The sequence below is a fragment of the Tepidibacillus infernus genome (assembly GCF_048898065.1).
Classification (GTDB): domain Bacteria; phylum Bacillota; class Bacilli; order Tepidibacillales; family Tepidibacillaceae; genus Tepidibacillus_B; species Tepidibacillus_B infernus.
The window spans coordinates 535,652-593,322 of the sequence record NZ_JBLWFI010000001.1; the positions used below are offsets into that span (position 1 = coordinate 535,652).

The window sequence follows — 57,671 nt, forward strand, 5'->3', positions numbered from 1 at the left end:
TATATCTGAAAAAGCTTTAAACCAATTTGCAATAATTTCAGCAGAAATTTGTGAAAGCTGGTTTTGAATAACCATTTTCTCCTTTTGATCGGTTTTACTACAAATATGTGAATTAGTCACAGCTTTCACCACTCTCACATAGTTCTATTGTTTCGATTTGAATAGTACTATGTTCGATTCCGAAATCCTTTTTCAGGTTATGTTTAAGCTTGAGTAATATATTTTCGAAGCTAAACTCGGTTATATTATTATTTAATACAATATGGCAGCTTAATGAAGGAAATCCTGAGGTGATAGACCATACATGTAAGTCGTGAATCGATTCGACTTCTGGTACTTCTAAAATAGTGGATCGAATTTTATCTAGCTGAATATTTGTAGGTACTCCCTCCATTAGAATATGAATAGAGGATTTTGTTACTCGCCATCCACTGACTAAAACTAAAATAGCAACGAGGATGCTTGCAATTGGGTCTGCTATCTGCCAACCAAAACCCCATAGCAACAATGCAGCAACTATAGCACCGACAGAACCCATTAAATCTCCTAATACATGAAGAAAAGCACTTCTTAGGTTTAAATTGTCTTTTTCACCCTTCATTAAAATCCATGCAGTCACTACATTGACAAGAAGACCAAGAACTGCGATCCATAACATGCCCATACTTTGTACTTTAGCTGGTTGAAAAAGGCGTTGAATACCTTCATAGAAGATATATATTGAAATCACACCAAGTGCGATCCCGTTAATTAACGCTACAATGATTTCTGCCCGTTTATAGCCATAACTGTTCATGGCATTTGTTGGTTTCTCTGAGAACCAAAAGGCCAAAAGGCTTAAAAATAATGCAACTGAATCACTCAACATATGCCCGGCATCTGAAAGAAGGGCAAGGGAGTTTGTAAGAAAACCGCCAATAATTTCAACAATCATAAATCCTGTGATGATGAAAAAGGCAATCATTAATAATTTCTTATTAGAAGTATGAGTATGCATGTGTCCATGATGGTTATGATGAACATGGTGATCATAATTATTGTGATGTTGATTTGAATGAGTCATATATCTTTCCTCCTATTCAAAAATTCATTTGAATATTATAATTTTATTCTCTTGAGGTAGAAAATGCAACAAATGATATTAATTTTAATTTTTTAAAAATTGGATAAACTACAGCAGGATTTTTTAAAACGTTGAAGAATTAAAGAATTTAATATCTTTTTAACTCATATAAATTATAAATAGAACGCTTGTATTCTTTGATGGGTGGTCGGAACAGAGTGGAATACCATGAATATTTTCAGGAAATAGCCTTAAGGTTAAATAGGAATTTTGATGTTACTAAGGATGTACAAATATTGGGACAATCTATTCAAATTTTCGCAAAATCAGAGATACATAACGAAAGCTACTTTGGTTCAAAGAACCTAAAACTTTGGCGGGCAGAGAATTTTGAATACTGTCTTATCCAGCAAGTTGATGTGATTACAGAAGATCAAATCAAACAATTTCAGCTGTTTTTAACTCAAGCGGTTGATTATTTTGTAAAGCCGCATTCTGAGCATATGTCTAGTATGATTACAGGAGTAATCGTTACTAAACATTTCCCTAAAGAATTACAAGAAATGATTAAACAGTTCAAATATCGCAAGTCTTTTAATCTTTCTTTAAAAGGATGGGCAGATGTAAGATGTTTGGCTGTTGATCTTCACTCAAACAGAGTGATAAGTAATAAAAAGGGAAAGGAGGTACAGCAATTTTATCTTCCATTCATGGATAGGCCTAAGAAAAAGATGGCTTGGTTAATAAAAAAATAAAGGGGAGGGATTAAAGTGAGTGCTTTAGTTTTACTTGGTATTGCAATTATTGCTTTTGTTATTGCTTATAAAGTGTATGGCGGATTTTTAGTAAAACATTTAGATTTAGATGACTCAAGGAAAACGCCAGCCCATACCATGAAAGATGGGGTTGACTATGTACCTGCCAAAGCACCTGTATTATTGGGTCATCACTTTGCTTCTATCGCAGGTGCGGCACCGATTATTGGTCCTGTAACGGCAGCAGTCTTTGGTTGGATTCCTGCATTTCTTTGGATTGTTTTGGGTTCTATTTTTATAGGTGCCGTTCATGACTTTTCTTCTATCGTTGCTTCGATTCGCCATAAAGGGAAATCGATTGGGATCATTATTGATCATACGATGGGAAAATCAGGAAAGACTTTATTTAATATATTTGCTTGGTTAACTTTAGTCTTAATAATCGCTGTTTTTGCTAACATTGTTGCAAATACTTTTGTTGCGGTACCTGAAGCTGGAACTGCTTCTATGCTATTTATTGTCATAGCGATTGTTTATGGTTTTACAGTTTATCGAAATAATTTCCCAGTGATTATTGGAACGATTGTTGGCGTGGCTTTATTACTTTTATCGATCTGGTTTGGAATAAAATTCCCCTTGGTATTATCTTTTAATCAATGGATTACCATCTTAATGATCTATGTTATTGTTGCTTCGATTGCACCTGTTTGGATTTTACTCCAACCTAGGGACTATTTAAATTCATTTTTGTTATATGGAATGATGGCAGGAGCAATTATTGGATTATTTTTTTACAATCCAACGATTCAATTAACTGGCTTTGGAGGATTTAAAACTAATTTGGGTTATATGTTCCCTGTCTTATTCGTAACCATTGCCTGTGGAGCAATTTCTGGTTTTCATTCTTTGGTCGCTTCAGGTACGACGGCAAAACAAATTGATAAAGAAACAGATGCTAGAATTATTGGTTATGGTGGAATGTTAATTGAGGGTACATTGGCAACGGTAGCTTTAATTACGGCTGCAATGTTAACAAAAGGTGATTATGCTGCAGCCATTGGTAATGGGGGCCCTGTTGCATTATTCTCAACTGGTGTTGGAAGCTTTTTAGAGAAAATAAGCATTCCCCATAGTGTAGGAACCACCTTTACCTCTCTTGTTGTTTCTGCTTTTGCATTAACCACATTGGATACAGCTACAAGACTTGGCAGATATATCTTCCAAGAGTTTTTTGAAAGGGATTCCGCCAATGGAAGTGTAGCCAAAAACTTAGGGACGAATCCTTATGTAGCCACTATCGTAACGGTAGTTGCTTCGGGACTACTTGCTTTAAGTAACTGGCAAGCGATCTGGCCAATCTTCGGTTCTGCTAATCAGCTGTTGGCAGCAGTTGCACTACTCACCGTATCTGTTTGGTTAGCCAAGATCGGTAAAAATAATAAATTTACTTTATATCCAATGATTTTTATGTTTGCTGTAACCTTAACCGCCTTGGCACAATTGTCCTATAAGAATTTAACCTTAGCAGATGCAAAATTATCTAATTATGTATTAGGTGGATTTGGAGTAGCTTTGTTTATTTTGGCTATCGTTTTGATTATTTTTGCCATAAAAACATTAAAGAAAGCACATGAGGAACATAAAGGATTCAGTGTTTAGGATATATGATTTAGGAGGGACTCATGGTAAAACCAAGTGTGATCATTGTTAGGGAGCAGGACGAACTTGTTGCCGCATGTTGTGTGCCGTTTGATGGAGAGTTTCTTCAACAGATAGGTAAGATGGATCTTTATCTTAAGGAAAGAGCCGTTATACACAATACTGGAGAATTGTATCAGCAATTAAGTAAAGAATTTGGGGAAAATCTATCCTTAGATATAGTTGATCCGAGAAATAAAGGATATCTTTTTCCTCGCATCATCAAAGATGTTGTTAGATATAAACTTTCTCTCTGGCAAGCGATCAAAACAATTTTTACACTTAGGGTGCCAGCCGTGATCTTAAATGGTCAATTGCTTGCTTCCGGGAAAGGGAAGATTTCTACTGAGACATTTGAGCTGATAAAAAGATCGATAAGTGGAAAACATTTGGAGAAGAGGCATTTGTAATAATGTCTCTTTTTCGTTGTGCGCCCGGCATTTTTTTGACTATTACATGAGATTCAACAAGAAACGATAACAAAGCCATTTTCTTGTTTTCATTGTGGAATGGAAATATAATTAAATCGTTATTAAATCTCTGGGAGTTGTGCTAATGATATTAATGATTGATAATTATGATTCTTTTACCTTTAATTTAGTTCAGTACTTAAAAATGCTAGGAGAGTCGGTAGAAGTTCATCGTAATGATGCATTAACCATTGACCAAATTAGAACGATGAATCCAGAAATGATAGTGATTTCACCGGGGCCATGTACGCCAAACGAAGCAGGGATTTCTGTTTCGGTAGTGGAGCAATTATCCGATGAATTTCCTATTTTGGGAATTTGTTTAGGTCATCAAATTATTGCTCAAGCATTTGGTGCAAAGATTGTTCATGCCTTAGCCCCAGTACATGGAAAAGTTCATCCGATTACTCATGATGGTAAAGGTGTATTTAAAGGGCTCAAAAATCCTCTGAATGTCACACGATATCACTCATTAATTGTGGATAAAAAATCACTACCTGAAGACTTCATCATTACTTCAACTACTGCTGAAGGAGAAATTATGGGTATACGACATAAATATAAGTTAATCGAAGGGATACAATTTCATCCTGAAGCCATTCTGACGGAACATGGCATAGATATGCTTAGAAATTTCTTGTATCATACTAGAGAGGCGAAAAAGAATGATTATCAAACCATGTAGTATATCTATTAAAAGTGTGGATTTATTTGAAGCAATAGCTAATGAAAAATATCCTATGTTTCTTGATAGTAATCAAAATTTTGCGGAATTAGGACGTTATTCTATCATTGTGGCGAATCCTTTTGGCTATTTAAAAACGATAGGTAATCAAACTGATCTTAATCTTCCAACTGGACATGATAGAATAATAGGTAATCCTTTTAAAATATTAAAGGACATGCTTATTAAATATAAAGTTAAAAATAATACAGAATTTCCATTTGTTGGAGGATTAGTTGGCTATCTTGCTTATGACCTTGCTCATTTTATTGAAAAGCTTCCAACGAACACACTTGATGATATTCAAATACCAGATATGTTTTTTGGACTCTATGATGGTGGAGTTATCTTTGATCATTACAATGAGAAGGTATTTATTGTTGATAGTGGTGTTAGAGAAAATGAAAATGAACGGATTTTATGGTGGGAGAGGAAAATAAAACAAACAAAAAAGTCAATGAACTTGCATCTTTATCATGAAACTCCACCTTATCCCGATAGAAACAAAGATCATAGCGCATTTAAAGGGAACATGAGTAAACAAGAATATTTTGAAAGTATAGCAAAAATTAAAGAGTATATTAAGAATGGAGATATATATCAAGCTAACTATACACAACGCTTTTCCGCAACAATTAAAGAAACTCCTTCTAAACTCTATCTTCACCTAAGGGAAAAAAATCCTGCACCATTTGCTGCTTATCTTGATATTGGGGACAGTTATATTCTTTCCAGTTCACCTGAGAGATTTATCAAGCTAATAGATCGTGTAATTGAAACAAGACCTATAAAAGGAACGATTTCAAGAGGATCAACACCAGCAGAAGATGCAAAAAACAAAAGTATATTAGAAAATAGTGAAAAAGAAAAGGCAGAACTTTTGATGATTGTAGATTTAGAACGAAATGATCTTGGTAAAGTTGCGAAAACAGGGACAGTTGAAGTCGTAGATTTATTTAAAGTTGAAGAATATACAACCGTTTACCACTTAGTTTCAACGATCAGAGCTGTTTTAGATGATGGGTACGATGTTGTTGATCTAATTCAAGCTACCTTTCCGGGAGGATCGATTACTGGGGCACCAAAAATTCGAGCGATGGAGATTATTGATGAGTTAGAGCCTACAAAAAGAAATGTTTACACTGGATCGATTGGATATATCGATTTTAGAGGGAATACCGATCTAAATATAGCGATTCGAACCATTGTGATTAAAGATGGGACTGCACATTTTCAAGTAGGTGGGGGAATTGTGTGGGATTCTGATCCTGAAAAGGAATATGATGAGAGTCTAGCAAAGGGAAAGGCACTCTTTGAGGTTCTTAGATCGTAGAATATAGAAAGGGGAAAAGATGTGTGATTCTATATAATGGTAAAATAATGAATAATTGTATTCCCCTTATTTCAAGCAATGTTTTTTTGGGGACAGGCATTTTTGAAACATTAACCGTTTATCATAAAAAGGCAATCGATTTAAAATCTCATATCGATCGCTTATTTCTATCTTTAAAGTTTTTTAATCTTTATGTTGAAATTTCAAAACAAGAATTAATTTCACAAGTGGAATATTTTATCAAGCATATTGATGAAAAGAAAGTTGCTTTACGCATTGTCGTTATACAATCTATTAAAAATGAACCAGCTGATATAATCATTTCTGCGAATCATTTTCCATATCAAAAAGAAGATTATGAAAGGGGTTTTAAGATTAGTCGGTCAAATGTTATAAGACATAGTGCTAATCCATTACTTTACCACAAGACAACAAATTATCTTCTGAATAAATTAGAATTGGAAAAAGCTCAACGTAAAGGTTATGATGAAGTTATTTTTCTTAACGAAATAGGGGCTATTACTGAAGGAACAAGAAGTAATCTTTTTTTAGTTTGTAATGGCAACATCTATACGCCAAAAACTTCTTGTGGTTTATTAGAAGGCGTGACACGGAATAAAATAATAAATATTGCTAAAAAACTAGGATTTAATGTAATCATTGATACGATTCCTAATCATTTTCTTGAATCATGTGATGAAGCTTTCTTAACTAGTTCATTATTAGGCATTATGCCCATATCCCAAATTGAAAACAAAAAATTAAATAATAGTACGTATGTAATTACGCCAATATTATTGAACGAAATTAATAAAGAAATGTAAGTATTGAAGGGAAAAAATTATGAAAAGCTGAATTATACAATAGAGAGGCGAAACAGGCGCCTCTCTAGTTTTTTGCAATCCATTGTATTTTTTCTACAATTAAATCAAATTCCTTTGGTTCAATGGTTCTCACATCTAAGAAAAATTGTTCATCTGAGATTCTGCCAATGATGTGTGGGGATGTGATTCGTAAAGCCTCTTCGAATCTATGAACGGGAATATGCTTTGGTTTGATACTAATCAATTTGGTTAGTAGCTGAACATCAGGCATTGATCCTCCACCGATTTCAGAAAATCCATCGATGATCTTCATTTCAAATTGCTCAGCTATCACTGGTTTTAACATACTATAGAGTTTTTCACTTTTTTCTTCAATTATCTTCTCCTTCATGAGAATCATTTTTAGAGTAGGTATCTTATCTTGAGCTTCTTCAAGCAAATAGTGTCTTAAGGTTGCTTCCAAAGCAGCTAACGTCATTTTATCGACTCGAAGAGAACGGGTAAGTTGATTTTTCTTTAAACGATCAATCCACTTTTTCTTACCGACGATGATACCGGCTTGAGGGCCTCCAAGTAATTTATCGCCACTAAAAGAAACAAGATCAGCTCCTGCTTTAACAGTCTCTTGTACCGTTGGCTCATTGCCAATCCCATGTTTTTTGAAATCATAGAGAACTCCGCTACCTAAATCTTCATACACAGGGATCTGATGTTCTTTGCCAATTTCAACAAGTGTCTTCAAGCAGACTTCTTTGGTAAATCCAATAATTTTAAAGTTACTCGTATGTACTTTCATTAATAAACCGGTTTGATCGGTAATCGCTCGCTCATAGTCATACCGATGGGTTTTGTTTGTTGTTCCCACTTCCATTAGATGGGCACCACTTTGAGCCATGATTTCAGATACGCGAAAAGAACCGCCTATCTCAACAAGTTGTCCTCTGGATACAATGACTTCTTTTCCTTGTGCCATCTCTTTTAAGATTAAAATCACAGCAGAAGCATTATTGTTCACCACGAGTGCGGCCTCAGCACCTGTAAGTTGAACCAGTAAATCTTCCACATGATCGTAACGAGAACCCCGTTTTCCAGTTGATAGGGTATATTCTAAATTGGTGTAATCTGTAGCTGCTAGTTGTGCAGCTAAAATTGACTCATTGGATAATTTTGCTCGTCCTAAATTGGTATGTAAGATTACTCCTGTACCATTTACGACAGATCTTAAATGGGGAGTCGTTAACCGTTTATATTGATGGCTTATTTTTTCTAAAATAGTAGATAGCGAAAGCACAGTAGGAGTATCCGATTGTAAGATCTTTTCTCTTTCAATTTCAATCGTTTTTGAAATAATATCCGAGACCAAATTTAACGGAGAACTTTCTATCAGCTTCTTCACTTCTGGAAGTTGAAGGATTGTTGAAACGGCGGGTAATGCTCTTAAAGCTTCTTTTTGTTTTTCGGTTAACATAAAAAACGAACTCCTTCATCATGATAATTGCTAGAATTATCTTATCATAACATACTTTTTATTTTAAAACGAATCAAAGAAAACCCACGTTCAATTAGGCTTCAATGGCATCCACCATAAAATCCGCTGTCATATTTGATTTGGTGAATTCTAGATGAAGCTGATTATTGCTTACATCTAAAATCCCAAATGGTGTAATAAATTCATTCCCAAAATCATGGTCAACTGCTTGTGTATTTGTCCTGCTTTTTCCGCCCCTAGAAAAGGGACCGATTTTCACCCTGTCATTCGTATCATGATATGCTCCCCTTAAGGTAGACAGGTTAAAAAACAAAAATCTGTTTAAACTTAAGGGGAGCATATCACATATCACTTTTTGGACAGTCCCTGTTTTTTTAATTACGTGTGGTTTATTTGACGCTTACCTTCAATTTTCCCATTCTAAATAATTAGTGTTTTCTTATTCATCTATTAATATCCGACAATTTTTGTTGGATTTTTCGAATTGCCTCTATCTGCTGTTCTTGAAAAGCTAAGTTACGTTCATCTATTCGTAAAAATTCCTTGTGCTGCTTTACTACTAGTCGATAAATTCCAACCATTAAAATAAGAAGTATTAAAGGAAGAATCAATCCGGCGAATGATAGTATTTGAAATGTTACATTCCCAATCAATATTTTTACCTCCCTTGCTATATGCTGACTTATTAATCTAAATTCATAATCTTTATATCATATAACCACTCATTATCTATCACAGAATGATGAGTAGTAACATTGTTAACGCTTTCTCACCGACAATGACGTGAGCGTTAATAATTATAAAATCACTTCTATATCAAAGTATAAATTTACTACCAATTTCCTGAATCCCAGTCGGTATCATTTCCAACAAACAGTTTAAGATAGAAAGTACTAGTATAATAACCACCTGCTGACCCAGTAAATCTAAGATAACCATAAGCATCACTTGAAGATGTTTCTTTTGATTGGGCAACAGTTAAAGTTATATTGGAAATATCAGAAACACCAGAAATATACCATTCATATACTCTATCTAAACTATCATATCCGTATTGTACATTCGTATAATCTGCTAGAAATGAAGCATATATTCCTCCACTTAATCTAGATACCTTTCTTCCTATGTAATTTACATAACCAGAACCAGTTCTACTTGTACCACCAGAGACAGATGTAATATCAACTGAACCATCAGGATAAATAATTTTCTTTTCATAACCAGGAATACCATTCTTATCTATAAACTTTTTCTCCTTAATTTTACCCTTATCTTTCATTTTGGGATTATTGGCACCGAGGATTTCCCCATTCTCGATCTTCTCAATAAGCTTTAATTGCGTTTCCTGATCTATTCCTGCTTTACCAAAATTAGCCTTAATTTGATTTACTTGTTTTTCCGTTAATGGTTTTCCTTTTGCAAAAGTAACTCCACCAAAAGATGCGATCATTAATGCTAAGATAATAAGAGTACTAAATAACTTTTTCACCATTTCTCATTCCCTTTAAATATATAATAGAAACATGGTTATGGAGTACAAATATTCATTAATTTCTTCAAAAAAGGTGTTGTTCATTATGTTAATTATTAACCTTTATTAACCCATTCCCATACTCAAAGCTATTCCCTAAAGGAACTGCATTCTCATCCAATGTCTTTTTCCCAGTAAAACCTTGTTGGTGTGCTTCTGTTGTCTGAATATGAGGAATTCCCCAAGGAATTGTTTGATTATTGATCGACACTTTTGCATCTTCTTCAATATAAGCAATCTTTGGATTCATAGACAAAGAATCAAATGCTTGTTCTGAAAGTTCCACCGAAACAACTGGGATATGTTTAAACTGTTTTTTTACTTTTCCTCCATGCGTATTAATGACTTCCTTATTTACCATTACATAAAAGCCTATTAAGTAGGATTTAACCAATGATGAGCTTGTATTTACACCATTATCCATTGCAAATGTAGCGGAAGTAAGTGTAATTACTAAAAAAAGTGCTAAAATCATACTTAGCGTTCTCTTTACATTTTCACCCCCTTTTTTTCCTTTTCAAACATATAGACGTAGAATTTAAAAAAAGGGTTCCCTAATTTCCCTAATTTTTTTAATTTTATGTGTAAAATAATTCTCGAGGATTTTAATAGGAAATACTAGCCAAAAAAGAGAAGGCGTTCTATCATAAATGTATGCTTCCACGCAAATACATTTTAGAAAGAGGCCTTCTCATGGATAATATTATATCAACATTATATCAGTTAATAAAGAATACAAATAATTTAATTGAGTTAGAGGAAAACATTCAAATTTATATGCATGAAGTATTTGTTTCTTTGATAGGGGAGATTTTTACTCAGCTAAACCAAGTTATTAAGGAAAAACAACAAGAAAAAGGTTGGTTCGTAAAAAGGGAAGATTGGAAAACGATTCAATTTACGTTTAGCGCTGTACGTTTCCAACATACATTAATGGGTGACAAAAAGGGGGACTCTCACTATCCTTTTGATGAGTGGATAGGAATACGGAAATACCAGCGATATAGTCCTTTAGTTGAAGTGAAAGTAGCAGAACTAGCAAGTGAGAGTACCTATCGTGAATCCGCACGTATATTACAGGAATGGATAGCAGTTAACATTAGTCATCAAACCATAGGAAGTATCGTAAGACGTGTAGGAAAAGCACAAGCTAAGGCGGATAAAGAAATGGTTATCGAGTTAATACACAGATTGTTTCAAATAGCGATGGAGGACAAGGCTATACTGCGGAGAAGTTTCAAGAAGCCTTTTCACAGTCTCGTTATGCTGTTTTAAACCAGTTAGACCCCTATCATATTGCACAGGCATTAAATAGGACAATAGGTGGTGGGAAGAGCGAGTACAAGGATTCAATAGGAAAGGCTTTAAAAGAACACAATCTAGATGATTTTACGTTATGGTTGGATACATATGAAAGTACACTCGATGAACAGAAACAAGTAGAAAAAGTAAAAAACCCACCAAAGGATGCAAGAAGTTTAGGGGCAATGGAATCCAACCAACGTCATGTATCCTACCGGATGAAAAAGCGAGGAATGCATTGGAGTTTAGAAGGTGCAGAAGCGATGATAAAAGTGAAACAAGGAATCTTAAATAAAACATTAAGAAGTACTTATCTCGCACATCAACGAAGAAGTGAAAGAAAACAACGTGACGTGAAGAAAACCGTAAGATTAGCACAAATTCTACGAGAGAGCACTCATCCATCGATTGGAGTAAAGCAAGGCTCAATCAGCCTGTATACTGCTCACTAAACGGCAATAGGAAATCTTATGAAAAGTATTCGAAATACCTGGGTTAATTAGTTAGGTTCCTTAGACCTAACTAATTAACCCAGACCACCAAGCGATAGCGTGGTAGCTATGGAAAGTGTACAATAATAGAATGCTGTAACTGCTAGTGTTAAAGGTTGATCGAGAAAAACTTGACACAAACGCAAACCTTACGTCCTTTGACAGGGAAGTTATTTTATTTAATAACTTTTCCCACTTCGACAAGCTTATCACTTCTCTCTATATATTATACAATGGTATCATATATGGTGTCGAGCTTCTTGATATTATGGTATGAATTGTTTATATGAATCAGTGTTAAATAGTATCCAGCTCTTTTTCTTTATGTTTCCTGACAGCATAGCTATTTAAAGCATACAAAGCTATCGCTATAAAATTAAGTATACCTAAATACAAAATAATATTCGCATTTCCGAATAGTTTAATCATGAATGGGGCGATTAATAAGCCGGCTATCTGAGCAACAGCGGCGATTGCCATAAAGATGGTGAATATATTTCCAAGCTTATCTTTATATATTTCCTGAAATTTTGTAACGACTAAGATTTCAAATATGCCCGAAATATACGTCATAATAAAGGTTGCGATTAATACACCGATCTCTTTAAATAAGAAAACCAATAAAAGCCAAGCGATGCCTGCAAAAGCATATGATCCTACGGTCAATTTAGAAAATTCGATTTTATCTTTAATCTTTGTTGAGCTTAAGCTTCCTAAGCTGAACCCTATTAAAAGCACTGCAAAATAAATTCCGTATAAATAAGATTTTCCGCCGTCCGCAAAATACCCTACGACTGTAATTAAGCTTATTTTAGTGTGGAATTGTAAAACCACCGCAATAATTAGAATTCCGACGACAAATTTATTACTAAAAACTTCGCTGATACCTTCTCTTATTTGGGTACGGTAATTTTTTATCGACTCTCTCAATCGAACTTGATCTGTATTCTTTCCTTTATCGTTTGAAACTTCGACTCCGGCAAAAAATAATATCGTTATGAAATATGTAATGAGATCAAATATAAAAATACTAAAATAACTTATGACCGTAACTAAGATACCGCTTATCACATCTGCTGTTCCATTGATAATATTTCGGCTTGCCGTTAATAAACTATTTGCCTTTGCCAGTTCTTTTTCTTCTACCACCTTAGGTACAATGACCTGCGTTAATATATAAGAACCGTAATTACTAAGACTGAAGATGAATTCTCCAATAACAATGAAAACAAAATTGTAATGATTGATGCCAATAAATATCACAAAAAAAACTAAACACACCGAGCACATCTGGATGATTTGAAGAAAGATGAGACTCTTTTTTGAGACCATTTTATTAAATAAAGGCCCAAGAAGAAAGCCAAGAATGATTGGAATAACTGATGTTAAGGCGCTGATAGATAATAGAAGATTATTTTTAGTTTGGGCATAGATAATGATCGGGATAGCAATCATAAACAAACTATCGCCGAAATTTGTTACACCAATCCCTAAAAGTAAATTTGTAAAAGATTTATTTTTCATTCTTCAATCCCTTTCAACCTTTCTTATTATGTCTGATAAAAATAAAATCATTTCGTTACCTATCTCTTTATAAAATTCTTTATTTACTTCAATTTGAAAAACTGATTTCAAAATATTTTCAATTGTTATTTGACTTGGATCATTTTGCTTCAAATAATTAGTTAGATTTAATTCAAATGCAGGAGCTTTATATAATAATTTTGCAAACTTAAAACCTATAAGTTTTGCATGTGGATATAAATAAATGTCGCGTTTTCCAAATAAAACATCTTTTACTATTTTAATGTCTCTTTTTTCATCCCATTCTTTGATTAATTCATCAAAATACATTTCTTTTTTCTTTTTCAAAGCGTTTATTGATAAATCAATTAATTCTGACTGATTTTCTTGATATTTTTTGATGCAATCATTATCAATATCTTTTGCTTCTAACATTTTTATGGAAAATTCATTCATGGAATACCTAGTATCCTTACAATCTATGTATTTCTCAGACAATATTTTCTCATACTCATTAAGATCTTTATCCTCTTCGTCAATTAAATCTAATTCGAATTTAGTATTTAGCCGTATAATTTCATCATATATATTAGAATCACTATTAATATAGAACTTTTTGTACAATAGAAGTGCATTAGAAAAAAGTATTTGATTATAAAAATAATTTCTTTCATCATCATTTTTTAGCATGTTCAAAGTCTTTTCAGACTCATCAAAATCAGTTTGAAGTTCTTTAATTTTAAACGAATTATCATTTTCCATTGAAGGAGTTAAATAGTTATAACTTAACTCTTTCAAATCAAAATCTAATAATGAAAATAGCTTTTGTAACCACAATCTAGAAAGTAATATTGCAGATAAATCACCAAGCAATCCTAGTCCTGAATTTTCATTAATCCATTTGTGGATATTATTTTCAGCTTCACGGTTTTCATCTAAAAAATCTTGATTCACTTCAAGAGCTCTTACCATACCAAATATATAACCTGAAATAAAAACAGGAATTTTTCTTCTGTTAAAATAATCAAAAATAGTTTGTAAAACACTCGTATCATGACTATCAAAACATATAAAAACAGCATCAATAGAATTTACATCATCAATATTATCAAACTGTTTTTCACTTTCAAAATATTCATTGTATAAATTTAATTTTATATTTTTCTTTACCTCATTAATCTTTCTTTCTATAATTCCCACCATTTATCAAAGTCATCTACTTCAATAATCATATCCTTATTTAAGCTACCATACATATGAAAAGTAATCTCGTTATTTTTTTATTTCCTCTAAAATTAAGATGGTTTTTTAAGCGCATTTTTTCACTCCTCTCATCATAACAAATATATTTTTGATTATTTACGTCTACTTACAGTTAGTTGAATTTGATTTCTTCCTATAAGTAAATTTGATCTCTTGATTATTTCACCCAAATCTATATTATATAAGAATCATTGCTTTAATTTATATTGTTTAGGTGATTTAGGGAGGATATATTTGGCTATATCTTCATTTCCTCCCTAAATCTTAGGAGCGTGTATTAACAAAAAGCTACGCAAATGTGATCAGACTTTGATACAACTCTTTTCAATTTCATTATAATCACCCCCTATTACATTATTGAAAGATGTTTTGTATAAAATGCTAATTCTAAATTAAATTTTAATAGATAGTATATTTACCATCAATTCGGAAACATGGTATAATATTCCTTAATTAAAATAACTTTTTTAAGTTAAGTTTCCCAACTTCAAGGGGGTGGTATTTTTGAAGACAGGTGATAAAATAAGATACCATAGAATACAGAAAGGAATTACTCAAGAACAATTAGCTGACGGAATTATTTCTAAATCTTATTTAAGCAAGATCGAAAATAACACGGCTAAACCACATCGAGATGTCGTCAATCTTCTGTTTAAAAGACTAGAGATTCCCTCATTGGAAGAAGATACACAGAGGATTAAAGAAATAAATAGAAAACTGGATGAGTGGTATGAAGTAGTAAAAAGTAGAGATAAAGATAATGCTATCAAAATGGAAAAGTCTATTAGTAATGACATAAGTAGAATTGAAGATACAACTGTATTCATCCGATTTCGATTATTTTCATTAAGACACCATCTATTATTATATAATTTCGATGAAAGCAAGAAGATCATTCAAGAATTCAAAGCATTAGAGAAACATCTTCCCGATAAACAAAAGTACTATTTCTATTACTTTTATGGACTTTATCAATATTTACATAACAATTTTTCAGAATCATTAGATTATTACTCAAAAGCAGAAAAAATCGGCTATCAAATTCATATTGATGAACCCGAATTGACTTACTTAATATCCCTCGTTCACACTAGGCTAAATCATGTTACCTTAGCCATACATTATGCAAATACTGCTTTAGATCTATCCAATCAAAATATGGATTACCTACGCAGTGTCGAAACCCAATCTATTTTAGCCATTAATTACATGCGTATTAAAGAGTATGATAAAGCAAAACATCATTTGGAAAAATCTTTAAAAATCACTGAAAAACACAATGACCCATATCTGATAAGCAATATATACCACAATCTGGGGTATATGTACTCTAAGGTAGATCAACACGATTTAGCTATTGATTATTATCACAAGAGTTTAAATCTAAAAAAAGGATGTCATGAACGGATAACCAATACAATTTATTACTTGGCTGAAAGTTATTATGCCGTCAAGAATATTGAAGATGCAACAAGATGGATTAAAAAGGGACTTAAAATTACTGAAAAATATAACATTATCACTAATCAAATAAAATTATATCTTCTACAATTAGAATATAACATTGATCAAGAGCAATCGCGTAAATATATCGAAGAAATAGCGATCCGTTACCTTCAAGAAAAACAAAATTGGAAAGAATTAAGTGAAGCTGCAGAAAAATTATCTAATTATTATGCCAATCAACAATCCTATAAAAAGAGTCAAGATTATTGCTGTTTGGCTAATGATGCCAGAAAAAATATTCAAATGTGAGGTGATAATAATGAAGAAGCTGGTATTTTCTTTAATATTCAGCATCCTAGCTATAACTTCTCTGGTACAAGTCACTATTTTTGCTGAAGAGCCCCCTAAAGCTACAAGTGTTCAAATAGACAAATAATTACATACTAGAAGGGGGTGTCGCAAAACTACCTTAGGTAGTTAGCGGCGCTCTCTTTTTATGTTGAAAATAAAAAATCAGCCCATCTTTGGAGAAACTCCCTCCGTGGCATGGCTGATTTTAGACATGGATAAATAAGCCTTCAACTCAAGGCTTTTTTCGATAATATATTATGCTATTTTTAGATCATGAAGCGACTTTCCAACACGGTCTTTCTGAATTTTTGCATGAAGTTTATTCACGTTATAACCAAAGCATAAGAGAATAAACTCATTTTTGACGCTGTTTTTGCCACGTGTTAAGAATCGATTAAAATCGTAGTCGTTTTTTAGGACGCCGAAAGCTCCTTCTACCTGAATGGAACGATTGACTCTTAACAACGTCCCTTCCTCGGATGTAATATTCTCATATAATACCTGACGTTTTTCAATAAACGTTTTAGATACTTGCATCTTTCTGTTCCCTTTTGCCTTTGTACATTTTGTACATTTCGTTTTGAATTGGCATCCACTACAATCTTCGCATTCATAAACGGTTAATTCGGATCGGTAACCTGTTGCTGATGTTCTATGGGTGATTCCAATGGGCTTAAGCTGTTTTCTATTGTGACAGGTATATTCATCTGTCTGTTCATTGTAAAACATATTTTCTCGTTTACTAATGTTATTTTTAAAACTTTTCTTTTTCCATTGTTCATAGGTTTGAGGCTTTATTTAATAAGTCTGCTCTTTTCCTTCCAGATAAAGATAATTTTCTTCGCTTTTATATCCAGAGTCTGCAATGATGTTCTGATACCACATTTTTAGATGGGATTCCATTTCGTCTAAAAAAGGAATAAGGGTTGTGGTATCATTTCGATCTTGAAATATCCCAACTCCTGTTACATACTCACTCTCTACCCAATCTGAACGTTGTAAGCAGGTTTTAATTGAGCATTGCGCATATGGTCGTCTTTCATATGCATGAATGTCGCATCTGTATCTGTCTTGGAGTAGCTGTTTCTTCCTTCAAATAATTGGTTGTGGGTATTGTATCTCTCCTGACGTTCATAGTAAGTCTGCAATTCTTCTGTCAACTTCTGCAGTTTGGTCTTCCGTTTTCCAATTCCATGAACGAACTCGATTTGTTCTTGCTTTCGTTTTTCTTCTAAGTGGGTAAGTATGACTCTTAGATCATCTAATAAGGTTTCCTTGGTTACTTTAAAGTTGGTCTCATAGGCCAGATTCATTTCCTCGATAAAGGATTGAATATTCACATACATCTTGGCTTCATTTAAATAAAGAAACCATAGAATTTCTCGCTGGCGGAGGGAATATTTTAGAGGTGTATATAGAAGGAAAATGGGAACCTTTTAACAAATTGTATCCAAAAGACGAATAGGGAAATTTCAGAAAAAAGGAGCAATCTGTAAGGCTATAGATTACTCCTTTTTTGATACTAACTACAATACAATCACCCACTACCTTTTACGTGAAGCTTTGTTACCATATGAACGTGGGTGCTTCCTGATGATGATATTTATACCACATGAATTTTTCCAGGGTGTTTATCCGTAACTTCTCCGATTATCTGTGCATCTTTCACACCAAGGCCGTGCATTTTTTGAAGCAAGTCTTCTGCAGCCTTTCCTTCTAAAGCAACAAGTAATCCGCCAGAAGTAACGGCATCGGCAAGTAAGAGTTGATCATATTGGTCTATGTGATCCTCAAATATAACATGTTGGGAAACCCATTTCAGGTTATCCCTGCTACCTGCTGGAACGTGTTTATTGATTGCCAGCTCTTTGGTACCATCAAGAATTTCAACTTTTGCTGAATCGATCACAAGCCCCACGTTTGTGTTCTGTACCATTTCAAGAGAATGACCTAATAATCCAAATCCTGTCACATCTGTTACAGCAGAAACAGGATAGCCTTTCATTGCTTCAGCAGCATATTTGTTTAAAAAGGCCATCACTTCAGTCACTCGCTCGATCCGTTTTTGATCAAGGACGCCATCTTTTATTGCCTTTGTTTGGATACCAACACCAATTGGTTTGGTTAGGATTAATTTGTCCCCAGGTTTTGCTTCATGATTTGTCCATATCTCATTTGGGTGAGCTGTACCTGTTACCGATAAACCAATGAGCGGTTCAACATTATCTGTAGAATGGCCGCCGATTAAAATAGCACCAGCTTCTTTGATCTTATCTGCACTTCCTTTAAGAATTTCTGCTAACATTTCAGGTCCTAGCTTGTGAATAGGATAACCAACAATGTTCATTACTGTCAATGGTATCCCACCCATTGCATAGACATCACTTAATGCGTTGGCAGCGGCAATTTGCCCGTACATATATGGATCATCAACAATCGGTGTGAAAAAATCCACCGTTTGGATTAAAGCTAAATCATCGGAAAGTTTGTAAACACCAGCATCATCAGGGGTTTCTAAGCCAATTAATACATTTTCATTAAATTCTTGCTTTGGTAAATAACGCAAAACTTGCGCTAGGTCCTCAGGACCAATTTTGCAACCTCATCCAGATTTATTAGTGGTTTGTGTTAAACGAATTTTTTCGTTCATATTCAGCAAATCCATTATTGAAACCCCTCCTTTTGCAAAAACTATATATTATTATAATAAATTTTTGGAAGAAAATCCTGTTTTATTTGAAAATAAGTTTTCTTTTGGAGTTTTATCTACTACTAATCTTTGGTATATTTTAATAGGCAACAACATTAGTAAGGAAAAGAAGGGTGTTTTCAATGCATTATGACTATATTCTAGTTCGTTATGGAGAAATTGCTTTAAAAGGGAAGAATCGTTATCGATTTGAAGATAGATTGGTACAAAATATCCGAAATGTACTTAAAGATTTACCCCAGGCAAAAGTAACAAAAACGTTTGGTCGTATCTATGTAGAACTAAATGGTTCACCTTATAAAATCGTAATTGAACGTCTAAAAAAAGTGTTTGGACTTATTTCATTTAGCCCTGTTAAAAAAACTGGGTTGGAATTAGAACAGATTAAAACCACAGCTTTAGAAGTGATAGAACAACTAAAACCGATCCCAAAAACGTTTAAAGTGGAAACGAAAAGACCATACAAATTATTTCCACTCAATTCTCCTGAAGTTACGAATGAAGTAGGGGGACATCTCTTAAGAAATATTCAAGGATTAAAGGTGGATGTTCACCATCCTGATACAACCGTTATGGTTGAAATTAGAGAAGAAGGTGTTTTTATCTACTCAGAAGTCATTAAGGGAATTGGTGGGATGCCAGCTGGAACTAGTGGCAAAGGGATTGCTTTACTTTCAGGTGGAATCGATAGTCCTGTTTCTTCTTGGTATGCGATGAAAAGAGGATTATTGGTTGAAGGCATTCATTTTCATACATATCCTTTAACTACTGAAGAGTCGATTCAAAAGGTAATTGATTTAGCGCAAGCCCTTTCATATTTTTCAGGGCAATTTAAAGTTCATATGGTTCCTTTTTTGGAAATTCAAAAGGAAATCAAAACATATGCTCCAGAAAGTCATAATATCACCATGATGCGTAGGTTTTTCTTCCGTATAGCGGAAAGACTTGCAGAAAGAAGAGGGGCTTTATCTCTTATTACAGGTGAAAGCTTAGGACAAGTGGCAAGTCAAACATTAGAAAGTATGTATGCGATCAATCAAGTTGTACATACCCCTATTATTAGGCCGCTAATTACGATGGACAAATTGGATATTATTGAAGTTGCTCAAAAAATAGGAACATATAAAGCTTCGATACGGCCTTTTGAGGATTGTTGCTCTTTATTTGTTCCAAGAAATCCTGCTACCAAGCCATCCATAAAAATAGCAGAGAAGGCAGAAAGTTATATGGATATCGACCAACTGGTAGAGGATGCTCTTGCTAATACTCGTGTTATAACGGTCACACCCCATTCAAAGATCAAAGCAAAAGATCTTCTTTTTACGGATATTAAAGTTTTTACTAAGTAAACGAATCGGATTTAATCTTAGAAAAGCATAACTTGTCAGTTATTCCGAAAGGATTTTGAAGATATAACGAATAAAATAATCAAGTGGTAATGAATAAAGTGAATCGAAGAAAGATCAAAAAAACAGTATCGATTTTGATACTGTTTTTTTGTATGGCTTATACAGAATTTGGGAACTATAAATATGCTGAAAATCTTTCTAGAAAGGGGAAAATAATGTGAATGCTGGATTATTACAAGCATGGAGAGCGTTTGATTTTATATACCAGCATATGACAAGATTAGAGTATGTGGATAAGGAAAACGGAAATATTTTCCGAGTTGTCTTTTGTAAATATCATGGCCCAGATTTAGTAACAAGCGATGGAACACATATTTCTAAAGGCGACCCTATTGTCAAATTACATATCCATAATTGGGGGTTAGCAAATCGTTTACAGGGTATCAACAATGAGGCAAGGCTTGGTTTAATCACATTTAGAATCGTAAAAGATTCTTTACCCACCCTTGCAACTTATATTGAAGATCATCCAAAGGGGAATGCTGTTAAAGCAGTGATAGGCACAACTTTTTTACATCGAGGTGTAAATCGACTTGGTTTTGATGTACACCCAGTTCCAGATTTATTAAGATTCCGTATTAAAAATCAATATTTAAAATTGATTTTATTTCTAATCCACCCAAACGGGATCAAACGATTAAAAAGGAAACCAGAAGAGCTTGTACTTAAAAGGGTATACATATCCAAAAACCATTTACTTAATCAATATGGAACAGCTTCACAGCAAATGGAGGAGCTAATGTGAAAGTTTTAATTGTTACAGAAGTCATCGCTGGCAGAGGACACTATAAGGCGGCAGAGTCCATTCTAAAGTCAATAAAAGATCAATATCCAACCCATGAGGTAAAAATCGTAAATATATTATCCATTGTAAGTAAACGCATTGAAAGAATAGTACAAGCCATCTATTTAAGCATGATTACAAAAAGGCCCCAATTATGGGGTTGGATATATAAAAAAGAAACACGTTTGTCATTCCTATTCAAAGAATTACTAGCTGATCTAATAAGATGGAAATTAGAGAAGTTTATTTCAGATGAAGTCCCACAAGTGGTTATTGCAACTCATGCTAGTGGCCTTGGTGCATTATCCAAAATAAAAGAAAAGCATCATTTTCTATTAGGAGCGGTTTTTACAGATTATCATCTTAATAGCTTTTGGATTCATTCAAATATTGATTATTATTGTGTCGGTCATGAAAGTTTAAAAGAAAAACTAATCACTAACTATCAGATTGATCCGGAAAAAATATATGTTACTGGTATCCCGATAGACCCGATTTTTGCTAAATCCCATCAGCGTCAACAAGTAAATAAAAGGAACAGTGAAAAAGGAGAGAAAGATTCTTTTCGGATACTCGTTATGGGGGGAGGATTAGGGTTTGGGGGAATAAAGGAGATTATTGGCGCTCTAAACCAAATAAAAGAAATACCGATATCTGTTACAATTATTACTGGAACAAACCAGCATTTATTTGATGATATCACTAAAATGAAAAGCACCTTAAATTATCCAATCCAGTTGCTGCAATATACTGAAGAAGTTTATCTGATCATGAAGAACAACGATGTACTAATTACCAAACCTGGAGGGATGACGGTATCTGAAGCGTTAACTGTACCCATTCCTATACTCATCTATAAACCGATTCCTGGACAAGAAGAACACAACGCTAATTTCCTTGTTAAAAATCATTCAGCCATTCGAATCAACCATATTGAATATATTCCCTATTGGATTAAATACCTTTACCATCATCCCAATCTGTTAACAAAACTTAAAAATCATCAAGCTCGTATTGCCAAACCATCTTCTGCTTTGTTCATCTCCTCCTTATTTTTAAAAAATGAAGTACGTGATGAAAACATGCAAAAAATGATACAAAAATAGGCTGTTTACTTTTACAGTAAACAGCCTATTTCTTAAAGCTTCAAAGGAAAAACGCCACGTTTATGGTTTTTAAGAAGATAAAGTATGAAGAGTAATTTCTGGTTTGGATCGTAAACGAATATTTATCCCTGTTTGTCCTAAACCCTCGCTAATATAGAATGCTCGTTCTTGATGAAAATGAAGTCCTTTAATTATATTTTGGCGGGCAAGTTTACCCATCTTTACTAAGTGGTAGGGTTTTGGCCAATGAATTTGGCCACCATGAAAATGTCCTGATAATAAATAATCAAAAGAGTAATCAGCCATGTGTAACACAACGTTTGGATCATGAGTTAATACTAGATTGATTCCACTTTTTATCCCGTCAAACGATCTTTTTAAATCACTTCGTTTTGTACTAAAGTCATCAATACCAATGATATTGATGGTTTGATTGCCAATTTGGATGGTCCTATTTTCATTTCTTAAAACAACTGCTCCCGTTTTTTCAATCGCTTCTTGAAAAATATTTATTTTTTCTCGTAACAAATAATCGTGATTTCCAAAGACCACATAAATCCCGTATTTTGGTTTTAGATGATGTAATACCTTTAGATAGTCTAAAAATTTATCGATATTTTTGATTCTTTCTAGATAATCACCTGTCAGCGCAATGATATCAATTTTTTGCCCCTTTAATTGCTGAGATAATTGCTCTGGTGTAATAGAGATATTCTCCATATGAAGATCGGAAAGATGCAAGATATGAAGCGGTTTTAAATCTTTATGATTTATATTTAAATGAACTTCTCTAAATTCGGGATGATAGGTATTTTTGTGTGCATGGTAATAGAGTAAAATCAAAGTTGCAATCAGAATAAACCATATCATTTTTGTCACCTTTTCTATCAATTGAGATACAATATCAATATTAAAGGCAATATGGATGAATGTATATGCTTAAATATTGGAAAACAAATGAGAAAAACAAAAAACATGTAGCTAGAAAGCGTACATGTCATGATTTCAAATTGTAAATTTTTTTAAATTGGCTGGGCTGGCAGGATTTGAACCTACGAATGACGGAGTCAAAGTCCGTTGCCTTACCGCTTGGCTACAGCCCATCAACTTGACAATCATTATGTTTTGCAAAACGTCGAAAAAATATTCAAGATTTTAAAGATTAAACTTTTACTGTAGATAACTTGTTGTTTTTCTAATAGAATAGTCGATATCTTATTTTTTTGGATTCTGGGAAACATAGGAATATGGAGGTGCACGTTGTGGAAGATACCAGTTTTTCGTTTACTTCATTATTGATCGTAACGGTTCTTTCGTTTATTGTTCCAATCGTTATAACCAAGTTAAAAAGAATTCATATCCCTATTGTAGTAGGCGAAATTTTAGCAGGGATTTTAATTGGCAAAAGCGGTTTTAACTTAGTGGCCATGGATGATTGGTTAAATTTTATCATGTTCTTCGGTCTAGCTTATTTGATGTTTACTTCAGGGTTAGAAATAGACTTTAATATTTTATTTGATAAAACAAACCGAGAAAGTGAAAATACCAGGAAATCATGGCAGCACTATTTAAAAAATCCTGTACTATTTTCAACAATTATTTTATTCATAACGTTAATATTCGCTTATTTCGTTTCGTTCGTTATGATGAAGATTCAATTTGTAAAAGACCCTTTACTGATGTCTTTAATTATCGGGACAACCTCATTAGGTGTTGTTGTTCCTATCCTTAAGGAAAAGAAAATATCGGGAACACCATTTGGTCAATATATCATTACAAATGCCGTGATGGCTGATTTTGTAACCATGTTACTCATCTCAGTGGCCGTATCCCTTTTCAAAGGTGGATTTCGCCCAGAAATTCTTTTGGTCTTTGGATTATTATTGCTCGTTTTTGTTTTCTATTGGATTAGTAAAAAATTTGAAGGAAATAAATTGTTTGAAGACTTAGCACATGGTACTGCACAAATCGGGATATGTGGTTCCTTTGCATTGATGCTCATTTTTCTCGTACTTGCTGAATCGATCGGTGTTGAAATGATTCTAGGCGCTTTTTTAGCAGGTGTGGTCGTATCACTAATTAGTCAAAACAGAAGGGAAGAAATTTATCATAAATTAGATGCCATAGGTTTTGGTTTTCTCATTCCCATGTTTTTTATATTGGTTGGTGTAACTTTTGATCTGAATATACTCATTCATAATCCAAAAGCTCTATTATTTGTACCCATTTTATTTATTTTAACCTATCTTGTAAAAGGAACACCTGCATTGCTTTTAAGACTATTTTTTCCTTGGAAGAAAACAATTGCTGGAAGTATCCTCTTAACTACACAAATGAGTGTAACGATAGCAGCAGCCGCTATTGGGCTTCAAGTTGGGGCAATTTCTCCTGAAGTAAATGCAACAATCGTGTTGGTGGCTATTTTAACGAGCATTACCTCCCCGATCTTATTTGGTAAGCTTTTTCCACCATCTTTAGAAGAAAAAGAAGATGAGCATGTATTGATTATTGGAGCAACACAAAATGCCATACTTCTAGCGAAAAATTTACTAAAATCAGGGATGCGAACCTTAATTATTGATTCTGATCGCAAAAAAATTGATGAAGTAACTAGACTTGGCGTTGAGGGAGTTTTTGGAGATGCGATGGATCTTTCCCTATTAGATGAATTAGAAATAGAAAAATCAAAATCAATGATTATTGCAACTGGGAATGATCAAATTAATTTTCAAATTGCCGAGAAGATGGCCAATCAATATCGACTAAACCACTTAGTTGTTTTACTCAGTGATCCAATATTGATTGATAAAGCAAAATCCAATCGTAATATTAGAGTTATCAACCCTAAACTATCTACAGTAAGTCTGTTAATGAATATGATTAAACACCCTTTAGCTGCAGATATTTTAGAGGATCGAAGAGATCTACACATGGAAGAAGTGGAAATCACTAACCCTCGACTAATAGGAATTAGTTTGCGCTACCTTAAATTGGCTAGGGATGTACTGATCTCTTCTATTTATCGTAATGGAGAAACTCTTTTACCGCATGGGGATTCAGAATTTCAGTTTGGGGATATCCTCCTTGTTTTAGGAACCACAGATGCCGTTCAGGAATTTAAACGTCACGCCTCAACGCTATAAGGGCTATAAATAAGCCCTTTCTTCTTTTTATTCTTTAGAGCCTCGTAAGTAATAAAAAAATTAATTTTTTTGTTGAAATAGGAGGGTTCATGTCATGATATGTAGAATAGAAAAAATATTCAAATCATTTACATATTAGAAAAGAAGGTGACGACAAATAGATATCCCACAATATATTGATCAGTTATTAGAGCATTGCCTTTTGCAAGATGCGAGTGATTTACATTTTGAACCCTTTGAGCATCATGCGGTGATTCGCTACAGGGTAGATGGTTTTCTAAAGACCTATGAAAAAATACCTATTTCACAGCACACATTGATTCTTTCGAGAATGAAAGTTTTAGCTGATTTAAAAATTGGAGAGAGGCGGTTACCTCAAGATGGGGCAATCAGTATAAGTGACCGAACACCAGCAATCGATCTAAGAATTTCTACTCTTCCAACTGTTTACGGGGAAAAGATGGCCATAAGAATTTTAAAAAAAGAACCAAAATATAAAGATATTGATGAATTAGGCATGCATCCCCTAGTCAAAGTACAATTTCAAAAATCATTAAAACAAACAACAGGATTAATTTTACTTACAGGGCCAACTAGTTCTGGTAAGACAACCACATTATATACTGCACTTCAATTCCTTAACCAAACCCACCGCAACATTACTACCTTAGAAGACCCAGTTGAATACAAGATAGATGGAATTAACCAGGTTCAAGTTAATAGTCAAATTGGCTTAAATTTCGGAAAAGGTTTACGTGCAATTCTTAGACAAGATCCAAATGTAATCATGATTGGCGAAATTAGAGATCATGAAACTGCAAATATTGCGATTCAATCAGCATTAACAGGTCATTTGATTTTGTCTTCTTTACATACATACGATACGGCAAGTGCCATTACAAGGCTATTAGACATGGGAATAGAACCTTATTTAATTGCCTCATCGATTCGACTTATTCTTGCACAACGACTGGTTAGGAAAAGGTGTTCTTGCAATGGTCAAAACTCAGAATGTTTGATTTGTGGTGGCGATGGTTATCAAGGGAGGTTTGCAGTTTTTGAAATGCTTCCAATTGACGATTCGATTCATGACCTTATTTTGCAACGTGCTTCTGTACATCAAATAAGGGATAAAATGAAGGAAATGAATTTAAAAAGATTACAAGATGAAGTACTAGAGCAAGTACAACTTGGAAAAACAACAATGGAAGAATTTCATCGCGTAATGGTGACGGATTATGAATAGATGGCTTATAAAGTGGAGAGATCATGATTTTGCTGAATTTAGCCGAATGGTTAAAATTCAACTCCAAAATGGGATACCTATACTGTACGGTCTAAAGTTTATAAAAGAAACGTTACCAAAAAAATTAAGGCCAGACATAAAGCAAATCATCTACTTGATAGAACAAGGGGAATCGATTAGTAGGTCTTTGGAACAAATCAAGTTTCCAAAAAGTTATTTATCGATTATTCGTTTAGGGGAGGAACAAGGGGAATTAATAAAGGCATTTGAACAAATGGAATGGTATTATCGTCAAAAAAATCAGTTAAAACAAACGATCAAGTCCGTAATTGCATATCCACTATTTATATTAGTAATGATTCAATTGCTCTTTATATTTTTAGCAACTGTCTTAATTCCTCAATTTCTTCAGTTATACCGAATGATACAAGCAGATATACCTTCCTCAACCAGAAAACTCATCTCTAGCTATTATTTTTTTCAAAACAATCTATGGTGGATTTTACTATTGTTTGCTGTTTTGCTGGGATTGTTTTTCTATCTAAGACAAAAGAATCGATTTCGGAAGAATTTGATTTTGTTGTTATTGAAACTACCCTTTTCAAGAAGAGTTCTTTTACAAAAATATACTTATTTGTTTAGCTTTCATCTAGGAACCTTTTTAAATAGTGGTGTTTCTTTTTTAAAAGGGATTGAGCTATTGCTTGAATATGATGACCCTTTAATTAAAGAAACTAGTTTCAGAATGAAAGAGTTGATGTTACAAGGAAATTCAGTAAGTGAATCAATGAAGCAAGAGCTTATTTTTTTGCCTTCTTTTGCTGAAAATCTTAAGTTTTATGAAGAGACAGGATCTTTAGACACAGGTTTACAATATATTTCTACCCAATTACAAAATCAAATTGAACATGAACTTAACCAAAAGTTAAAATGGCTTGAACCATTTCTTCTCATGGTTTCGGGGGCGTATGTCTTTCTAATCATTTATACCTTATTTTCACCGCTTTTTTATTTAATGGATTCTTTATAAAAATTAGAAATGGGGGGATAATGCGATGAGATTTAAAAATGAGAAAGGTTTTACTTTAATTGAGCTTTTAATATCAATCTTTATTATTGGCGTTATTTTGGCTATTTCAATGCCTAATTTAAAAGCCTCTGGGGAAAAAGCACAAGCGAAAGCATGTCAAGCTAATCAAAAATTGATCTATGTGCAAATGGAAAATTATTACTTAGAACATCATCAATATCCTAATCAAGATGGTTTCTTAAATGAATTATATAAAGAGCAATTATTAGATCAAATCCCAATCTGTTCAGCTGATGGGACATATTCCTATGAATTAGTAATTGATGCCATAAGTGGACAAGAGAGATTAAAAATCAGGTGTTCAATTCCGGAACACAATATTGGCGAGGAATAAGATGGAGAAGAAATTTATTTCTGAAAAAGGATTTGTTTATTTTGAATTATTGATGACTTTGTTTATCGTGAGTTTGCTTTTCTCACTAACGATTCCATCTTTTCAATCCTTGTCCTCTCATTTTGAAATAGAAAATTGGATTGAACAATTTACCGCGGATTACTATTGGGCTCAACAAGAAGCGGTTGATTCAGATCAATGGGTGGAAATATTATTTAAACCTGCATTTTATTCATATGAGATACGTAATGGCAATGGATCTTTAAAAAAGGTGTATTATGATTCAAGTATTAAGGTAACGGAAAATTTGTTAAACCACCGTATTATGTTTAATGGTTTTGGTCAACTCGCTCAACAAAGTGGTACGATTACTGTTAAAAACGCTAAAATAACGAAGAAGATCGTTATTCAGCTATTAACGGGGCAGATCCATGTGGAATCATAAAGGGGCTATTCTGATTGAAACGTTAGTATCCATTTTTATATTTAGTGTCATTTTAATGAGCTACATTCCCATCTATTCGCAAGTGGTTAAAGAGAAAGAACAACGGAAAATGTATGATCAAGCTATCATACTGGCTAGAAAAGAATTGGAAGAAACCCAATTAACACTAGTTTCAAGTACAAAACAAATCGACTCTTATTTGGTTGAAGTAAAAGTCAGTTCTTATTTGGAAAATATTCTAGAATTAAAGGTGACAGTGAAATGGGAAGAGTTAGGATTGGGCAAACAAAGGCAGGTAGTTTTAAGAAAACTGATTTATTCGCCTACCTAAGAAATATAAAAGGATTTACCTATCTCGAATTATTGATCTCCATTTCCTTTTTATCCTTTATGTTACTGTTTTTGGCTAGCCTTCTTTTAATGACTATAAATGAAAAGAATGAGCAACGAAATACAATGATCTTACAACATTCTTATCAAATAGGATATCAATATTTAAGATCTGAGGTCTTAAAAAGTGAAGATATCTATGGTGGAGGCTTGTTTCCTTTTTATCTACAACACGGAGAAGATACTCAAGTTTTTCGGACAGCAGGGGATAAAGTAATTCGATCGATTAGAAAAGGAATTGGTCCATTTGAAGGGTCAGTTGTTGTTTTTGAATATGTTGACCAGATCCGTTTTGAAGTATTACCTAACCATAAAGGAATTCGTCTGTTTGGTCAATTAAAGGAAGGAAATAGCATCTTTTCATTTGATGAGGTTATCCTAAGAAGGGTAGGGCAGTGAAAATGGCTGTTGGAAATGAAAAAGGTTCTGTTCTTTTAGCTATTTTAGTTGCATTTACTTTATTACTATTTTCGTTATTTCCCATCATAAATAATCTGATCATATGGAAAGAGAATCTACAAAAGATGGAACAAGAAGCTAACACAGATTACTTATTAGAGTCTGGTATCGCTTTGGCACTTCATGATCTACAACAAGAACCTGATTTCCTAGGAAATAGGACCTATGTTTACAATGGAAATACTTATGTTATACAATTTACCCCAGAAGTAAGCTCTGATCCATTAACAGTAAACTTGAATATTCAAATACCAGCATTAACACAAAAGGAATTAAAAGTTGATGTCAATACAGATACCTACACGATACAATATTGGGAAGAAAGTTTTTAGGATAGGGCGCAGTAGCTAATATAGGTAATTACTAATATAAATGGAAGAAGGTTCTTTTTGATGGATTTATTAAAAGAGCATCTTGTTTTGATTGGATTTATGGGGGTTGGGAAAACGACGCTCGGACAAGCCTTAGCAAACCATATGGGAATATCATATATTGATACTGATGATCTCATTGTGCAAAAAGAAAAATCGGATATACCTACCATTTTTGCAAAAAAAGGTGAGCATTACTTTAGAAAAATTGAATCCCAAGTATTCCTTAAAACCCTCGGCCAAAAACCATTTTCAGTGATCTCAACAGGTGGCGGAATAGTTTTATCAGAAAAAAACCGTTCTGCAATGAAGGAACAGATGGTGATCTGGTTACAGGCCTCTGTTGATGAAATTTATAAACGGATATCTAATAATGGAGATCGCCCTCTATTAAAAAATGGAACTGACGTAAAAAGGAATATCTTAGACATGATGAATGAAAGACATGCTTTATATGAGCAAGTGGCCAATTTCTCAATTGATACAGATCAAAAATCAATCAATCAAATGATTGAGGAAATACTGCAAATGTTAAATCTTAAATAAGTTGTAATTTGTTCCCCTTAGGATATTTTTTAAATATTTTGTTGATACTGATAATGAAAGGGGGAACGATGGATGAAATCTAATGATTTTGTGAAGTACTTAACCATTCAATTGGTTGAACGGATTGACAATCCCAAACAAAAGTCAAAAGAAACAGCAAAAGAACAAACTGAATCTTTTTCTTCTCACTGGTTTGGACTTATTCCTTTTTCCTTAAAAATGGTGATGAAAAGGCTCAAAAAAAATGCATAAGCAGGTATAGGTAACCCCTTTCTCGCTCATATTAACTTTAGAGAGGGGGTGTACCTATGCCACGGGTTGCAATGGAACAATCGTTAAATTACTTAAAGGATTATTTAACAAGCCAAGGTGTTGAGGTTACGGATTTAAATCAGCAAACAGGGCAAGTGGATGCAGTGATTATTTCAGGTCAGGATAAAGATGTAATGGGAATGGAAGATATCACATCTAAAGTACCAGTAATCAATGCAAGGGGACTAACCCCAGAGGAAGTTTATCAAGCGATCAATCGACAATAATCTTCAATAAAGTGATAAGAGCAATGGATCTATCCATCGCTCTTTTTTAATATTAGGGCTTTATTAAGGATGTAGATAAAATGTGCCAAATGCTTGAACATCTTTAAATGGAACATAACGAATCAGATCAAGTGTCTCATCATAAAGTGTGATATAGTTTTGATCAACCCATGATTGATAACCAATGACTGGAAAAGCAAATTGTACTTGTCGATCATATTTTGACCCTACATAAAGCACCTCTTGCTTTTGTTTAAGTGAAAGAATGAGTTGATTTTCTGTTAATGATATGTTGTTTTCATTATTCAATAACCAAGATAAGTCTTTATATGGGTTAAAGATTAGATCATCATTAAATAAAGAATCTGTTAATTTTTCCATTAAATCCAGTCCATTGCTTTGCCTATATTTAGGTTGGTAGGCACTTAGATCAGGGAGCCATTCTCCCGTGGAACCCTCTATATATATTTTTTCATTCTTTGTATCAAAAAACCAATAGTTTTCAAAAGGTGAATAATAGGTAAATTTTTTAGGGATCATTTCTTTTATACCTTCATCCGCGATCACTTGTTTTTGATATGGGAGTATTGAACCTAACCCATATTCAACCACCTTCATTTTGTTATCTTCTTTGGTTACAACGATATAACCTTGTTGCTGCTCATAGGTAGAGAAAGTAACGATCTGAACATCTTCATTCATTGGCTTTATCACGATTTGTTTTAGATTTTGCGAATCCAACCTTTCATGATAGGGGGAAGTCTTGGTAAGTTGCTGAAGCCATGTTTCTATTTGTTTTTCTGTATTGATTTCCTTTGTTTCAGAGTATCCAACTTGTTGTAGTAGCAGAATAAAGAAAAAGATAAGAAATAAGAAAGATAATTTCCTTTTTAAACCAATCATCCGATACATATTTTATCACCTCTTCTATATGGTTCCATTTTATTCTGAATTTTTTGCGATGTCTGTTAGAATCTGTCGCTACTGATTGCGATTTTTTTAGAAAGTTTTATCGAAGGAACAAGAAAAAAAGAGAAAGTTCGCATAAGGAATCTTTCTCTTTATGGTTATGAAACATTTAATGAATATATTCGACATTTTCTGGGACATGCTCACTCAAATAAAAAACCCCATAATTAATTGGCTTTACTTCAATTCTTGGTGAATACTGCCATTTTACTTCATTCAATCTTCTTTCCTTTTCGACAAGTTTTTGTGATTTTTCTTCCTGTTGTTCAGGATTAAATTCTTTTTCTGGATCTTCATGAATAAGATAATAGGATTCTAATTGTTCAATCTCTTCTTCTAATCGCTGCTGTGCAGCCTCTGCCCACTTAAAATTTTCCTTTTTGATTTCATGTAAAATCCATTCCTCTAATTGTAAGGCTGCTTCTCTAAAGGTAATGAAAGTGGGTACAGTAGAAACGTTAGCAGGTAACATGGGGCTGAGATTGATTTTTTGTAAAGTCTGAATAAAATTTTCCTTCATCTTTCCATTAGATAAATTTATCCCCACTGAAACCAATTTATCTTTTTTCTTATCGCTAATAAATTCGATTTTATAATTAACCCCAAGCCAGGGACTCAAAGTATTGAATGTTTTTATGGAATCAAGCTGTTGTTGATAGAGACGAACCATTTTTCCTCGTTTTTTTGTGGAATGAAAAATTTGTTGGAGTCGATTAGAGCCAAATCGAATCTCTTCCCCACGGATCCCTTGTGAAGAATGCTCAGGGTCAAAAATAAAAGTCATCGTCATTGTTTCAGGCTCAACACCCATTCTTTCTACAAAAGTCCAATAATATGGACGGTTGGTTAGATCTTTGTCTACAGGAACAGAAAGTTTGACTGTAGTGTGTGAAGGTTCTCTTTCAATAATATGGCATTGAAAAAGCTGCAGGTATTGCTCTACATACTCTCTAACCCATTTTTGATCCATGATCTATCCGTTCACCCCATTAACAATATGATTGCCGATCTGTGACAATTTTTCTTTAAAGTCTTCGTTATCCTTTGCATCGATCATCATTTTCATGATGTTATTTTCAAGGTCATTTAATTTTAATTTTTCTAAGATCACATCAAGTGAACCGATGACATTTTCAAACATATTAATTTTTTCATGAAGAAGATAAAGAATATGTTCTTCGATCGTTTGATTTGTAGAAAGATTATAAATATACACGTTTCTTGTTTGGCCAAGACGATGTACACGCCCAATTCTTTGTTCCACTTTCATCGGATTCCAAGGCATGTCGTAATTAATAATTTGATTACAAAATTGAAGATTGATTCCTTCTCCTCCAGCCTCTGTTGCTACCATCACTTGAGCTTTTCGTTGAAATAGATCCATCATCCAATCTTTTTTCCCTCGATTAAACCCTCCACGGTAGGGAACAGAAGTAATTCCTTGTTCTTTAAGTTTAGTAATAAGAAATTCTTGTGTTGCTCTGTACTCTGTAAAGATAATTACTTTATCATTGATTTCTTTGATTAAAGAAATAATTTTATCTGCTTTTGATTGAGTTTCTACCTTTTTGGCGATTTGCACCAACCGCAGGATTTCATTTTTCATTTCTTCATTACCACCTGATTTTTTAAACATATTAACAAGAGTAATAAAGGCTGCGTCACGACTACTACATATTTCTCTTTGTAGTGTAATTAGAGATAGCATATTCTGAATATCACCTTTTAACTGGCGGTAATATCCTCTTACAAAGCTGGAGATTTCATCATATAGTTCTCGTTCAGGTGCAGTTAGTTCAATCGGTATCGTTTTTACGATTCTTTGAGGAAATTCAATTTCTATCTTTTCATCAGAGCGTTTATTGCGAATCATTACCTTTTCAATTTCTTGTCGTAAGATCTCTTTATTTTTAGGGTTTCTTTTGTCCTTCATATGTTCTTTTTGAAAATGATAGTATCTTCCTAGCTGACCCGGTTTTAAAAGGGTGACTAGATTATATAATTCGGTCATATCATTTTGAATAGGGGTTGCTGTTAGTAATAGAATAAATTTCTTTTTAATTTTATTGATAAACTCCCAGTTCTTTGTATTTTTGTTTTTTAGTTTATGTGCTTCGTCAACTACTAACATATCATAATGTTGATTTAGAACATAGTCGACATGGGGTGGACGCTTTGCCGTATCCATGGAGGCCACAATAATATCGTACTTGTCCCACATCCATTCTTTCTTTTGTGCCACAGCTGGAATTCCTAATTTATGATTTAATTCTCTTGTCCATTGCAAAACAAGGGAAGCTGGGACCAGAATAAGAATTTTCTTTGCCAGGCCTCTGATTAAATACTCCTTCATAATTAGTCCTGCTTCTATTGTTTTTCCTAAACCTACTTCATCTGCAAGGATGGCTCTGCCATGCATTTCATTTAATACTTTTTTTGCGGTTTCAATTTGGTGGGGAAAAGGAGTTAAGTATGGAAGATGAGCCAAACATTGAAGTTCATTAAAATCTTTGATTTGCATCACTTCTTCCGCTTGATAGGCAAGTTGAAAAGCCTCCCATAGATCCCATGGTCCGTCTTGTTTAAATGATTGTTGCAGATCATAAACCCATTGTTGTTCAAAATGAATCGGAATTGTAATATTTCCTTGATCAATGGAGTATATTTTTTCTTGCATCATACTCATGGGCTAAACTCCTTTTGAAATATTCGTGTAATCCTTAGTATGAAACGAATTCTTCTCTTTTATGAAGAAAAAGTTGGATTATGAAATAAAATGCTATTCTGTAAGAGTTTTAATTGATATAATATTTCTAAGATTAAAATGAAATATGGGCGAATGAAGATAGAAGGAGAGACTACGAAATGTAGCGCCGAAGGAGCAAGCCAAAGAGGTGAATCTCTCAGGCAAAAGTACTTCTATTGGACGCATCTCTGGAGAGTGCTCTATGAGCCGCCAAAGGAGCAACTTTTTTTAGGTAACTCTCAGGCACAAAGGACAGAGTAGATTGAACTATCTATCGCTCTGTCTTTTTTTTATGGAAAGGAAAAATTTTGTTATAATCCATTTAGGAGGTGATGTTATGGTAGAGGGTTTAAAAAGAACACCGCTCTATCCACTATACGAAAAATATGGTGCTAAATTAGTTGATTTTGGAGGATGGGAACTACCTGTCCAATTCTCTAGGATTAGTGATGAACATCAGGCAGTAAGAGAAAGAGCAGGATTATTTGATGTATCCCATATGGGTGAAGTTGAAGTTAAGGGGAAAGATGCACTAAATTATATCCAAAAAATAATTACAAATGATGCGTCAAAATTAGTAGATGGTAAGGCTTTATATAGTCCGATGTGTTATCCAGATGGTGGAACGGTTGATGATCTATTAGTATACAGATATGTTGAAGATCATTATCTAATTGTTATCAATGCTGCTAACATCGAGAAAGATTTCGAATGGTTTCAATCCCATTTAGAGGGAGATGTACATATTAAAAATATTTCCGATCAAGTATCTCAATTAGCCCTTCAAGGACCATTGGCCGAGAAAGTCTTACAGAAAATGGCGGATACTGATTTATCTTCGATTGAACCTTTCTATTTCGTTCCCGAGGCTAATATTGAGGGGATCAGAGCCATGGTTTCCCGAACAGGATATACAGGTGAAGATGGTTTTGAAATCTATTTATCCAATGCAGATGCCCCCAAATTATGGGAGAAAATATTAGAAGTCGGTAAAGATGAGGGAGTATTACCTTGTGGGTTAGGTGCTAGAGATACGCTGCGTTTTGAAGCAAAGCTACCTCTCTATGGGCAAGAACTTTCAAAAGACATATCTCCTATTGAAGCAGGGTTAGGTTTTTTTGTAAAATTGGATAAGGGTGACTTTATTGGAAAAGCTATCTTAGCAGAACAGAAAGAGCATGGGGCACAAAGAAAATTAGTCGGAATCGAAATGATCGACCGTGGAATTCCCCGTTCTCACTACTTAGTTTATGTTGGCGATGAAGTGATCGGTGAAGTCACGACCGGAACTCAATCTCCTACCTTACAAAAAAATATCGGACTTGCTTTGATTAAGAAAGAGCATGCAGATATTGGTAATGAGGTATTTGTGGAGATTAGAAACAAAAAGTTAAAGGCTAAAATTGTTAAAACTCCTTTTTATAAAAGGAGCAAGTAAAAAAATCATTTAATTGATGTGGGAGGTATTTTTGATGAGTGAATTAAAACAAAACCTTAAGTACAGCAAGGAACATGAATGGGTTGAAGTGCTAGGCGAAAACAAAGTAAGAGTGGGCATCACTGATTATGCTCAACACTCTTTAGGTGATATTGTTTTCGTTGAAGTTCCAGAAGAAGGTAGCGATGTATCAGCAAACGAAACCATGGGTTCTGTTGAATCAGTAAAAGCTGTTTCTGATGTATACACACCAGTTTCTGGTAAAGTTGTTGAAGTAAATGAGGACTTAGAAGATGCACCTGAAGTGATTAACGAAGATCCATATGGAAAAGGATGGATGGTTGTGATTGAACTTAGTAATCCATCCGAATTAGATCAATTGTTGTCTGCGGAGGAATATGAGGCCTTTATTAAAGAGGAGGAATAATTTAAATGAAATTCCGATATATCCCAAACACTGTCGAAGATCAAAGAGAGATGTTGGCAGCCATTGGGGTTGAATCGGTAGAGGATTTATTTGCCGATATCCCACAAACTGTCCGTTTTGAAGGGGAACTAAATATCCCAAAAGCTTTATCTGAACAAGATGTAACTCATTTGATGTCTAAATTAGCGCATAAAAACATTACGATGAATGATTACCCGAGTTTCTTAGGTGCGGGAGTCTATCATCATTTTATTCCAAGTGTAGTGAATCACGTTATTTCTCGTTCAGAATTTTATACAGCATATACTCCTTACCAGCCAGAAATTAGCCAAGGGGAATTACAAGGGATTTTTGAGTTTCAAACATTGATAGCGGAGTTAACAGGGATGGAAGCAGCGAACTCTTCAATGTATGACGGGGCTACATCTTTAGCAGAGGCTGCAGCAATGGCTGCAGGCTCTACCCGTCGTCAAAAAATTATTGTATCTCGCGCTGTCCATCCAGAAGCAAGAACCATTTTAAAAACGAGTGCCAAAGGTCATAATTTAGATGTGGTCGAAGTAAACATAAAAGATGGGGTTACAGATTTAGCTGAGTTAAAGAGTAGAATCGATCAAGATACTGCAGCGGTGATTGTTCAATACCCGAACTTTTTCGGCCTTATCGAGGATCTTAAAACCATTGAAAAAGTTGCTCATGAAAACCAAGCCCTTTTCATTGTAAGTGCCAATCCAATGGCATTACCTATCTTAAAATCTCCAGGAGAATATAAAGCAGATGTAGTTGTTGGTGATAACCAGCCAATGGGAATTCCAGCCTCCTTTGGCGGACCGCATGTTGGATTCTTTGCAACAAATTCAAAGTTAATTCGAAAGATGCCTGGAAGAATCGTTGGCCAGACGGTTGATGATGAAGGGAATAGAGGTTTTGTTCTTACCCTGCAGGCACGTGAACAACATATTAGACGAGAAAAAGCAACCTCGAATATTTGTTCAAACCAAGCATTAATGGCACTAGCTTCTGCTGTATATATGAATACCATGGGAAAACAAGGAATTCAAGAAGTGGCAAAACAAAATCTTCAAAAAGCTCATTATGCATATAAAGTACTAACTTCTATCAATGGAGTAGAGCCTGCATTTCACCTTCCTTTCTTTAATGAATTTGCAATTAAACTACCTAAACCTGTTTCTGAAATCAATAAGGCCTTATTACAAGATCATTTCATAGGCGGTTATGATGTAAGTAAAGACTATCCCGAATTAGAAGGTATCATGCTTGTTGCTGTAACTGAGGTCAAAACAAAAGAACAAATTGATCAATTCGCAGCAAGATTGGAGGGATTAGCGTGAAAAATAAGCTTAAATTTGGTAAAAAAGGGCGCAGCAAACTAAGGTCTTTAAAGACCTAAAAAAAATCAAGCTTTGGTTTTAAGCTACAGAAATGTCAGAAGCCTTTATTATACCTTGGGCAATTAGGAGTTTTATTGCCTGATTAATAGCTTTCTCTTTCTGCTTGTCCTGCATTTCTTGTGGCATATCAATTTTATACAAGTCGCTTGGATTCCACACTTCGCCAGTAACAAACATATTGTATATGGCGGTGAGTATCATCCTTGCAATAGCGATTATGGCTCTTTTTTTGCCTCTCCTTTTAGAAATGCGTTCGTACTTGATTTTGTAGTAAGGAGACTTATCCGATTTCACGGCTGCATGGGCAACTTGTACCAATGCAGGTTTGAGGTATACACCGGCACGTGTAATACGGACAGATTTCTTCTTACCAGCAGATTCATTATTGCCAGGTGTTAGTCCCGCCCAGCAGCACAAACGCTTGGAGTTGGCAAATTGAGACATATCTGTACCAATCTCGGAGATAATGGTGATTGCAGATGCTCTATTAACTCCGGGAATGGTACATAAAAGGTTAATGGCACTTTCATAAGGTTCGACCAACTTATCCAGTTTTTCGTCCAGTTCAGCAATCGAATTGGTTACGAAGTCGAGGTGAGAACGAACCATGATCATACGTTCTTTTTGTTCCTGAGTCATTTGGTATCCTTCAATAGATTCAACCACGTTATCTGCTTTTTTTTTCAAAGATTTATGAAGAAGAGAAGTACAGTATTCCGGGTCAAAGGTATCAGAGGAAATCAGATAGTCCGTGATGGAAGTGGCAGATTTGCCAAACATGTCGGAAACGACAGCATCAAGGGCTACATTACAGACTGTGAAAGCGTTTTGAAAACGGTTCTTTTCACTGCTTCTACAAGAAACAAGTTTAGAACGGTAGCGAGTGTATTCACGAAGAATACGGACTGGTTTATTAGGGATATAGCTTCCTGGTACTAAACCAAGGCGGAAAAGGTCAGCAATCCACTTAGAATCTTTTTTATCATCCTTATTTCCTTTTACAGCCTTCACCCATTTGGGGTTAGCAACAGTCATACGGATGGTATCTTCCAAAAGATTGTAGACAGGAACCCAATATTTCCCGGTCGATTCCATGCACATATCATAGCAGTTGTTATCAATCAGCCACTGCTTGAATTGAAGAATGGAATTGTTAAAAGTAGAAAATCTCTTTTTTGAATAATGAGGGGTAATCCCCTGTGAAGTAATAATTGTGGCGACGAGAAAAGTCTTATGCACATCGACACCGCAACAGATAGGATAAACAACTTTCATGGCACAGCCTCCTTTCATAATTGGAGGAAGAAGACATTGACTGAACCATCACACATTTAACAAAGAGCTAAAACAATGATTAGCGTGCGGTCTTATAGAACCACTTATTTGTGCTTGAAAGATGATTCTTACACTGGTTATTATACTGTTTTGAACTGAGAAGTAATCTACGACTCACCTCGCCGTGCTTTGTAGTATATCTTCTCCTTAAGTTAATCATAGCAAAGTGGTGAAAGCCGCACACCATTTTTCATTACTATTTGTGCCGCCAGCGCTAGCGGCGGAATGGAGGTTATTATGAGAAAAGAAAAAGCCCTCATATTTGAATTGAGCAAACCAGGTAGAGTTGCTTATAGCTTGCCTGAATTAGATATACCAGAGATTCCAATTGATGAATTACTTCCAAAAGAAGTGATCCGTGAGAATCCACCAGAATTCCCGGAATTGTCAGAATTGGATTTAATGCGCCATTATACAGAATTATCCCAGCGAAATCATGGAGTTGATTCTGGTTTCTATCCTCTAGGGTCTTGTACGATGAAATATAATCCTAAAGTAAATGAAGATGTTGCAAGATATGCTGGATTTAGCCAGATTCATCCTTATCAAGCGGAGGAAACCGTTCAAGGTGCTTTAGAACTGATGTACAACCTACAAGAGGAACTTCAGGAAATTACAGGAATGGATAAGGTGACATTACAACCTGCAGCAGGGGCTCATGGTGAATGGACAGGACTTATGCTGATCCGTGCCTACCATGAAAACCGTGGTGATCATCAACGGAATAAAGTGATAGTTCCTGACTCTGCTCATGGAACGAATCCAGCATCTGCAACAGTAGCAGGATTTGAAATCGTTACTGTAAAATCTAATCAATTTGGTAATGTAGACGTAGAAGCTTTGAAACAAGCTGTTGGTAATGAGACTGCGGCGTTAATGCTTACAAACCCAAACACCCTTGGCTTATTTGAAAAAGATATTGTGGAAATTGCTAGAATTGTACATGAAGCAGGTGGATTGCTTTATTATGATGGAGCAAATGCGAATGCGATCTTAGGCATCACACGTCCAGGGGATATGGGATTTGATGTTGTACATTTGAATCTTCATAAAACTTTCTCAACTCCCCATGGTGGTGGTGGCCCTGGTGCTGGACCAGTAGGAGTTAAAAAGATATTAGAACCATTCTTACCAAAACCGATGGTTGCAAGGGATGGGGATCGATATTATTTAGATTATAATATTCCTCAATCTATTGGTCGCGTGAAATCATATTATGGTAATTTTGGAATTCTTGTTAGGGCGTATACCTATATCCGTACAATGGGACCAGATGGACTTAAAGCAGTAGCAGAGAACGCAGTATTAAATGCAAACTATATGCTTCGAAGATTACAGGATTATTATGATGTACCATTCTCACAACATTGTAAGCATGAGTTTGTATTGTCTGGTAAGAAGCAAAAGAAACTAGGTGTTCGTACACTAGATATTGCAAAACGATTATTAGATTTTGGGTTTCATCCACCAACCATCTATTTCCCACTTATCGTGGAAGAATGTTTAATGATTGAACCAACGGAGACCGAAAGTAAAGAGACATTAGATTCTTTTATCGACGTACTCATCCAAATCGCAAAAGAAGCAGAAGTAGACCCAGAAAAGGTATTAGAAGCACCTCATACGACGGTTGTTGGCCGTTTAGATGAAGTCACAGCTGCTAGAAACCCAATCTTAAGATATACAAAATAAAAAATAATCGAAAAAAACAAAGGACCTTGTAAGATACAGGGTCCTTTGTTTATTTGTATGTCACTCTGTCAATTCAACTTGATTAATTTTTCAAATTCTTCTTGTAATGCTTTAGTAATAGATCCTGGAGAATTGGTGATCGTTTTATCGTTGATCTGGTTAATTGGCATGATTTCCATTGTTGTACTACTTACAAAGGCCTCATCAGCTTGGTAGACTTGTTTGAGATTAAATTCTTTTTCTACAAAGGGGATACCAATTTTATCAGCAATTTTTTCAATCACTAATCTTGTAATTCCTTTTAGAATAAAGTTATTAGCCGGATGTGTGAGGATTTTACCGTCCTTTACGATAAAGAAATTAGATGAACTTCCTTCAGTCACAATATTATCCCTAATTTGTACTGCTTCATAGGCCTGATGATCAACGGCATATTGTTTTGCCATAATGTTACCTAATAGGTTAAGACTTTTTATATCACAACGTAGCCAACGAATGTCTTCAATTGTGACAATTTTAATCCCTTTTTGCAATTTTTCGTAAGGTCTATTCATTTCTTTTGTATATGCAGTTAGTACCGATGTCGAATCAGTAGGAAATGCATGGTTTCTAGTCGCTACACCTCTAGTTGTCTGAAAATAAACAATACCGTTTTGAAGGTTGTTCATTTCAATTAATTGTGTTATCTTTAACTTAATTTCTTCTGAAGAGAGTGGTAAAGAAAGACTTAATTCTTTTGCGCTTCTTTCAAATCGAATTAAATGATCATCAAAACGAAATGGTTTGCCATCATAAACTCGAACCACTTCATAAATTCCATCCCCAAATTGATACCCACGATCCTCTATATCGATGTGAGCCTCCCCTCTTGTAATAAATTGATCATTCATAAGAATCATTGAAGTCACTCCAATTCTAAAAGTGTATTTTTCTATAACTAAGATGGAGCTTCAAGTTGTTAATACTCTTATTGTAACATGAACTCAGAAGAATGGGATTTAGTATTTATTGATTTTTTTAGATTTTTTTAATACCTAAGAATAAGGAAGCAAATTAAAATTAGGCCATGTTATTCATTTGATATTCTTACTTTTTAGGACTTTTGATTCCTAGAAATACTAGATATAGTGTTGTATAATGAAAAAACCTCATATATATTGATATTTCAGCAAAGAGATCATACATAATGAGATGTATAAGGAGAAATATTAGGAAAGATGGAGAGTGAAACAATCAATGGAAAATGATAAGAAAACACGCTTAGAAGGATTAAGCGAAAAAATCTTCCTGGATCGCTATGCATTAAAGGACGTCACTGATCAACAAGTAAATGTAGGGGATACTGTATTAGTTTTAACAAAAGATGATCCAAAGTTCCCACAAAAAGAAGTAGGTGAAGTCCTTTCGATTGATGGTTTGACGATTACGGTTGGTTTAAGAAGTGGACAAGTTATAGAAACCGAACAAAGCAAAATTACAAAACCATTGGAGTTAACACCTGAAAAAATGTGGGACCGTTTAGCAAAAGCGATTGCTTCTGTTGAAAAACCTAAAAAACAACAAGAATGGACAGAAAAGTTTCGCCATGTATTAGATGATTGGAAATTAGTTCCCGGTGGCAGGATCGCTGCAGGGGCTGGAGCGAGTGATGAATTAACTTTATTCAACTGTTATGTTATTCCTTCACCCAAGGATAGTCGTGGTGGAATTATGGAAACGCTAAGCCAGATGACAGAAATTATGTCACGAGGTGGTGGAGTTGGTATTAACCTATCTTCTTTAAGACCACGTCGAGCAGTTGTAAAAGGGGTGAATGGTTCATCCAGTGGAGCTGTTTCCTGGGGTGGATTGTTTAGCTATACTACTGGTTTAATTGAACAAGGTGGCTCGCGTCGTGGAGCTTTAATGCTCATGTTAAATGATTGGCATCCTGATCTATTAGAATTTATTACCGTAAAACAAGAAATGGATCTAATCACAAATGCTAACCTTTCTGTAGCTGTAAGTAACGATTTTATGAAGGCAGTAAAAGAAGATTTAGATTGGGAATTAGTTTTCCCTGATACAAGTGATCCTGAATATGATGAAGTTTGGGATGGTAATCTCCAAAAATGGAAAGAACTCGGTAAATCCGTGAAAGTATATAAAACATTAAAGGCTAGAGAAATCTGGCATACCATTATTGAGTCTGCTTGGCGATCGGCAGAACCTGGTATTGTTTTTATGGAGTACTATAATCAAATGTCTAATAGTTGGTATTTTAATCCAATCATTAGTACGAATCCTTGTGCGGAACAAGGTTTACCAGCTTGGGGTGTATGTAATCTATCTTCGATCAATTTAGCCAAATTTGTAAAAGATGGAGAAGTGGATTGGGATGCTCTCGGAGAAACTGTTGAAATCTCTGTCCGTTTCTTAGATAACGTAATTGATGCTACACCTTACCATTTTGAAGAAAATAAAAAAAATCAGTTAAATGAACGTCGTGTTGGATTAGGTAGTATGGGCTTAGCTGAAATGCTCATCAAATTAAAGATTCGTTATGGTAGTGAAGAATCCTTAGCATTCTTAGATAAACTATACAACTTTATTGCAAAACGAGCCTATCTAGCTTCAGCGGAAATTGCGGCGGAAAAGGGATCATTCCCAATGTTTGATAAAGAAAAATTCCTACAAAGTCTTTTTGTCCAACAATTTGATGACGAAGTTAAAGATGCGATCCTAGAAAAAGGGATGAGAAACGTTACTGTTCTTACTCAAGCACCTACAGGTAGTACAGGTACCATGGTTGGAACATCTACTGGGATTGAACCCTTCTTTGCTTTTGAATATGTTCGTCAAAGTCGATTAGGTTTGGACAAGCAATATGTACCGATTGCAAAAGAATGGTTAGACCAGCATCCTGGTGAAGATCTTCCTGACTATTTTGTAAGTGCAATGGAACTTTCTGCTGAAGACCATATCCGTGTACAAGCTGTTATTCAAAAATGGGTAGATTCTTCCATTAGTAAAACCGCAAATGCACCAGCAGATTTTACGGTGGAGGATACTAAGAAACTTTATGAATATGCCTTTGAATTAGGTTGTAAAGGAGTAACCATCTATCGTGATGGAAGCCGTGATGTGCAAGTACTTTCAACTGAGAAAAAGGAAGAAAAAGATGCAGTAAAACCAGAAGTTGAACAACAATTAGATCATAAACCTGAAAAAGAATATCGTCGTAGACCAAAAAAATTAACAGGTGCAACCTATAAAATGAATACGCCGTTAGGTAAAGCCTATATCACCATCAATGATGTGGAAGGTAAACCTTTTGAAGTGATTGTTAATGTAGGAAAAGCAGGTAGTGATGTCTTCGCCATGTCTGAAGCTTTGGGAAGAGTGTCAACACTATTTTTACGCTTCGGGGAAATTCCAGATGGTAATAAGGCACGTTTATTGATCAAACATCTAAAAGGCATTGGTGGTTCAGGGGCAGTTGGATTTGGACCAAATCGAGTTGAATCAATTGCTGATGCAGTAGCAAAAGCGTTAGAGATGCATATTGATGGAGAAGAATCCGACGATTCTATAGCTGCTTCATCAGAGCAACAAGTCTTAAATAGACATCTTGATCATGAAGGAATTGGTTCGTTTGATCATGACCATGATTTTACTGATGATGCAGTGCCTGATGGATTAGATTTATGCCCAACTTGTGGATCAGCTTCTTTAGTCAACGAAGAAGGCTGTAAGCATTGTATTACTTGTGGATATACCCGTTGTTCATAATAGAACATCTTCTTTTGCAGGAGAATTCACAAAAAAAATCACAGAAAGAAACGAGCTTGTAAATAATCAAGCTCGTTTTGTACTTTAATGATACCAATTATAATATTTGAATCGAAAATTGTTGCATCATAAAGGTATTTTATGCTAAGATAAAACAAAAGTTATATCATAAAACTTAAGTTTGGTGATGTGATGATCAATCAACTAACTTCAAAGGAAAAAGAAATTATTGAAATTCTGCGTAAAAATCCCTTTATAGAGCAAGAGGAAATTGCAAATCAACTTGGACTAGCAAGATCTTCTGTTGCAGGCCATCTTGCGAGGTTGAGCAAAAAAGGAATCTTGCAAAGGGGATATATTCTTAATGAGAGAATGAATGAAATTGCTGTAATTGGTGGGGCAAATGTGGATATTAAAGGAATTGCTGATGGGTCATTCAGACAAGGAAGTAGTAATCCGGGAAAAGTCTATCGTACAGCAGGTGGTGTTGCAAGGAATGTAGCAGAGAATCTTGCAAAGCTTCAGTTGTCTACATTTCTTTTTACCGTTGTTGGACGTGATGAAGAAGGGGATTGGCTATTGGATGTAACACAAAAAGCGGGTGTCAACATTCAATATATTGAACGATTAGCTAATGAGAGAACAGGGAAATACCTATCCATTCTGGATGAAAATAGGGAACAAGTTGGTTCCATCTCAGATATGCAAATTATGGAGAGAATGGACGAACTGTTTCTACAAAACCTTTATCCAAAATTGATTACAGCAAAGATCGTATTTCTAGATACGAATCTTCCTCAGTCTACATTAGTACCTCTTATTCATTGGCTCAAAGACAAGGAAACGATGATCGTTATCGACCCAGTATCTGCTAAGAAAGCCGAAAAATTAAAAGGATATTTAGAGGACTTAGATTTAATTACTCCAAATAAGGAAGAAGCAGAAATCCTAACTGGCATTACAATAAAAAGTAAAACGGATCTTAACCGAGTAGTATACGAGTTTTTTTCTCAAGGAGTAAAGCAAGTCGTAATTACTTTAGGTGCTGAAGGGGTATTTGTGGCCACACCTGAAATTCAGGAATTCCTTCCTAGTCCTAAGGTTGATGTGAAAGATACGACAGGAGCTGGCGATGCTTTTGTTTCCGGGATTATCTATGGTTTAGTAAATGATAAAGAGCTTATCGAGGCATGTAAATATGGCCATACTATGGCAGCAATCACTCTTAAACGGGAAGAAACCGTTGTCCATGATCTAAACATACACATTTTAGAACAGTTAAAAAAGGAGATTTTCTAGTGGAGACTAAAATTGATTTTTTAAAGAAACAAATACACATCAAAGAGGAAGTGAAGGATGCATTAGCTTCGGGAAGACCAGTTGTGGCATTAGAATCAACTATTATTACGCATGGAATGCCTTATCCAGCTAATGTAGAGACAGCCTTAGAAGTAGAACGGATAATTCGAGAGCAAGGTGTAATTCCAGCAACGATCGCAATTATCAATGGAGTGATCAAAGTTGGGTTAACGGAAGAAGAAATTAAGGATTTAGCAAAAGAAAAATATGTAGTGAAAGCGAGTAGGCGTGATTTACCAGTCATCCTTGCTAAAAAATTATCTGGAGCGACTACAGTAGCAGGTACGATGTTGGTGGCTAGGATGGCAGGAATTAAAGTTTTTGTCACAGGAGGGATTGGTGGAGTTCATCGTGGTGCAACTGAGACGATGGATATCTCTGCAGATCTGCAAGAACTAGCCAAAACCAATGTAGCAGTTGTTTGTGCAGGGGCAAAATCGATTCTTGATATTGGCTTAACTTTAGAATATTTAGAGACCCAAGGGGTTCCTGTTTTAGGATATCAAACAAAGCAATTCCCTGCATTTTATACCCGTGATAGTGGGTTTAATGTAGATTATCAGGTGGAAAGTGCGGAGGAAATGGCAAATATCATGAACATAAAATGGAATATGGGTTTAGATGGCGGTATTGTGATCGCTAATCCCATCCCTGCCGAACATGCACTAGATGAAAACTATATTAACCAAAAAATAAGGGATGCTTTAAAGGAAAGTGTAGAAAATAAGATTATTGGTAAAGAAATTACACCATTCCTATTATCAAAATTAGAAGAAATCACAGAGGGTAAAAGCTTAGCAGCTAATATTGAATTGGTAAAACATAATGCAAAAGTAGGAGCACTTATCGCTACTGAGTACGCAAAATTAAATAAAGCTTGAAATTTGACTTTTGTTTTTAGTTTGTTAAAATGTTAGTTGGATGAGAACCAAGGATTGTAGCTGCTTAGCAGTAAGACCTAAAACGATGCAAGGGGGGCAATATGGTTTCCTTTTTCGTTTTGGGTCTTTTGCACTTATTATATGGAAAAAATGGCTAGTTTGGTATATAAAATAGGATGTGTTTAAAAAATAAGTAAGAAGTTTTCTTTTTATTGGTAAAGAAAGGTGCTTATTATTAATTTGGAGGGTATACCGTTGAATAATAATAATGAAAATCTGTCAAATATTTTTGTCATATTCGGTGGTACTGGGGACCTAACCTATCGGAAATTAATCCCAGCTTTATATCATTTGCAATACGGAAAGATGTTACCAGAACATTTTGCAGTCGTTACGATCGGAAGACGTGGTAAAACGACCGAGGAATATAGGAACGAACTATATGAAGCAATAAAAAAATTTTCTCGTTTCCAACTAGATGAATCTGAGTGGAATACATTACGTGAACGGATTTACTATCAACAGATGGATTTTACCGATGACCAAGGATATCCCCTATTAAAAAGTTGGTTAGAAGAACTTGACCAAATACATCAAACCATGGGGAATCGGATTTATTATTTAGCTGTTGCCCCTGAATATTTTGGCCTGATTGTTGAAAAATTACATGATCATGGCATGGCTAACAATGAAGATTCATGGCAGAGAGTGATGATTGAAAAACCATTTGGAAGAGATTTGCAATCAGCAAAATATTTAAACCAAAAAATAACGTCTGTATTTAAAGAAGAACATACCTATCGGATTGATCATTATCTTGGCAAAGAAATGCTTCAAAATATCATGGTTATTCGTTTTGCTAATGCTTTATTTGAACCGATTTGGAATAATAAATACATTGACCATATCCAAATCTCTTCAAGTGAAATAGTTGGAGTGGAAAATAGAGGCGGCTATTATGAAAAAGCAGGTGCATTAAGGGATATGGTTCAAAACCATATGCTGCAGCTCCTTACATTAACAGCAATGGAACCACCCATAAGTCTTGAAACTGAAACAATCAGAGATGAGAAAGTGAAGGTTCTTCGTTCTATTCAGGAATTTACACCTGATTTGGTCGCAAAGAATGTAGTTCGGGGACAATATGGTGAGGGAATTGTTCAACAAAAAAAAGTGGTTCGTTATCGCGAGGAAGAAAGAGTTTCACCAATCTCTGAAACAGAGACATTTGTTGCATTAAAAGTAAATATCAATAATTTCAGGTGGGCAGGAGTTCCGTTTTATATTAGAACAGGAAAGAGAATGCCGGTCAAGTCGACAGAAGTGGTTGTTCAATTTAAACCGTTAGACCATATTTTATATTTTAAAGAATATGGTAATCTATTGCCTAATCTATTGGTTATTCGTATTCAACCCGAAGAAGGAGTTTTTCTACAATTTAATGCAAAGCAACCGGGTACAAAGAATATGATTATCCCCGTTAAAATGGATTTTTGCCAAAATTGCCAGATTGGTAGTAACTCTCCTGAAGCATACGAAAGATTGCTCTATGATGTGATGAGAGGAGATTCAACTCTTTTTACAAGGTGGGATGAAGTAGAATATTCTTGGAAACTTGTTGATATGATTGCTGAAGCATGGACAACGCAAAAGATAGAATTACCTAATTATGAAGCAGGTAGTTGGGGTCCAAAGGAAGCAGATGAACTTTTACATAGAGACCAACGAAAATGGTGGAATATAGGAGTGTAATGTTAAATGGAGATATATGATATTTCAATGATGATTCATCAAGAGATGCCAGTATATAAAAACAAAGAAGAGAAAAGACCGGTTCTCAAAACGATGCAGGATTTTGCTACTGGTCATGTTTTTGAGTCTCGAATACAAATGGATATGCATACAGGAACTCATGTTGATGCACCTCTTCATATGATTGAAAATGGAAATACGATAGATACCCTTGATTTAAGAAAAGTTGTCACTCCTTGCAAGGTGATTGATCTGACTGCAATAAAAGAGAAGATAACAAAAGAAGATCTTCAATCAATAAATCTCCAAAAGAATGACTTTGTTTTATTCAAAACAAAAAATTCCTACGATGATCAGTTTAACCAAGAGTTTGTTTATTTGGATCGGAGTGGTGCACAGTATTTAACTACAAAAGGAATTAAAGGTGTCGGAATCGACGCACTTGGCATAGAACGAAGCCAGCCTGGCCATGAAACGCATATAAGCTTAATGGAAGCAGGTATTGTTATTCTGGAAGGACTAAGGCTTAAAGATATTGACGAAGGTGAATATTTTCTATATGCTGCTCCCCTATTTATTAAAGGAGCAGAAGCAGCCCCAACAAGAGCAATTTTAGTTAAGATGAATTATGAGAATGTAAAGGTTTAATCCCATTTAAAAAAAGGATACAATGGTATCCTTTTTTTAATATTCAGGGGTTTACTTCACTTTCATTTTCTTTTTCAAGTAAGAATCCCGCTTTTTTTAAAGCTAGGCAAACCTCATCTAGTTGTTCAATTGTGTCTGCCTCAAGGGTGTGAAGATGGGTACCTTCTGTTAAGTCTGAAAGATAGGAAGCTTTGGAGTCTTCCATTTTTTGAATGAATTGTTTTACATCTCTCCTATTTTTTATGACAAGGGAGGCAGTCATTTCTCCATATATTGGATGTTCTATGATCACATCTCTGATAAATACACCATGATCAACAATTAGATTAAGCTCTGCCTCAGTCTGAGCAGGGGTATGATTACAAGCTATGATTCTCTTAAAGGAATGAGCTGATTCCTTTTCACGCAAATATACATAACCTTGAGCAGTTGCAATAATAGGTTCATTTTTTGCTTTTAATAAGGAAATATCTTGGACAATGACTTGTCTACTAACATTTAGTTTCTCAGCTAGTATTTGCCCCGTCAATGGTTCTTCACTTTCTTTTAGCCATTGTAAAAGAATTCTTCTTCTTTCTTCACCAGAACGCTTTCTTTCATCCACCTTAATCACCTCTAGAAAAAGCACTTTCACTCAACTCTATTATAACGTAAAAATAGACATTTCCCTAGCACTTTGCTTATTTTTCAATCATAGGATGTCATTGGAAAGGAAGTGATTGAAATGAATGAAATAGAAAAATTAATATTTGATATCGAACGGGTTTTTGCCAATCATCTGAATAAGTGGCTGAATACCAGTTCTATGATCTCAGGATTATTAGATGATTCACAGGTTAAAATAAGAGAGAAGGAAAATAAAATACATGTGTCTCTTGATATTCCTGGCCTAACAAAAGAGCATCAATTAGATCTAAATGTTCACAATGATCACCTTATCGTTCAAGGTACAATAGAAAAAATTAATGATGTAAGGTCAGATCATGGAAAAAGAATAAAAAATCATTATTCTGAGTATTTTTATAGAACCGTTCCATTACCTGCTAAAGTTACAACCAAAGGTGCTATTGCTAAATATGAAGATGGGGTATTAAAAGTAGAACTCAAAAAGATTGCAGAATTAGAAGATGGAAGAATCGATATTCTATTTAAATAAAAAGCATGGAGTAACTGCCACCATGCTTTTTTTGTTGAGTTTATTTAAGAAAAACTAAAAATTTGGCTGGTATGTTCTTTTTGGTTTCGGATCAAAACCCATTTATGATTTACTGTGATTTCATAATATTCATCAGATCCGAAACGATGGGCAAGGAAGAGGCCGGATGATTTGGGCTTAATCAGATAATATTGGCTTGTTTTATACAGATAAACGGTAATATTCAAATGTTCACGTGTGATTTTGGCATAGGACTGGTTCGTATAATCATAAATTTGGTCACCATAAGAATAACTAAATTGTTCACCTGTTGAACTATTTGTTAATGTCGTAATTTTTTTCCCAGTAATCTGTCTTGCAACAATATAGGATAAGAGAGGTTCAATGTTCAATTCAATCACCTCCAGAAATAAAAACCAATTATCTAAGATTATTCTATTATATGAATGGGATAGAGATGAGGTGTCTTGATTTCTAGTAGTTGACATCAAAATATGGTAAGCTTAAATTAAATAAATGAACCATTTCCTTAAGGAGGTTTTGTCATAGTGGATGGAGCTAGTATTAATATCTGGATTGCTTTTGGGGCAGGAATCTTATCCTTTTTATCACCTTGTGTTTTACCGTTGTATCCATCATATCTTTCTTATATTACAGGAATATCTGTAGACCAATTAAAAAATGATTTTAGTAAAAAAGAGATAAGAAACCGTGCGCTCATGCACACTTTATTTTTTGTTATAGGTTTTTCTATTATCTTTATTTCCTTAGGGTTTGGAGCAAGTTTTGTGGGCAATCTATTTTATGAATTTCAGGATATTGTGAGGAAATTAGGTGCTGTTCTCATTATTTTAATGGGATTAGTCATTACAGGTTGGGTTAAATGGAATTGGTTAATGAAGGAGAAACGATTTGAGTTAAAAAATAAACCGACTGGTTATCTTGGCTCAACGTTAATAGGAGTCAGTTTTGCAGCAGGATGGACGCCTTGTGTCGGGCCAATTTTAGCGATGATACTTACTTTAGCTGCTTCCGACCCATCACAAGGAATCATTCTACTTATTGCTTATAGTTTTGGTTTTGCCATTCCCTTTTTTATTATGGCTTTCTTTATTAGCCAAACCAGGTGGATTCTACGTTACTCCGATAAAATCATGAAAATCGGGGGAGTGATTCTGATTTTAATTGGTCTTTTACTATTTACAGATCAATTAAGTAAGATTACTGTCTATCTCACAAAGTGGTTTGGTGTCAGCTGGTTTTAAATACAAATTTTTATTTAAAGACTGATCTTGTTTTCAGTCTTTTTTTTGTTTTCTGATCATATGTAAGTAGAAAAGGGGGGATGGAGATGTTAGCTGATGCGGTGATTGAAGGTGGAGGTATAAAAGCAATCGGACTGGTTGGTGCAATCTTTGAGGCTGAGAAAAGAGGATACCAGTGGAATCGTTTGGCTGGAACTTCCGCTGGATCAATGATTGCTGCAATGCTAGCAGCTGGTTATACGGCTTCTGAATTAAAGGATGAACTGATGAATTTAGACTATAAAAAATTTATTCAAAAAAAAGGAATCGAAATCCCCTTTCTTGGAGCAGCATTTAACCTGATATTTAAACTTGGTATTCATTCTGGTGATTATATTGAACAATGGTTAAGTGAAAAATTACGAGTAAAAGGGGTAAGAGCATTTGGTGATTTAGAGAAGACATTATATATTATCGCCTCAGATATTACGAGTGGGGAAATGTTAGTTCTCCCTCAAGACTTAACTCGTTATGGTGTAGACCCTTTAACCTTTGATATTGCAAGAGCAGTAAGGATGAGCTCAAGTTTGCCATTTTACTTTCAACCTGTAAAATTTAAAGGTTTATATAACAAAAAACTGGATCATTATATTGTTGATGGTGGACTTTTAAGCAACTTTCCAGTTTGGATTTTTGATGATGATGGATCCTCAAAGTGGCCCACTTTTGGTTTTCGACTTGTTTCAGAAAAAACAGGGCAACCCAATAAGATAAATGGACCAATATCTTTAGGATATTCACTGATTAGTACAATGGTAGAAGCTCACGACACCCGCCATATTAAAGAAAAAGATTATGTTCGATCAATCTTAGTCCCAACACTTGGGGTCAATACCACAGATTTTGATCTAAATAAAGAAAAAAGGGATGAATTATTTGAGTCAGGAGTGAAAGCTGCGAAGAACTTTTTTGACCAATGGAACTATATTAGATATACATTCCAATATCGTCAATCAAAAAAGACACCCTAATCGAAAGATTAAGATGTCAATATTTATACTTTAGTGGATTTTTTATTTATCTTGATCCTTTTTTCCTGATATTACTTTAAATGGATTCTCTTTATGCTTCCGATATTTTTTTGACTTTGGAGTTGCTTTATTGGGCCTGTATCCTTGCTTATTTAGCAGCTTTTTTGGATGTTTAAGGAAATAAAAGATTAGAACAAAAATCACAATGGGAATAAGGAACCCAATAGGATTACTAACAAAGGTTTTTGCTATTCCAATGATGAAAAGAAAAACAAAAACCCAAGTAATGGCACCTAATCGCTTCATTAAACTCCCTCTTTCTATCATTACATAACTAACATTTTTTCTTTTGTATCTAATTCTCTCATTCGATTAAAAGCAGCAATCGATACTTCAATTTGATCATCTTCTGGTTCCTTTGTAGTCAATGTTTGTAACCAAATCCCTGGAAGGCCAAACCATTTAAGAACAGGAATTTCCCTTACTGAATTCGTTAAACGTAATACTTCATAGGAAACACCAATAACAAGTGGAATTAATGCAATACGTTGTATAATTCGATCCCAAATTGAATCGTAAGGAGAAATAAATTGGTTATAGAGTGAATAGATAATGACACCGATAATGACAGACAAGATAATAAAGCTACTTCCACAACGATAGTGAAAACGAGAATACTTTTTGACGTTTTCTACTGTTAGTGGGGAACCTGCTTCAAATGCATTTATTACTTTATGTTCAGCACCATGATACTGAAATAATCGTTTAATAAATGGAGTTTGCGATATCGCAATAATATAGGCGAATAATAAGACAATCTTAATTCCACCTTCAATAAGGTTATTAAAAAATTGGTTAGGAACCAAACGGCCAAATAAGAGATCGGCAAGGAATGCAGGTAAAACAGTAAATAATAATTTGCCGAAAATCAAGGAAAGGACACCAACAATGGCTACACCAAAGATCATGGTTAATTTAGAAGTGTCTTCTTTGATTTCCTCTCCAGGATTGACATCGAATCGTTCGGTAGAAAAATTTAAATGTTTAGATCCATTTGCACTCGATTGAATCAAAGCGACAATTCCCCGAAGAAAAGGAATTTTTTTTAGTTTTTTTATAATTTGGTTTTCATGATTGTTTATTTGAAAAAAATCTATACTTTGATCTTTTCTTCGAATAGCAGTCACTGTTACATTTTTACCACCAAACATAACACCCTCAACCACTGCTTGACCACCGTACATTGGACAGGTTTTATTGGACAAAAAAATCACCTCAACTATGAACATCTACGTTTGATATTTGTACCTTTTATTTTACACGATTTATTCTTTGGTACCAAGAAGTAAAAATTTTTGTACAGTATAGATTTTTCCAATCTTCAAATAATATTTCATAGATTTACTCAAATTTTTTATTAAAAGGGAGGATCGGTATGGAACTTTTTATTAAACGTTTCATTGATTTATTGGATGAGATGATACCTGTCTCAATGGTTCATACTTTAATTGAACAACCTTTAGGAGCTGTTATCCATGATAGTTATGTAAGAATTCATGCGAGAATAGACTTAGCAGATGAGGATAGTCCATATGTTGAAATAGAATTGTATCCCTATCATCCAAATCAAATGGATTGTTTATATGCTTTTACATTTCCCCAAAAAGGGATACTAGTAAATGAAAATGATTTTGTCAATAAACTTAAAGAACAAGAGAAATTAAAAATACAAAAAGTTACTTCTATTGAGGAAAATGAAGATTACTTTTATGAAGTGTTTTATGAGGAACAGATGGAGATTCCGGAAAACAATGCAAAAAAAGATGAACTTATCCATCAGATGATTCCAAAAATAAAAGATTGGTTGTATATCAGTGGATTTCATAGTACTGAACATAGTACTGAAGAGGAGTAATTTAAGTAGATGAATAATCAAGAACAGAACCAATCAACACGAGTGAGAAAGAAAAAATTTCATATGGCCATTTCGATCGGTATATCAGCCGGCATTTTATGGGGGCTTATGTCACTAGTAATGTATTATCTACAATTCACAGATGTAGGGCCATCGATCTTCGCAAAGCCATTTTTAAATCCCGATTATGATTTGAAATGGCAAGGTCATTTTATCGGTGTGGGTTTCTTTATTTTTTATGCGCTCATTGCTGCTTTTCTTTATGCGAAATTTTTAGCAAAATATAAAAGTCCATGGGTAGGGATTGCTTATGGCCTAGCATTATGGGCTTTTGTTTTTATAGTACTTAATCCATTACTTAATCTGACAAAACCTTTAAAAGAGTTAGGGTGGAATACCAATTCCGTTATGTTTTCCTTATTTATTTTAATTGGTCTTTTTATTGGTTACTCTTTATCTGCTGAATTTAACAATCAAGAGGAATAAAGAAATGAATAATGGAACACTCTGTTCAAATACTCATCATTTGTGATAAAATATTTTGGAAAAATGGCAAATTAAAATGGTGAGTAAAATGAAAAAAATTTTTGTAGTTAACGGACCCAATCTTAATATGTTAGGAAAAAGAGAACCAACGATCTATGGAACAGCATCATTAGAACAATTAACTCATTTAATGGAGGAAAAGGCCCAAGAATTAGGAATGGATGTTGCCTTTTACCAGTCAAATCATGAAGGGGAAATCATTGATCAGATTCAAGGAACTTTAGGGAAATACGATGGAATGATTATTAATCCTGGAGCGTTTACCCATTATAGTTATGCAATTTCTGATGCGATATCTGCTGTACAAATTCCAACCGTTGAAGTACATATTTCTAACATCTATAGGCGTGAATCTTTTCGTCATCACTCTGTGATAGCACCTGTTTCGGTTGGACAAATCTCGGGATTAGGAATGTATGGTTATATTGCTGCACTGCAATTTTTCGCGGACTTTTTTAAGTTCCATAAAAGTAGTGGGAATTAATCTCGAAGTTAATAGTTACTTTTGGAGCTGAATGACTGGGTGTTGCCAATTAGGGAAGGAGGGAATGGAATGGAGAAACGAATAGAAAGACTTAGAAAAACGTTTAAAGACCTTCAAATTGAAGGTATGTTAATCACAAGTGCGAGTAATAGAAGATATATCAGTGGGTTTACAGGAAGTGCTGGCTATGTTCTAATAACTCAAAAGGATGCCATTTTTATAACAGATTTCCGTTATGTAGACCAAGCCAAAAATCAAGCTGCTTCTTATGAAATCATTCAACATCAAGGATCCATAGTTGAAACAGTAAATGAACAATTAAAACGATTAAGTATTCAAGTTTTGGGTTTTGAACAAGATTTTGTTACATATTCTCTTTATAAACAGTTTGAAGAAACATTTGTAAATATTGAACTCAAACCAATTTCACAAGTGATAGAAAAATTACGCATGATAAAAGATCCTAACGAAGTCGCTTTGATTCGTAAAGCAGCAGAGATTGCTGATCAAGCCTTTTCTTATATTCTGACAGCAATAAAGCCCGGGATGAAAGAAACTGATGTGGCTTTTCAATTAGAATGTAAGATGAGGGAATTGGGTGCAGAAGGTGCATCTTTTGATACGATTATAGCTTCAGGTTACCGCTCTGCAATGCCGCATGGGGTTGCAAGTGATAAAGTGATTCAATCTGGTGACTTGGTCACCATGGATTTCGGTGCTATCTATCAAGGATATGTATCTGACATTACAAGAACGATTATAATGGGTACGCCAAACCAGAAGCAGAAAGAAATCTATCAGATTGTTCTTGAGGCCCAATTGAATGGTGTACAACATGTAAAGGCAGGTATGTCAGGAAAAGAAGCTGATGCACTAACAAGAGATATTATCAGTAAATTTGGATATGGAGAATATTTTGGCCATAGCACAGGTCATGGAATTGGACTTGACGTACATGAGGGGCCGGGTTTATCCTTTAAAAGTGATATCATTTTGCAACCAGGAATGGTTGTTACCGTTGAACCGGGGATCTATATCACAGACTTCGGTGGTGTTCGAATAGAAGATGATGTATTGATCACGGATCATGGAAGAGAGATTATTACACAATCCACAAAAGAATTATTGATTATTGATTAGTATTCAATCATGATAGGAGGTTTTATTTTTGATTTCATCAAATGATTTTCGTACAGGTTTAACGATTGAAGTAGATGGTGGTATTTGGACAGTTATTGAATTTCAACATGTAAAACCAGGTAAAGGGGCTGCATTTGTTCGTTCAAAATTAAAAAATATTAGAACAGGTGCAGTACAAGAAAAAACTTTCCGCGCTGGTGAAAAAATTGCTCGTGCACGAATTGAAACGAAGGAAATGCAGTATTTATACAATAGCGGTGATGAGTATACCTTCATGGATACAGAGACATATGACCAAATCAACTTACCTGCATCACGTTTAGAACGTGAAATTAATTTCCTTAAAGAAAACATGAATGTGTATATTATAAGTTATCAAGGTGAAGTAATTGGTGTTGATTTACCCAATACCGTTATCTTAGAAGTAGTTGACACAGAACCAGGAATAAAAGGTGATACCGCAACAGGTGGTTCCAAATCAGCAACTTTAGAAACTGGTTTAACGATTCAGGTTCCATTATTTATTAATGTTGGCGATAAGTTAATTATTGATACACGAAGTGAAGCATACGTTTCTAGAGCGTAAGTTAAGATAAAACAAGAAAAGTTTCTTACATCAACAAGCCCCCAATTTCAAAGGAAAAGGGGGCTTTTCAATATTCACCCTTTATATAATGATTGTAATGTCCTCGTGGGTAGCTACACAAGGGCAAATAGGATATAGATTGATTTGACTACAAAAATGAATATCCTCCCCTAAACCTAATTGAATGAGTTTTCTTGCTGTTTCTGTTGTTTTTATCGTTTCAAATAAACCATTTTCATGAAATTTATATACGGCGTACATCGCTTTTGCAAAATCATTTAATTCAAAGGTAATCGTATAATG

Annotated in this window: 61 protein-coding genes, 1 tRNA gene, 2 pseudogenes and 2 riboswitches (2 of these 66 running past the window's edge); of the genes and pseudogenes, 39 read left to right on the forward strand and 25 right to left on the reverse strand. The window is 34.5% G+C overall.

All coding sequences use genetic code 11. The annotated features are described in order from the left end of the window. Both TEPIDINF_RS02695 and TEPIDINF_RS02700 read right to left on the reverse strand, forming a co-directional pair. On the reverse strand, nt 1-75 hold the start of the coding sequence (locus TEPIDINF_RS02695; protein WP_068723460.1) for an ArsR/SmtB family transcription factor. It extends 234 nt beyond the left edge of the window; only the first 75 of its 309 coding nucleotides appear in the window; it begins with the start codon at nt 73-75; its stop codon lies beyond the left edge, outside the window. 37 nt (nt 76-112) lie between these two features. Further along, nucleotides 113-1,063 (reverse strand): cation diffusion facilitator family transporter, encoded by a 951-nt coding sequence (locus TEPIDINF_RS02700; RefSeq protein WP_068723463.1) that lies wholly within the window; start codon nt 1,061-1,063, stop codon nt 113-115. A gap of 218 nt (nt 1,064-1,281) precedes the next feature. On the opposite strand from TEPIDINF_RS02700, the gene TEPIDINF_RS02705 reads away from it, so the two are divergent. The 6 genes from TEPIDINF_RS02705 (at nt 1,282) to TEPIDINF_RS02730 (ending at nt 6,867) form a co-directional block, all read left to right on the forward strand. Then, the gene (locus TEPIDINF_RS02705; protein WP_068723466.1) at nt 1,282-1,818 is read left to right on the forward strand and encodes a DUF8052 family protein; all 537 of its coding nucleotides are present in this window, start codon (nt 1,282-1,284) and stop codon (nt 1,816-1,818) included. Between the two features lie 15 nt (nt 1,819-1,833). Then, a complete protein-coding gene (locus TEPIDINF_RS02710; protein ID WP_068723468.1) occupies nt 1,834-3,477 on the forward strand; it encodes a carbon starvation CstA family protein in 1,644 nt (547 codons plus the stop codon). 23 nt (nt 3,478-3,500) lie between these two features. Beyond that, nucleotides 3,501-3,926: a hypothetical protein gene (locus TEPIDINF_RS02715; protein WP_421691315.1), complete on the forward strand. Its 426-nt coding sequence runs from the start codon at nt 3,501-3,503 to the stop codon at nt 3,924-3,926. A 145-nt stretch (nt 3,927-4,071) separates the two neighbouring features. Next, a complete protein-coding gene (locus TEPIDINF_RS02720) occupies nt 4,072-4,671 on the forward strand; it encodes an anthranilate synthase component II (RefSeq protein WP_068723473.1) in 600 nt (199 codons plus the stop codon). Beyond that, the gene (pabB, locus tag TEPIDINF_RS02725; RefSeq protein ID WP_068723475.1) at nt 4,652-6,043 is read left to right on the forward strand and encodes an aminodeoxychorismate synthase component I; all 1,392 of its coding nucleotides are present in this window, start codon (nt 4,652-4,654) and stop codon (nt 6,041-6,043) included. The genes TEPIDINF_RS02720 and pabB overlap by 20 nt, the downstream gene beginning before the upstream one ends. Nucleotides 6,044-6,066: 23 nt before the next feature. Then, a complete protein-coding gene (locus TEPIDINF_RS02730) occupies nt 6,067-6,867 on the forward strand; it encodes an aminotransferase class IV (RefSeq protein WP_082732358.1) in 801 nt (266 codons plus the stop codon). Nucleotides 6,868-6,931: 64 nt separating this feature from the next. On the opposite strand, the gene selA is transcribed toward TEPIDINF_RS02730, so the two are convergent. From selA to TEPIDINF_RS02755, 5 genes and pseudogenes are all read right to left on the reverse strand, one after another. Further along, complete coding sequence (selA, locus tag TEPIDINF_RS02735) at nt 6,932-8,335, reverse strand: L-seryl-tRNA(Sec) selenium transferase (RefSeq protein WP_068723478.1); 1,404 nt, start codon at nt 8,333-8,335, stop codon at nt 6,932-6,934. A 97-nt stretch (nt 8,336-8,432) separates the two neighbouring features. Next, a pseudogene (locus tag TEPIDINF_RS02740) lies at nt 8,433-8,630 on the reverse strand (ISAzo13-like element transposase-related protein); the annotation flags it as partial. Between the two features lie 169 nt (nt 8,631-8,799). Continuing rightward, nucleotides 8,800-9,009, reverse strand: coding sequence for a hypothetical protein (locus TEPIDINF_RS02745; protein ID WP_068723480.1), 210 nt, complete (start codon nt 9,007-9,009; stop codon nt 8,800-8,802). A 179-nt stretch (nt 9,010-9,188) separates the two neighbouring features. Then, nucleotides 9,189-9,848, reverse strand: coding sequence for a hypothetical protein (locus TEPIDINF_RS02750; protein WP_068723482.1), 660 nt, complete (start codon nt 9,846-9,848; stop codon nt 9,189-9,191). An 88-nt stretch (nt 9,849-9,936) separates the two neighbouring features. Next, nucleotides 9,937-10,362 (reverse strand): protease inhibitor I9 family protein, encoded by a 426-nt coding sequence (locus tag TEPIDINF_RS02755; protein WP_068723485.1) that lies wholly within the window; start codon nt 10,360-10,362, stop codon nt 9,937-9,939. A gap of 218 nt (nt 10,363-10,580) precedes the next feature. On the opposite strand from TEPIDINF_RS02755, the pseudogene TEPIDINF_RS02760 reads away from it, so the two are divergent. Further along, nucleotides 10,581-11,641 (forward strand): annotated as a pseudogene (locus TEPIDINF_RS02760) (UPF0236 family transposase-like protein). A gap of 336 nt (nt 11,642-11,977) precedes the next feature. Here TEPIDINF_RS02760 and TEPIDINF_RS02765 read toward each other — a convergent pair. Together TEPIDINF_RS02765 and TEPIDINF_RS02770 are read right to left on the reverse strand one after the other, a co-directional pair. After that, nucleotides 11,978-13,204 carry an MFS transporter gene (locus tag TEPIDINF_RS02765; RefSeq protein WP_132766840.1) on the reverse strand — a complete coding sequence of 409 codons (1,227 nt, stop codon included), beginning with the start codon at nt 13,202-13,204 and terminating at the stop codon, nt 11,978-11,980. Nucleotides 13,205-13,207: 3 nt separating this feature from the next. After that, nucleotides 13,208-14,407, reverse strand: coding sequence for a hypothetical protein (locus tag TEPIDINF_RS02770; RefSeq protein WP_421691316.1), 1,200 nt, complete (start codon nt 14,405-14,407; stop codon nt 13,208-13,210). A 564-nt stretch (nt 14,408-14,971) separates the two neighbouring features. On the opposite strand from TEPIDINF_RS02770, the gene TEPIDINF_RS02775 reads away from it, so the two are divergent. Further along, complete coding sequence (locus tag TEPIDINF_RS02775) at nt 14,972-16,222, forward strand: helix-turn-helix domain-containing protein (protein WP_068723494.1); 1,251 nt, start codon at nt 14,972-14,974, stop codon at nt 16,220-16,222. Nucleotides 16,223-16,519: 297 nt separating this feature from the next. Here TEPIDINF_RS02775 and TEPIDINF_RS02780 read toward each other — a convergent pair whose 3' ends face one another. The 4 genes from TEPIDINF_RS02780 to selD all read right to left on the reverse strand — a co-directional run bounded on the left by TEPIDINF_RS02780 (nt 16,520) and on the right by selD (nt 18,914). Continuing rightward, nucleotides 16,520-16,993, reverse strand: a complete 474-nt coding sequence (locus TEPIDINF_RS02780) for a transposase (RefSeq protein WP_201024140.1) — start codon at nt 16,991-16,993, stop codon at nt 16,520-16,522. A gap of 69 nt (nt 16,994-17,062) precedes the next feature. Then, the gene (locus tag TEPIDINF_RS02785) at nt 17,063-17,317 is read right to left on the reverse strand and encodes a transposase (protein WP_201024203.1); all 255 of its coding nucleotides are present in this window, start codon (nt 17,315-17,317) and stop codon (nt 17,063-17,065) included. Continuing rightward, nucleotides 17,245-17,610: a hypothetical protein gene (locus TEPIDINF_RS02790; RefSeq protein ID WP_421691317.1), complete on the reverse strand. Its 366-nt coding sequence runs from the start codon at nt 17,608-17,610 to the stop codon at nt 17,245-17,247. The genes TEPIDINF_RS02785 and TEPIDINF_RS02790 overlap by 73 nt, the downstream gene beginning before the upstream one ends. Nucleotides 17,611-17,867: 257 nt before the next feature. Then, entirely contained in the window at nt 17,868-18,914 is a 1,047-nt protein-coding gene (gene selD / locus TEPIDINF_RS02795; protein WP_082732571.1) for a selenide, water dikinase SelD, read from the reverse strand. A 182-nt stretch (nt 18,915-19,096) separates the two neighbouring features. On the opposite strand from selD, the gene thiI reads away from it, so the two are divergent. The 3 genes from thiI to TEPIDINF_RS02810 all read left to right on the forward strand — a co-directional run bounded on the left by thiI (nt 19,097) and on the right by TEPIDINF_RS02810 (nt 22,273). Continuing rightward, nucleotides 19,097-20,323 (forward strand): tRNA uracil 4-sulfurtransferase ThiI, encoded by a 1,227-nt coding sequence (gene thiI / locus TEPIDINF_RS02800; protein WP_421691318.1) that lies wholly within the window; start codon nt 19,097-19,099, stop codon nt 20,321-20,323. 217 nt (nt 20,324-20,540) lie between these two features. Beyond that, nucleotides 20,541-21,128, forward strand: a complete 588-nt coding sequence (locus TEPIDINF_RS02805; RefSeq protein WP_421691319.1) for a YkoP family protein — start codon at nt 20,541-20,543, stop codon at nt 21,126-21,128. Continuing rightward, nucleotides 21,125-22,273 (forward strand): MGDG synthase family glycosyltransferase, encoded by a 1,149-nt coding sequence (locus tag TEPIDINF_RS02810; protein ID WP_421691320.1) that lies wholly within the window; start codon nt 21,125-21,127, stop codon nt 22,271-22,273. Before TEPIDINF_RS02805 ends, TEPIDINF_RS02810 begins: the two co-directional genes overlap by 4 nt. Before the next feature lie 69 nt (nt 22,274-22,342). Here the strand turns inward: TEPIDINF_RS02810 and TEPIDINF_RS02815 are convergent, their stop codons facing one another. Together TEPIDINF_RS02815 and TEPIDINF_RS02820 are read right to left on the reverse strand one after the other, a co-directional pair. Then, the gene (locus tag TEPIDINF_RS02815) at nt 22,343-23,143 is read right to left on the reverse strand and encodes a metallophosphoesterase (RefSeq protein ID WP_068723509.1); all 801 of its coding nucleotides are present in this window, start codon (nt 23,141-23,143) and stop codon (nt 22,343-22,345) included. Nucleotides 23,144-23,301: 158 nt separating this feature from the next. Continuing rightward, nucleotides 23,302-23,376 (reverse strand) — tRNA-Gln (locus TEPIDINF_RS02820). Between the two features lie 159 nt (nt 23,377-23,535). Here TEPIDINF_RS02820 and TEPIDINF_RS02825 point away from each other — a divergent pair. The 11 genes from TEPIDINF_RS02825 (at nt 23,536) to TEPIDINF_RS02875 (ending at nt 30,836) form a co-directional block, all read left to right on the forward strand. Further along, on the forward strand, nt 23,536-25,416 hold the full coding sequence (locus tag TEPIDINF_RS02825) for a monovalent cation:proton antiporter family protein (protein WP_421691321.1): 1,881 nt from the start codon (nt 23,536-23,538) through the stop codon (nt 25,414-25,416). Nucleotides 25,417-25,591: 175 nt separating this feature from the next. Beyond that, nucleotides 25,592-26,662, forward strand: coding sequence for a GspE/PulE family protein (locus TEPIDINF_RS02830; RefSeq protein ID WP_268807449.1), 1,071 nt, complete (start codon nt 25,592-25,594; stop codon nt 26,660-26,662). Beyond that, complete coding sequence (locus TEPIDINF_RS02835) at nt 26,655-27,692, forward strand: type II secretion system F family protein (protein WP_421691322.1); 1,038 nt, start codon at nt 26,655-26,657, stop codon at nt 27,690-27,692. Before TEPIDINF_RS02830 ends, TEPIDINF_RS02835 begins: the two co-directional genes overlap by 8 nt. Before the next feature lie 25 nt (nt 27,693-27,717). After that, nucleotides 27,718-28,086: a competence type IV pilus major pilin ComGC gene (locus TEPIDINF_RS02840; protein WP_069797642.1), complete on the forward strand. Its 369-nt coding sequence runs from the start codon at nt 27,718-27,720 to the stop codon at nt 28,084-28,086. Nucleotide 28,087: 1 nt separating this feature from the next. Beyond that, complete coding sequence (locus TEPIDINF_RS02845) at nt 28,088-28,531, forward strand: hypothetical protein (protein ID WP_068723520.1); 444 nt, start codon at nt 28,088-28,090, stop codon at nt 28,529-28,531. Then, nucleotides 28,518-28,862, forward strand: a complete 345-nt coding sequence (locus TEPIDINF_RS02850; RefSeq protein ID WP_421691323.1) for a hypothetical protein — start codon at nt 28,518-28,520, stop codon at nt 28,860-28,862. Before TEPIDINF_RS02845 ends, TEPIDINF_RS02850 begins: the two co-directional genes overlap by 14 nt. Beyond that, on the forward strand, nt 28,793-29,320 hold the full coding sequence (locus tag TEPIDINF_RS02855; RefSeq protein ID WP_421691324.1) for a hypothetical protein: 528 nt from the start codon (nt 28,793-28,795) through the stop codon (nt 29,318-29,320). The genes TEPIDINF_RS02850 and TEPIDINF_RS02855 overlap by 70 nt, the downstream gene beginning before the upstream one ends. Continuing rightward, on the forward strand, nt 29,317-29,712 hold the full coding sequence (locus TEPIDINF_RS02860; protein WP_421691325.1) for a hypothetical protein: 396 nt from the start codon (nt 29,317-29,319) through the stop codon (nt 29,710-29,712). Before TEPIDINF_RS02855 ends, TEPIDINF_RS02860 begins: the two co-directional genes overlap by 4 nt. 60 nt (nt 29,713-29,772) lie before the next feature. Next, nucleotides 29,773-30,297 (forward strand): shikimate kinase, encoded by a 525-nt coding sequence (locus TEPIDINF_RS02865; RefSeq protein WP_068723528.1) that lies wholly within the window; start codon nt 29,773-29,775, stop codon nt 30,295-30,297. A 72-nt stretch (nt 30,298-30,369) separates the two neighbouring features. Then, the gene (locus TEPIDINF_RS02870; protein WP_421691326.1) at nt 30,370-30,549 is read left to right on the forward strand and encodes a YqzE family protein; all 180 of its coding nucleotides are present in this window, start codon (nt 30,370-30,372) and stop codon (nt 30,547-30,549) included. Between the two features lie 56 nt (nt 30,550-30,605). Beyond that, nucleotides 30,606-30,836, forward strand: coding sequence for a YkuS family protein (locus TEPIDINF_RS02875; protein WP_421691327.1), 231 nt, complete (start codon nt 30,606-30,608; stop codon nt 30,834-30,836). A gap of 63 nt (nt 30,837-30,899) precedes the next feature. Here TEPIDINF_RS02875 and TEPIDINF_RS02880 read toward each other — a convergent pair whose 3' ends face one another. The 3 genes from TEPIDINF_RS02880 to TEPIDINF_RS02890 all read right to left on the reverse strand — a co-directional run bounded on the left by TEPIDINF_RS02880 (nt 30,900) and on the right by TEPIDINF_RS02890 (nt 34,491). After that, nucleotides 30,900-31,748, reverse strand: coding sequence for a hypothetical protein (locus TEPIDINF_RS02880; protein ID WP_421691328.1), 849 nt, complete (start codon nt 31,746-31,748; stop codon nt 30,900-30,902). 166 nt (nt 31,749-31,914) lie between these two features. Continuing rightward, nucleotides 31,915-32,775 carry a YqhG family protein gene (locus TEPIDINF_RS02885; RefSeq protein ID WP_421691329.1) on the reverse strand — a complete coding sequence of 287 codons (861 nt, stop codon included), beginning with the start codon at nt 32,773-32,775 and terminating at the stop codon, nt 31,915-31,917. Nucleotides 32,776-32,778: 3 nt separating this feature from the next. Further along, entirely contained in the window at nt 32,779-34,491 is a 1,713-nt protein-coding gene (locus TEPIDINF_RS02890) for a DEAD/DEAH box helicase (RefSeq protein WP_082732363.1), read from the reverse strand. 153 nt (nt 34,492-34,644) lie between these two features. After that, nucleotides 34,645-34,734: riboswitch (glycine riboswitch) on the forward strand. Nucleotides 34,735-34,737: 3 nt separating this feature from the next. Further along, nucleotides 34,738-34,809, forward strand: a riboswitch (glycine riboswitch). Nucleotides 34,810-34,888: 79 nt separating this feature from the next. On the opposite strand from TEPIDINF_RS02890, the gene gcvT reads away from it, so the two are divergent. The 3 genes from gcvT to gcvPA are packed head-to-tail and all read left to right on the forward strand — an operon-like array spanning nt 34,889 to nt 37,768. Further along, the gene (gcvT, locus tag TEPIDINF_RS02895; RefSeq protein ID WP_068723541.1) at nt 34,889-35,989 is read left to right on the forward strand and encodes a glycine cleavage system aminomethyltransferase GcvT; all 1,101 of its coding nucleotides are present in this window, start codon (nt 34,889-34,891) and stop codon (nt 35,987-35,989) included. A gap of 34 nt (nt 35,990-36,023) precedes the next feature. After that, nucleotides 36,024-36,416: a glycine cleavage system protein GcvH gene (gcvH, locus tag TEPIDINF_RS02900; RefSeq protein ID WP_068723543.1), complete on the forward strand. Its 393-nt coding sequence runs from the start codon at nt 36,024-36,026 to the stop codon at nt 36,414-36,416. 5 nt (nt 36,417-36,421) lie between these two features. After that, complete coding sequence (gcvPA, locus tag TEPIDINF_RS02905; RefSeq protein ID WP_421691330.1) at nt 36,422-37,768, forward strand: aminomethyl-transferring glycine dehydrogenase subunit GcvPA; 1,347 nt, start codon at nt 36,422-36,424, stop codon at nt 37,766-37,768. Between the two features lie 78 nt (nt 37,769-37,846). Here gcvPA and TEPIDINF_RS02910 read toward each other — a convergent pair whose 3' ends face one another. After that, nucleotides 37,847-39,103 (reverse strand): IS110 family RNA-guided transposase, encoded by a 1,257-nt coding sequence (locus TEPIDINF_RS02910; protein ID WP_415802040.1) that lies wholly within the window; start codon nt 39,101-39,103, stop codon nt 37,847-37,849. A 297-nt stretch (nt 39,104-39,400) separates the two neighbouring features. Between TEPIDINF_RS02910 and gcvPB the strand changes: the two genes are divergently transcribed. Further along, a complete protein-coding gene (gcvPB, locus tag TEPIDINF_RS02915) occupies nt 39,401-40,855 on the forward strand; it encodes an aminomethyl-transferring glycine dehydrogenase subunit GcvPB (RefSeq protein WP_069797626.1) in 1,455 nt (484 codons plus the stop codon). A gap of 68 nt (nt 40,856-40,923) precedes the next feature. On the opposite strand, the gene dat is transcribed toward gcvPB, so the two are convergent. Beyond that, complete coding sequence (gene dat, locus TEPIDINF_RS02920) at nt 40,924-41,754, reverse strand: D-amino-acid transaminase (protein ID WP_068723552.1); 831 nt, start codon at nt 41,752-41,754, stop codon at nt 40,924-40,926. A 337-nt stretch (nt 41,755-42,091) separates the two neighbouring features. Here dat and TEPIDINF_RS02925 point away from each other — a divergent pair, with 337 nt between their 5' ends. The 5 genes from TEPIDINF_RS02925 to TEPIDINF_RS02945 all read left to right on the forward strand — a co-directional run bounded on the left by TEPIDINF_RS02925 (nt 42,092) and on the right by TEPIDINF_RS02945 (nt 49,266). Beyond that, nucleotides 42,092-44,626 carry an adenosylcobalamin-dependent ribonucleoside-diphosphate reductase gene (locus TEPIDINF_RS02925; protein WP_421692133.1) on the forward strand — a complete coding sequence of 845 codons (2,535 nt, stop codon included), beginning with the start codon at nt 42,092-42,094 and terminating at the stop codon, nt 44,624-44,626. Nucleotides 44,627-44,818: 192 nt separating this feature from the next. Beyond that, the gene (locus TEPIDINF_RS02930) at nt 44,819-45,925 is read left to right on the forward strand and encodes a carbohydrate kinase (RefSeq protein ID WP_068723553.1); all 1,107 of its coding nucleotides are present in this window, start codon (nt 44,819-44,821) and stop codon (nt 45,923-45,925) included. Next, on the forward strand, nt 45,925-46,866 hold the full coding sequence (locus TEPIDINF_RS02935; RefSeq protein WP_321164143.1) for a pseudouridine-5'-phosphate glycosidase: 942 nt from the start codon (nt 45,925-45,927) through the stop codon (nt 46,864-46,866). The genes TEPIDINF_RS02930 and TEPIDINF_RS02935 overlap by 1 nt, the downstream gene beginning before the upstream one ends. A gap of 255 nt (nt 46,867-47,121) precedes the next feature. Beyond that, nucleotides 47,122-48,618: a glucose-6-phosphate dehydrogenase gene (gene zwf, locus TEPIDINF_RS02940; RefSeq protein ID WP_421691331.1), complete on the forward strand. Its 1,497-nt coding sequence runs from the start codon at nt 47,122-47,124 to the stop codon at nt 48,616-48,618. A gap of 6 nt (nt 48,619-48,624) precedes the next feature. After that, nucleotides 48,625-49,266, forward strand: coding sequence for a cyclase family protein (locus TEPIDINF_RS02945; protein ID WP_068723555.1), 642 nt, complete (start codon nt 48,625-48,627; stop codon nt 49,264-49,266). A 43-nt stretch (nt 49,267-49,309) separates the two neighbouring features. Here the strand turns inward: TEPIDINF_RS02945 and TEPIDINF_RS02950 are convergent, their stop codons facing one another. Beyond that, the gene (locus TEPIDINF_RS02950) at nt 49,310-49,876 is read right to left on the reverse strand and encodes a transcription repressor NadR (RefSeq protein ID WP_399168031.1); all 567 of its coding nucleotides are present in this window, start codon (nt 49,874-49,876) and stop codon (nt 49,310-49,312) included. A gap of 114 nt (nt 49,877-49,990) precedes the next feature. Between TEPIDINF_RS02950 and TEPIDINF_RS02955 the strand changes: the two genes are divergently transcribed. Continuing rightward, on the forward strand, nt 49,991-50,422 hold the full coding sequence (locus TEPIDINF_RS02955; RefSeq protein WP_068723557.1) for an Hsp20/alpha crystallin family protein: 432 nt from the start codon (nt 49,991-49,993) through the stop codon (nt 50,420-50,422). 44 nt (nt 50,423-50,466) lie between these two features. Here the strand turns inward: TEPIDINF_RS02955 and TEPIDINF_RS02960 are convergent, their stop codons facing one another. Further along, nucleotides 50,467-50,814, reverse strand: a complete 348-nt coding sequence (locus TEPIDINF_RS02960) for a hypothetical protein (protein ID WP_068723559.1) — start codon at nt 50,812-50,814, stop codon at nt 50,467-50,469. 156 nt (nt 50,815-50,970) lie between these two features. On the opposite strand from TEPIDINF_RS02960, the gene TEPIDINF_RS02965 reads away from it, so the two are divergent. After that, nucleotides 50,971-51,687, forward strand: coding sequence for a cytochrome c biogenesis CcdA family protein (locus TEPIDINF_RS02965; RefSeq protein ID WP_068723562.1), 717 nt, complete (start codon nt 50,971-50,973; stop codon nt 51,685-51,687). 86 nt (nt 51,688-51,773) lie between these two features. Then, on the forward strand, nt 51,774-52,697 hold the full coding sequence (locus TEPIDINF_RS02970; RefSeq protein ID WP_421691332.1) for a patatin-like phospholipase family protein: 924 nt from the start codon (nt 51,774-51,776) through the stop codon (nt 52,695-52,697). 42 nt (nt 52,698-52,739) lie between these two features. Here TEPIDINF_RS02970 and TEPIDINF_RS02975 read toward each other — a convergent pair whose 3' ends face one another. Then, on the reverse strand, nt 52,740-53,003 hold the full coding sequence (locus TEPIDINF_RS02975) for a hypothetical protein (RefSeq protein ID WP_421691333.1): 264 nt from the start codon (nt 53,001-53,003) through the stop codon (nt 52,740-52,742). A 20-nt stretch (nt 53,004-53,023) separates the two neighbouring features. Continuing rightward, entirely contained in the window at nt 53,024-53,962 is a 939-nt protein-coding gene (locus TEPIDINF_RS02980) for a DUF1385 domain-containing protein (RefSeq protein ID WP_421691334.1), read from the reverse strand. A gap of 170 nt (nt 53,963-54,132) precedes the next feature. Between TEPIDINF_RS02980 and TEPIDINF_RS02985 the strand changes: the two genes are divergently transcribed. The 5 genes from TEPIDINF_RS02985 to efp all read left to right on the forward strand — a co-directional run bounded on the left by TEPIDINF_RS02985 (nt 54,133) and on the right by efp (nt 57,368). Further along, nucleotides 54,133-54,612, forward strand: coding sequence for a hypothetical protein (locus TEPIDINF_RS02985; RefSeq protein ID WP_421691335.1), 480 nt, complete (start codon nt 54,133-54,135; stop codon nt 54,610-54,612). A 9-nt stretch (nt 54,613-54,621) separates the two neighbouring features. Beyond that, the gene (locus TEPIDINF_RS02990; protein WP_421691336.1) at nt 54,622-55,098 is read left to right on the forward strand and encodes a YqhR family membrane protein; all 477 of its coding nucleotides are present in this window, start codon (nt 54,622-54,624) and stop codon (nt 55,096-55,098) included. 88 nt (nt 55,099-55,186) lie between these two features. Beyond that, nucleotides 55,187-55,642, forward strand: coding sequence for a type II 3-dehydroquinate dehydratase (gene aroQ / locus TEPIDINF_RS02995; protein ID WP_421691337.1), 456 nt, complete (start codon nt 55,187-55,189; stop codon nt 55,640-55,642). 69 nt (nt 55,643-55,711) lie between these two features. Next, entirely contained in the window at nt 55,712-56,782 is a 1,071-nt protein-coding gene (locus tag TEPIDINF_RS03000; RefSeq protein WP_421691338.1) for a M24 family metallopeptidase, read from the forward strand. Nucleotides 56,783-56,810: 28 nt separating this feature from the next. Then, the gene (gene efp / locus TEPIDINF_RS03005) at nt 56,811-57,368 is read left to right on the forward strand and encodes an elongation factor P (protein WP_068723581.1); all 558 of its coding nucleotides are present in this window, start codon (nt 56,811-56,813) and stop codon (nt 57,366-57,368) included. 81 nt (nt 57,369-57,449) lie between these two features. Here efp and TEPIDINF_RS03010 read toward each other — a convergent pair whose 3' ends face one another. Continuing rightward, a protein-coding gene (locus tag TEPIDINF_RS03010; protein WP_069797603.1) for a 2-phosphosulfolactate phosphatase crosses the window boundary here: on the reverse strand, nt 57,450-57,671 show its 3' portion. The gene runs 501 nt beyond the window's last position; the window shows 222 of its 723 coding nt (coding positions 502-723); its start codon lies beyond the right edge, outside the window — the gene reads right to left on this strand; it ends in the stop codon at nt 57,450-57,452.

Coding starts and splice junctions, on each gene's coding strand:
- TEPIDINF_RS02750 (WP_068723482.1), bottom strand. CDS start 9,848: ATGGTGAAAAAGTTATTTAGTACTCTTATTATCTTAGCATTAATGATC.
- gcvPB (WP_069797626.1), top strand. CDS start 39,401: ATGAGAAAAGAAAAAGCCCTCATATTTGAATTGAGCAAACCAGGTAGA.
- TEPIDINF_RS02910 (WP_415802040.1), bottom strand. CDS start 39,103: ATGAAAGTTGTTTATCCTATCTGTTGCGGTGTCGATGTGCATAAGACT.
- TEPIDINF_RS02755 (WP_068723485.1), bottom strand. CDS start 10,362: ATGATTTTAGCACTTTTTTTAGTAATTACACTTACTTCCGCTACATTT.
- TEPIDINF_RS02930 (WP_068723553.1), top strand. CDS start 44,819: ATGATCAATCAACTAACTTCAAAGGAAAAAGAAATTATTGAAATTCTG.
- TEPIDINF_RS02885 (WP_421691329.1), bottom strand. CDS start 32,775: ATGGATCAAAAATGGGTTAGAGAGTATGTAGAGCAATACCTGCAGCTT.
- gcvH (WP_068723543.1), top strand. CDS start 36,024: ATGAGTGAATTAAAACAAAACCTTAAGTACAGCAAGGAACATGAATGG.
- TEPIDINF_RS02890 (WP_082732363.1), bottom strand. CDS start 34,491: ATGAGTATGATGCAAGAAAAAATATACTCCATTGATCAAGGAAATATT.
- TEPIDINF_RS02870 (WP_421691326.1), top strand. CDS start 30,370: ATGAAATCTAATGATTTTGTGAAGTACTTAACCATTCAATTGGTTGAA.
- TEPIDINF_RS02985 (WP_421691335.1), top strand. CDS start 54,133: ATGGAACTTTTTATTAAACGTTTCATTGATTTATTGGATGAGATGATA.
- TEPIDINF_RS02835 (WP_421691322.1), top strand. CDS start 26,655: ATGAATAGATGGCTTATAAAGTGGAGAGATCATGATTTTGCTGAATTT.
- TEPIDINF_RS02955 (WP_068723557.1), top strand. CDS start 49,991: ATGAATGAAATAGAAAAATTAATATTTGATATCGAACGGGTTTTTGCC.
- thiI (WP_421691318.1), top strand. CDS start 19,097: ATGCATTATGACTATATTCTAGTTCGTTATGGAGAAATTGCTTTAAAA.
- TEPIDINF_RS02845 (WP_068723520.1), top strand. CDS start 28,088: ATGGAGAAGAAATTTATTTCTGAAAAAGGATTTGTTTATTTTGAATTA.
- pabB (WP_068723475.1), top strand. CDS start 4,652: ATGATTATCAAACCATGTAGTATATCTATTAAAAGTGTGGATTTATTT.
- TEPIDINF_RS02840 (WP_069797642.1), top strand. CDS start 27,718: ATGAGATTTAAAAATGAGAAAGGTTTTACTTTAATTGAGCTTTTAATA.
- TEPIDINF_RS02970 (WP_421691332.1), top strand. CDS start 51,774: ATGTTAGCTGATGCGGTGATTGAAGGTGGAGGTATAAAAGCAATCGGA.
- dat (WP_068723552.1), bottom strand. CDS start 41,754: ATGATTCTTATGAATGATCAATTTATTACAAGAGGGGAGGCTCACATC.
- TEPIDINF_RS02855 (WP_421691324.1), top strand. CDS start 28,793: ATGGGAAGAGTTAGGATTGGGCAAACAAAGGCAGGTAGTTTTAAGAAA.
- TEPIDINF_RS02990 (WP_421691336.1), top strand. CDS start 54,622: ATGAATAATCAAGAACAGAACCAATCAACACGAGTGAGAAAGAAAAAA.
- TEPIDINF_RS02715 (WP_421691315.1), top strand. CDS start 3,501: ATGGTAAAACCAAGTGTGATCATTGTTAGGGAGCAGGACGAACTTGTT.
- gcvPA (WP_421691330.1), top strand. CDS start 36,422: ATGAAATTCCGATATATCCCAAACACTGTCGAAGATCAAAGAGAGATG.
- TEPIDINF_RS02975 (WP_421691333.1), bottom strand. CDS start 53,003: ATGAAGCGATTAGGTGCCATTACTTGGGTTTTTGTTTTTCTTTTCATC.
- TEPIDINF_RS02780 (WP_201024140.1), bottom strand. CDS start 16,993: ATGTTTTACAATGAACAGACAGATGAATATACCTGTCACAATAGAAAA.
- TEPIDINF_RS02720 (WP_068723473.1), top strand. CDS start 4,072: ATGATATTAATGATTGATAATTATGATTCTTTTACCTTTAATTTAGTT.
- TEPIDINF_RS02880 (WP_421691328.1), bottom strand. CDS start 31,748: ATGTATCGGATGATTGGTTTAAAAAGGAAATTATCTTTCTTATTTCTT.
- TEPIDINF_RS03000 (WP_421691338.1), top strand. CDS start 55,712: ATGGAGAAACGAATAGAAAGACTTAGAAAAACGTTTAAAGACCTTCAA.
- TEPIDINF_RS02790 (WP_421691317.1), bottom strand. CDS start 17,610: ATGTATGTGAATATTCAATCCTTTATCGAGGAAATGAATCTGGCCTAT.
- selA (WP_068723478.1), bottom strand. CDS start 8,335: ATGTTAACCGAAAAACAAAAAGAAGCTTTAAGAGCATTACCCGCCGTT.
- TEPIDINF_RS02765 (WP_132766840.1), bottom strand. CDS start 13,204: ATGAAAAATAAATCTTTTACAAATTTACTTTTAGGGATTGGTGTAACA.
- gcvT (WP_068723541.1), top strand. CDS start 34,889: ATGGTAGAGGGTTTAAAAAGAACACCGCTCTATCCACTATACGAAAAA.
- TEPIDINF_RS02850 (WP_421691323.1), top strand. CDS start 28,518: ATGTGGAATCATAAAGGGGCTATTCTGATTGAAACGTTAGTATCCATT.
- TEPIDINF_RS02770 (WP_421691316.1), bottom strand. CDS start 14,407: ATGGTGGGAATTATAGAAAGAAAGATTAATGAGGTAAAGAAAAATATA.
- TEPIDINF_RS02945 (WP_068723555.1), top strand. CDS start 48,625: ATGGAGATATATGATATTTCAATGATGATTCATCAAGAGATGCCAGTA.
- TEPIDINF_RS02700 (WP_068723463.1), bottom strand. CDS start 1,063: ATGACTCATTCAAATCAACATCACAATAATTATGATCACCATGTTCAT.
- TEPIDINF_RS02875 (WP_421691327.1), top strand. CDS start 30,606: ATGCCACGGGTTGCAATGGAACAATCGTTAAATTACTTAAAGGATTAT.
- TEPIDINF_RS02925 (WP_421692133.1), top strand. CDS start 42,092: ATGGAAAATGATAAGAAAACACGCTTAGAAGGATTAAGCGAAAAAATC.
- TEPIDINF_RS02865 (WP_068723528.1), top strand. CDS start 29,773: ATGGATTTATTAAAAGAGCATCTTGTTTTGATTGGATTTATGGGGGTT.
- TEPIDINF_RS02815 (WP_068723509.1), bottom strand. CDS start 23,143: ATGATATGGTTTATTCTGATTGCAACTTTGATTTTACTCTATTACCAT.
- aroQ (WP_421691337.1), top strand. CDS start 55,187: ATGAAAAAAATTTTTGTAGTTAACGGACCCAATCTTAATATGTTAGGA.